General features: G+C 60.5%; 48 protein-coding genes (1 of these 48 running past the window's edge). 19 read left to right on the forward strand and 29 right to left on the reverse strand.

Going from position 1 to position 57,671, the window contains the following annotated elements:
- Positions 1–95 precede the first annotated feature (95 nt).
- Together queF and M5B43_RS22870 are read right to left on the reverse strand one after the other, a co-directional pair.
- Complete coding sequence (gene queF, locus M5B43_RS22865; protein WP_248752209.1) at positions 96–926, reverse strand: NADPH-dependent 7-cyano-7-deazaguanine reductase QueF; 831 nt, start codon at positions 924–926, stop codon at positions 96–98.
- Between the two features lie 66 nt (positions 927–992).
- Positions 993–1,514: a cupredoxin family protein gene (locus M5B43_RS22870; protein WP_248752210.1), complete on the reverse strand. Its 522-nt coding sequence runs from the start codon at positions 1,512–1,514 to the stop codon at positions 993–995.
- Positions 1,515–1,683: 169 nt separating this feature from the next.
- Here M5B43_RS22870 and M5B43_RS22875 point away from each other — a divergent pair, with 169 nt between their 5' ends.
- Both M5B43_RS22875 and M5B43_RS22880 read left to right on the forward strand, forming a co-directional pair.
- Positions 1,684–2,364 carry a heavy metal response regulator transcription factor gene (locus M5B43_RS22875; RefSeq protein WP_248752211.1) on the forward strand — a complete coding sequence of 227 codons (681 nt, stop codon included), beginning with the start codon at positions 1,684–1,686 and terminating at the stop codon, positions 2,362–2,364.
- A complete protein-coding gene (locus M5B43_RS22880; protein ID WP_248752212.1) occupies positions 2,361–3,716 on the forward strand; it encodes a heavy metal sensor histidine kinase in 1,356 nt (451 codons plus the stop codon). The genes M5B43_RS22875 and M5B43_RS22880 overlap by 4 nt, the downstream gene beginning before the upstream one ends.
- Before the next feature lie 99 nt (positions 3,717–3,815).
- Here M5B43_RS22880 and M5B43_RS22885 read toward each other — a convergent pair whose 3' ends face one another.
- Genes M5B43_RS22885 through M5B43_RS22895 form a run of 3 tightly spaced genes read right to left on the reverse strand, consistent with a single transcriptional unit; the run spans position 3,816 to position 7,064 of the window.
- Positions 3,816–5,063, reverse strand: a complete 1,248-nt coding sequence (locus M5B43_RS22885; RefSeq protein WP_248752213.1) for a lipoprotein-releasing ABC transporter permease subunit — start codon at positions 5,061–5,063, stop codon at positions 3,816–3,818.
- A 59-nt stretch (positions 5,064–5,122) separates the two neighbouring features.
- A complete protein-coding gene (lolD, locus tag M5B43_RS22890) occupies positions 5,123–5,806 on the reverse strand; it encodes a lipoprotein-releasing ABC transporter ATP-binding protein LolD (RefSeq protein WP_162946070.1) in 684 nt (227 codons plus the stop codon).
- 7 nt (positions 5,807–5,813) lie between these two features.
- On the reverse strand, positions 5,814–7,064 hold the full coding sequence (locus M5B43_RS22895; RefSeq protein WP_248752214.1) for a lipoprotein-releasing ABC transporter permease subunit: 1,251 nt from the start codon (positions 7,062–7,064) through the stop codon (positions 5,814–5,816).
- A gap of 94 nt (positions 7,065–7,158) precedes the next feature.
- On the opposite strand from M5B43_RS22895, the gene M5B43_RS22900 reads away from it, so the two are divergent.
- On the forward strand, positions 7,159–7,743 hold the full coding sequence (locus M5B43_RS22900; RefSeq protein WP_248752215.1) for a PilZ domain-containing protein: 585 nt from the start codon (positions 7,159–7,161) through the stop codon (positions 7,741–7,743).
- 44 nt (positions 7,744–7,787) lie between these two features.
- On the forward strand, positions 7,788–8,510 hold the full coding sequence (locus M5B43_RS22905; RefSeq protein ID WP_116665107.1) for a glycerophosphodiester phosphodiesterase family protein: 723 nt from the start codon (positions 7,788–7,790) through the stop codon (positions 8,508–8,510).
- 42 nt (positions 8,511–8,552) lie between these two features.
- On the opposite strand, the gene sthA is transcribed toward M5B43_RS22905, so the two are convergent.
- Positions 8,553–9,947, reverse strand: a complete 1,395-nt coding sequence (gene sthA, locus M5B43_RS22910; RefSeq protein ID WP_248752216.1) for a Si-specific NAD(P)(+) transhydrogenase — start codon at positions 9,945–9,947, stop codon at positions 8,553–8,555.
- 507 nt (positions 9,948–10,454) lie between these two features.
- Between sthA and M5B43_RS22915 the strand changes: the two genes are divergently transcribed.
- Entirely contained in the window at positions 10,455–11,756 is a 1,302-nt protein-coding gene (locus tag M5B43_RS22915) for an MFS transporter (protein ID WP_248752217.1), read from the forward strand.
- 335 nt (positions 11,757–12,091) lie between these two features.
- On the opposite strand, the gene M5B43_RS22920 is transcribed toward M5B43_RS22915, so the two are convergent.
- Entirely contained in the window at positions 12,092–13,555 is a 1,464-nt protein-coding gene (locus tag M5B43_RS22920; protein WP_248752218.1) for a glyceraldehyde-3-phosphate dehydrogenase, read from the reverse strand.
- A gap of 340 nt (positions 13,556–13,895) precedes the next feature.
- Between M5B43_RS22920 and mfd the strand changes: the two genes are divergently transcribed.
- From mfd to M5B43_RS22935, 3 genes are read left to right on the forward strand one after another with little or no spacing between them, the layout of a single operon-like run.
- Entirely contained in the window at positions 13,896–17,345 is a 3,450-nt protein-coding gene (gene mfd / locus M5B43_RS22925) for a transcription-repair coupling factor (RefSeq protein ID WP_248752219.1), read from the forward strand.
- A gap of 11 nt (positions 17,346–17,356) precedes the next feature.
- Positions 17,357–17,923: a CsiV family protein gene (locus tag M5B43_RS22930; protein WP_248752220.1), complete on the forward strand. Its 567-nt coding sequence runs from the start codon at positions 17,357–17,359 to the stop codon at positions 17,921–17,923.
- Between the two features lie 9 nt (positions 17,924–17,932).
- Positions 17,933–20,626, forward strand: a complete 2,694-nt coding sequence (locus M5B43_RS22935; protein WP_248752221.1) for a DEAD/DEAH box helicase — start codon at positions 17,933–17,935, stop codon at positions 20,624–20,626.
- A gap of 153 nt (positions 20,627–20,779) precedes the next feature.
- Here M5B43_RS22935 and nagZ read toward each other — a convergent pair whose 3' ends face one another.
- Positions 20,780–21,790: a beta-N-acetylhexosaminidase gene (gene nagZ, locus M5B43_RS22940; RefSeq protein WP_248752222.1), complete on the reverse strand. Its 1,011-nt coding sequence runs from the start codon at positions 21,788–21,790 to the stop codon at positions 20,780–20,782.
- 144 nt (positions 21,791–21,934) lie between these two features.
- Entirely contained in the window at positions 21,935–22,642 is a 708-nt protein-coding gene (locus M5B43_RS22945) for a TetR/AcrR family transcriptional regulator (protein WP_248752223.1), read from the reverse strand.
- A 264-nt stretch (positions 22,643–22,906) separates the two neighbouring features.
- On the opposite strand from M5B43_RS22945, the gene lexA reads away from it, so the two are divergent.
- A complete protein-coding gene (gene lexA, locus M5B43_RS22950; RefSeq protein ID WP_003172575.1) occupies positions 22,907–23,515 on the forward strand; it encodes a transcriptional repressor LexA in 609 nt (202 codons plus the stop codon).
- A gap of 10 nt (positions 23,516–23,525) precedes the next feature.
- The gene (sulA, locus tag M5B43_RS22955) at positions 23,526–23,999 is read left to right on the forward strand and encodes an SOS-induced cell division inhibitor SulA (RefSeq protein ID WP_248752224.1); all 474 of its coding nucleotides are present in this window, start codon (positions 23,526–23,528) and stop codon (positions 23,997–23,999) included.
- 61 nt (positions 24,000–24,060) lie between these two features.
- Here the strand turns inward: sulA and M5B43_RS22960 are convergent, their stop codons facing one another.
- The 7 genes from M5B43_RS22960 to M5B43_RS22990 all read right to left on the reverse strand — a co-directional run bounded on the left by M5B43_RS22960 (position 24,061) and on the right by M5B43_RS22990 (position 32,490).
- Complete coding sequence (locus M5B43_RS22960) at positions 24,061–24,294, reverse strand: hypothetical protein (RefSeq protein ID WP_017254451.1); 234 nt, start codon at positions 24,292–24,294, stop codon at positions 24,061–24,063.
- 130 nt (positions 24,295–24,424) lie between these two features.
- Positions 24,425–24,946 carry a DUF6586 family protein gene (locus tag M5B43_RS22965; RefSeq protein WP_248752225.1) on the reverse strand — a complete coding sequence of 174 codons (522 nt, stop codon included), beginning with the start codon at positions 24,944–24,946 and terminating at the stop codon, positions 24,425–24,427.
- Between the two features lie 222 nt (positions 24,947–25,168).
- Positions 25,169–27,790 carry a type I DNA topoisomerase gene (gene topA, locus M5B43_RS22970; RefSeq protein ID WP_248752226.1) on the reverse strand — a complete coding sequence of 874 codons (2,622 nt, stop codon included), beginning with the start codon at positions 27,788–27,790 and terminating at the stop codon, positions 25,169–25,171.
- A 114-nt stretch (positions 27,791–27,904) separates the two neighbouring features.
- A complete protein-coding gene (locus M5B43_RS22975; RefSeq protein ID WP_021490990.1) occupies positions 27,905–28,141 on the reverse strand; it encodes a DUF1653 domain-containing protein in 237 nt (78 codons plus the stop codon).
- Between the two features lie 97 nt (positions 28,142–28,238).
- A complete protein-coding gene (fadA, locus tag M5B43_RS22980; RefSeq protein WP_003218978.1) occupies positions 28,239–29,414 on the reverse strand; it encodes an acetyl-CoA C-acyltransferase FadA in 1,176 nt (391 codons plus the stop codon).
- 29 nt (positions 29,415–29,443) lie between these two features.
- Positions 29,444–31,591: a fatty acid oxidation complex subunit alpha FadB gene (gene fadB / locus M5B43_RS22985; protein WP_248752227.1), complete on the reverse strand. Its 2,148-nt coding sequence runs from the start codon at positions 31,589–31,591 to the stop codon at positions 29,444–29,446.
- Between the two features lie 461 nt (positions 31,592–32,052).
- Positions 32,053–32,490: a hypothetical protein gene (locus M5B43_RS22990; protein WP_248752228.1), complete on the reverse strand. Its 438-nt coding sequence runs from the start codon at positions 32,488–32,490 to the stop codon at positions 32,053–32,055.
- Between the two features lie 105 nt (positions 32,491–32,595).
- Here M5B43_RS22990 and M5B43_RS22995 point away from each other — a divergent pair, with 105 nt between their 5' ends.
- Positions 32,596–33,036, forward strand: coding sequence for a universal stress protein (locus tag M5B43_RS22995; protein ID WP_128586660.1), 441 nt, complete (start codon positions 32,596–32,598; stop codon positions 33,034–33,036).
- Between the two features lie 182 nt (positions 33,037–33,218).
- Here M5B43_RS22995 and M5B43_RS23000 read toward each other — a convergent pair whose 3' ends face one another.
- Complete coding sequence (locus M5B43_RS23000; RefSeq protein WP_248752229.1) at positions 33,219–35,138, reverse strand: ATP-binding cassette domain-containing protein; 1,920 nt, start codon at positions 35,136–35,138, stop codon at positions 33,219–33,221.
- Positions 35,139–35,351: 213 nt separating this feature from the next.
- Here M5B43_RS23000 and M5B43_RS23005 point away from each other — a divergent pair, with 213 nt between their 5' ends.
- Positions 35,352–37,280, forward strand: coding sequence for a transglycosylase SLT domain-containing protein (locus M5B43_RS23005; protein ID WP_248752230.1), 1,929 nt, complete (start codon positions 35,352–35,354; stop codon positions 37,278–37,280).
- Between the two features lie 188 nt (positions 37,281–37,468).
- On the opposite strand, the gene M5B43_RS23010 is transcribed toward M5B43_RS23005, so the two are convergent.
- The gene (locus M5B43_RS23010; RefSeq protein ID WP_248752231.1) at positions 37,469–39,235 is read right to left on the reverse strand and encodes an ABC transporter transmembrane domain-containing protein; all 1,767 of its coding nucleotides are present in this window, start codon (positions 39,233–39,235) and stop codon (positions 37,469–37,471) included.
- Between the two features lie 246 nt (positions 39,236–39,481).
- On the opposite strand from M5B43_RS23010, the gene M5B43_RS23015 reads away from it, so the two are divergent.
- Positions 39,482–39,661, forward strand: a complete 180-nt coding sequence (locus M5B43_RS23015) for a PA1571 family protein (protein ID WP_248752232.1) — start codon at positions 39,482–39,484, stop codon at positions 39,659–39,661.
- Positions 39,662–39,879: 218 nt separating this feature from the next.
- Here the strand turns inward: M5B43_RS23015 and pdxB are convergent, their stop codons facing one another.
- Positions 39,880–41,022, reverse strand: coding sequence for a 4-phosphoerythronate dehydrogenase PdxB (gene pdxB / locus M5B43_RS23020; RefSeq protein ID WP_248752233.1), 1,143 nt, complete (start codon positions 41,020–41,022; stop codon positions 39,880–39,882).
- A gap of 142 nt (positions 41,023–41,164) precedes the next feature.
- Here pdxB and M5B43_RS23025 point away from each other — a divergent pair, with 142 nt between their 5' ends.
- Positions 41,165–42,559 (forward strand): MATE family efflux transporter, encoded by a 1,395-nt coding sequence (locus M5B43_RS23025; protein ID WP_248752234.1) that lies wholly within the window; start codon positions 41,165–41,167, stop codon positions 42,557–42,559.
- Here M5B43_RS23025 and tusA read toward each other — a convergent pair.
- Complete coding sequence (tusA, locus tag M5B43_RS23030; protein ID WP_248752235.1) at positions 42,556–42,807, reverse strand: sulfurtransferase TusA; 252 nt, start codon at positions 42,805–42,807, stop codon at positions 42,556–42,558. The genes M5B43_RS23025 and tusA overlap by 4 nt on opposite strands.
- A 27-nt stretch (positions 42,808–42,834) precedes the next feature.
- A complete protein-coding gene (gene rlmM / locus M5B43_RS23035; RefSeq protein ID WP_248752236.1) occupies positions 42,835–43,911 on the reverse strand; it encodes a 23S rRNA (cytidine(2498)-2'-O)-methyltransferase RlmM in 1,077 nt (358 codons plus the stop codon).
- 196 nt (positions 43,912–44,107) lie between these two features.
- Between rlmM and acnA the strand changes: the two genes are divergently transcribed.
- Positions 44,108–46,849, forward strand: a complete 2,742-nt coding sequence (gene acnA, locus M5B43_RS23040; protein WP_248752237.1) for an aconitate hydratase AcnA — start codon at positions 44,108–44,110, stop codon at positions 46,847–46,849.
- Between the two features lie 236 nt (positions 46,850–47,085).
- On the opposite strand, the gene M5B43_RS23045 is transcribed toward acnA, so the two are convergent.
- Both M5B43_RS23045 and cysK read right to left on the reverse strand, forming a co-directional pair.
- Entirely contained in the window at positions 47,086–48,024 is a 939-nt protein-coding gene (locus M5B43_RS23045) for an aspartyl/asparaginyl beta-hydroxylase domain-containing protein (RefSeq protein ID WP_248752238.1), read from the reverse strand.
- Between the two features lie 128 nt (positions 48,025–48,152).
- Positions 48,153–49,127 (reverse strand): cysteine synthase A, encoded by a 975-nt coding sequence (gene cysK / locus M5B43_RS23050; protein ID WP_248752239.1) that lies wholly within the window; start codon positions 49,125–49,127, stop codon positions 48,153–48,155.
- Positions 49,128–49,252: 125 nt separating this feature from the next.
- Here cysK and M5B43_RS23055 point away from each other — a divergent pair, with 125 nt between their 5' ends.
- The 3 genes from M5B43_RS23055 (at position 49,253) to M5B43_RS23065 (ending at position 52,494) form a co-directional block, all read left to right on the forward strand.
- A complete protein-coding gene (locus M5B43_RS23055) occupies positions 49,253–50,323 on the forward strand; it encodes a DUF748 domain-containing protein (RefSeq protein ID WP_248752240.1) in 1,071 nt (356 codons plus the stop codon).
- Positions 50,324–50,470: 147 nt separating this feature from the next.
- Complete coding sequence (locus tag M5B43_RS23060; RefSeq protein WP_012722829.1) at positions 50,471–51,316, forward strand: MoxR family ATPase; 846 nt, start codon at positions 50,471–50,473, stop codon at positions 51,314–51,316.
- Positions 51,316–52,494, forward strand: a complete 1,179-nt coding sequence (locus M5B43_RS23065) for a VWA domain-containing protein (RefSeq protein ID WP_248752241.1) — start codon at positions 51,316–51,318, stop codon at positions 52,492–52,494. The genes M5B43_RS23060 and M5B43_RS23065 overlap by 1 nt, the downstream gene beginning before the upstream one ends.
- Positions 52,495–52,624: 130 nt before the next feature.
- Here M5B43_RS23065 and M5B43_RS23070 read toward each other — a convergent pair whose 3' ends face one another.
- Genes M5B43_RS23070 through M5B43_RS23080 form a run of 3 tightly spaced genes read right to left on the reverse strand, consistent with a single transcriptional unit; the run spans position 52,625 to position 54,977 of the window.
- Positions 52,625–53,539 (reverse strand): biotin-dependent carboxyltransferase family protein, encoded by a 915-nt coding sequence (locus M5B43_RS23070; protein WP_248752242.1) that lies wholly within the window; start codon positions 53,537–53,539, stop codon positions 52,625–52,627.
- Complete coding sequence (locus M5B43_RS23075) at positions 53,536–54,240, reverse strand: allophanate hydrolase subunit 1 (RefSeq protein ID WP_248752243.1); 705 nt, start codon at positions 54,238–54,240, stop codon at positions 53,536–53,538. The genes M5B43_RS23070 and M5B43_RS23075 overlap by 4 nt, the downstream gene beginning before the upstream one ends.
- Positions 54,237–54,977, reverse strand: a complete 741-nt coding sequence (locus M5B43_RS23080; protein WP_248752244.1) for a 5-oxoprolinase subunit PxpA — start codon at positions 54,975–54,977, stop codon at positions 54,237–54,239. The genes M5B43_RS23075 and M5B43_RS23080 overlap by 4 nt, the downstream gene beginning before the upstream one ends.
- A 175-nt stretch (positions 54,978–55,152) precedes the next feature.
- Between M5B43_RS23080 and M5B43_RS23085 the strand changes: the two genes are divergently transcribed.
- A complete protein-coding gene (locus M5B43_RS23085) occupies positions 55,153–56,073 on the forward strand; it encodes a LysR family transcriptional regulator (RefSeq protein WP_248752245.1) in 921 nt (306 codons plus the stop codon).
- Positions 56,074–56,253: 180 nt separating this feature from the next.
- On the opposite strand, the gene M5B43_RS23090 is transcribed toward M5B43_RS23085, so the two are convergent.
- The 3 genes in view from M5B43_RS23090 to M5B43_RS23100 are tightly spaced (at most 30 nt apart) and all read right to left on the reverse strand, a layout consistent with a single transcriptional unit that may run on beyond the window.
- Positions 56,254–56,796 carry a DUF2937 family protein gene (locus tag M5B43_RS23090; protein ID WP_248752246.1) on the reverse strand — a complete coding sequence of 181 codons (543 nt, stop codon included), beginning with the start codon at positions 56,794–56,796 and terminating at the stop codon, positions 56,254–56,256.
- A 10-nt stretch (positions 56,797–56,806) separates the two neighbouring features.
- Complete coding sequence (locus tag M5B43_RS23095; protein WP_248752247.1) at positions 56,807–57,583, reverse strand: class II glutamine amidotransferase; 777 nt, start codon at positions 57,581–57,583, stop codon at positions 56,807–56,809.
- 30 nt (positions 57,584–57,613) lie between these two features.
- On the reverse strand, positions 57,614–57,671 hold the 3' end of the coding sequence (locus tag M5B43_RS23100; protein ID WP_248752248.1) for an MFS transporter. Its footprint extends 470 nt past the window's final position; only the last 58 of its 528 coding nucleotides appear in the window; the start codon falls outside the window, past its right edge; the stop codon is at positions 57,614–57,616.

Here is a 57,671-nt window from a genome sequence, read left to right on the forward strand (position 1 = left end):
TTGCTCCCGATGGCAGTGGGTCAGCTGAGAATAAGCTGACTGATCCACCGCTATCGGGAGCAAGCCCCCTCCCACATTGGGTTTTGTGTGCGGGCTTACTGACGTGCCAGGCGCACGTTCAGGAACTGTGTATTTTCAGTGCTGCGGTACGGGTTGATATCCAACCCACCCCGGCGCACATAGCGCGCATACACGGTCAATTTTTCCGGTTTCAGCAAACGCTGCAAGTCCAGGAAGATGCGTTCAACGCACTGCTCATGGAAGTCCGAGTGCTGGCGAAAGCTCACCAGGTATTCCAGCAGGCTGGCGTGATCCAGCGCCGCTCCGCGATAGTCCACCACCACACTGCCCCAATCAGGCTGGCGGGTGACCGGGCAGTTGGATTTGAGCAGGTGGCTGTGCACGCTCTCCTCCACAACCCGCGAGTCATCGCAGCGCAGCAGTTCCGGGCGCGGGTGTTCGTAGGTGCTGACGCTGATATCCAGATCGTCAATGCACACACCCGGCAACGCCATCACACCTTCGGCCTCGATGTCGGCCAGGCTGCGAATGCGCACGCTCACCGGCTTGCCGGCCGCAAAGCTGAGGTCGGTGCGCAAGGTCGCTTCCAGGCTGGGCGTATCAACAAACGCGGTCTGGTTCAGCGAGTTGAGGTACAGCTTGAAGGACTTGGACTCGATGATGTTCGGCGAGTCGGCCGGGATACTGAATTCACCGATGGCCACCACCGGTTTGCCCGACGGCAGCAACCAGGACAGTTCGAAGCAGTTCCAGAAATCCACGCCCTTGTACGGCAGGGTTTCGGCGCTCAGGCCCAGCTCGGCCCACTTGGCGGCGCGCGGAATCGGGAACAGCAACGATGGCGTGTAGGTGCAGATGTATTCACTGGACTTGCCCAGCGGCGAATGTTCGGCTGCGGGATGCATGGCGGAAACCTGGCTAAATAAACCGCGCCAGTCTACCAGCCTTTGCTCCCGCCCTTAACAAACGCCTCACTCAACGGTCAGTTTGCCCACCATACCCGCTTGGTAATGCCCAGGCAGGTTGCAGGCGAACTCAAGGCCGGTGGCCTGCTTGAACGTCCAGGTCAGCTCGGCAGTCTTGCCCGGCTCCACCAGTACACTGTTGGGATCGTCATGCTTCATGCCGCCCATGTCGCCATGGCCCATGGCGCTGTGGTCCATCTTGCCCATGCCGGTGGCGGTGAGCATGCCGCTGGCTTGCATCTGCAGCATCTCTTTCTGGTGGGCGGCATGCATCGCCGCGTCGCCCAGGTTGAATTCGTGGAGCAGGCGGCCTTTGTTGACCAGTACGAAACGCACGGTTTCACCGGCCTTGACGTCCAGGGACTTGGGCGAAAAGGCGATGTCCTGAAGCGTTACTTCAACGGTGCGCGTGGCTTTATCCGCCGGGGCCGGCTGGCCGAACGCGTAGGTGTGAGTCGCATCCGCCAGGGCATTGAAACTCAACGCCAACAGGCAGCCCGCCACTGACAGGGGTGTACGCAACGCCATCTTTCACTCTCCAGAATAGGTATCCAGCTTGGGCAACACTTTAAGATGGCCTCGCTGCCAGCCAGCTGACTGCTAGATTACAACTTTGTCAGCTTGCACCCATACCCTGAAACCCACGGTATAAAGCTCGCGCCTACATAGCCCTACCCCCAACTACCAAGAGCCCTGAATGAAACTGCTGATCGTCGAAGACCAACCGAAAACCGGTCATTACCTGCGTCAGGGCTTGGCCGAAGCAGGTTTTAGCACCGAACTGGTGGCCGACGGCACCAGTGGCCAGCACTTGGCGCTGACGGGGGACTATGACTTGCTGATCCTCGATGTGATGCTGCCCGGTCGCGACGGCTGGCAAATCCTGCAAGCCGTACGCAGTGCCGGCCTGGACGTCCCCGTGCTATTCCTCACTGCTCGCGACGCCGTAGAAGATCGCGTACATGGCCTGGAGCTGGGCGCTGACGACTATCTGGTCAAGCCTTTTGCCTTTTCCGAACTGCTGGCCCGGGTGCGTACCCTGTTGCGCCGTGGCAGCAGCGCGTCACAGGACACCGCCCTGCAACTGGCCGACCTGCGCCTGGACCTGATCCGCCGCCGTGTCGAGCGCGACGGCCAGCGCATCGACCTTACCGCCAAGGAGTTCTCCCTGCTGGAACTGCTGCTGCGCCGCCAGGGCGAAGTGCTGCCCAAGACACTGATCGCCTCCCAGGTGTGGGACATGAACTTCGACAGCGACACCAACATCATCGAAGTGGCGATCCGCCGCCTGCGCCTGAAAGTCGACGACAACTTCCCCAACAAGCTGATCCACACCGTGCGCGGCATGGGGTATGTGCTGGAGGAGCGGTTCACGTGATCAAGCGCCTGTCCCTGACCAGCCGCCTGGCACTGTTGTTTGCCGCCTGCACCGCCGTGGTCTCGTTGCTTGCCGGCGTGCTGTTCAACCAAGCCAGCGAGGCGCACTTTATTGAGCTGGACCAGCAGCTACTCGACAGCAAATTGGTGGCGCTGCGCAGTACGCTGCACGGTGTCGATTCACGGGAAGCCTTTCTCCAGCGAGTGCCACAACTGCACGCCGAACTGGATCATCAACCCGACCTCGCCCTGCGCATCACCGCAGCCGGCCAGCGCTGGCTGGATGGTGCGCCGAACATCACGTTGCCCCAAGCCCCCGGCCTGCACAGCCTGCAAAACGCGGGCACCGACTACCGCGTGTACAACGCGCCGTTGATCGCCGACCAACCCGGTTCGCCACAGCTGACCCTGATACTCGACATCACCCACCACCAACACTTCCTGCAGCGCATGCAGCATTTGATCTGGCTGACCGTCGGCCTCTCGGCCCTGGCCACCGCGCTACTCGGCGCCTGGGCGGCTCGCAGTGGGTTACGCCCGTTGCGGCGCATGGGTGAAGTGGCTGCCGGTGTATCCGCCCACTCCCTGAAGCAACGCTTGCCCCAGGAGCAAATGCCGGTGGAACTGGCGGAGCTGGCCCAGGCACTCAACGCCATGCTGGGTCGCCTGGACGGCGCGTTCCAGCGCCTCTCGGCGTTCTGCGCCGATATCGCCCACGAACTGCGCACGCCGCTGTCGAACCTGCTAACCCAGACCCAAGTCATCCTCACCCAACCGCGCCCGCTGGAAGATTACCGCGAGGCGTTGCACAGCAACCTGGAGGAATTGCAGTGGATGGCACAACTGGTCAACGACATGCTGTACCTGGCCAAGGCCGACCACGGTTTGCTGATGCCCACCCGTGAACCCCTGGCGCTGGCCGATGAAGTCGAAGCGCTGTTGGAGTTTTTCACCCTGGTGGCGGAAGACGCGCAGGTCACGCTGGTGCGCGAGGGTAATGCCCACACGAGCGGGGATCGCGGCATGTTGCGCCGGGCCTTGTCGAATTTGCTGGATAACGCGCTGCGGTTTACCCCGCCGGGCGGCGAAGTGCGGGTGCGCATGGCGCCCGGTGCAGAGGGTGTGACGCTGACGGTAGAGAACAGCGGGGAAGGTATTCCGGCGCAGGTGTTACCGCGCTTGTTTGACCGTTTCTACCGGGCTGATCCGGCACGGCATGAAGGCAACAGCGAGCATGCAGGGCTGGGGTTGGCGATTACCCAGTCGATTGTGCGGGCTCATGGGGGGAGGATTTTTTGTGAGTCGGGCCCTGGGTGGACGCGGTTTGTGATTGAGTTGCCGAAGGAAGATTGATGCAAGCTGGGCCGGCCCTATCGGGAGCAAGCCCCCTCCCACCGTTGAAATGCATTCCAGATGTGAGAGGGGGCTTGCTCCCGATAGCGGTCTAAAGAACTACGAGTATCTCAACGCATGTGCCGGCTCAATCTTCGCCGCCCGATACGCCGGGTACAACGTCGCCAGGAAGCTCAACACAAACCCCGCCGAGCAAATCAACAGCACATCACCACCCTGCAGTTCCGAAGGCAGGTTGCTGACGAAATACACATCCGAGCTGAAGATGTGCTGCCCGCTCACCCGCTCCAGCCAGCCCACCAGTTCACTCACATTCAACGCCGCAATCACGCCCAGCACGCCGCCGATCAAGGTGCCGACGATGCCGATCACCGTGCCCTGCACCATGAAGATCGCCATGATCTGCCGGGGCGTGGCGCCGATGGTGCGCAGGATCGCGATGTCCGCGCCCTTGTCGTTCACCACCATGATCAAGGTGGCAATAATGTTGAATGCCGCGACGGCGACGATCATCAGCAACAGCAGGCCGATCATGGTCTTTTCCATCTTCATCGCGCTGAACAGGCTGCCCTGGGTGTGGGTCCAGTCATCGGGCTTGTAGCCCGCGCCCAGGCTGGCGGCAATATCCGCCGACACCTTAGGCGCCGCATACAAGTCTTTCACTGCCAGGCGCACGCTTTGCACCTGGTTCGGTTGCCAATGCTGTATCTCGGCAGCGTCGGCCATGTTGATCAGGGCCATGGAGCCATCCAGCTCGGCGCCGACCTTGAAGATACCGACCACATTCAAACGCTGCATGCGCGGGGTGATGCCGCCCGGTGCCGCCGTGCTGACTTCCGGCACGATCAGGGTGAGCTTGTCGCCCACGTTCAAACGAAAACGCCGTGCGGTGATGTCGCCGATCACCACGCCGAATTCGCCGGGCTTCAGGTCTTCGAGTTTGCCGCGCACGATATGCTGGGCCACGATCGAGACCTTGCCTTCCTGGGCCGGGTCGACACCACTGATCTCGATCGGCTGCATCGCGCCCTTGTAGGAGAACATGCCGTCCATTTGTGTGAACGGTACAGCAGCGGTCACTTGCGGATTCTTCAACGCGGCGGCGGCCACGGGCTGCCAATCGTCGATCGGGTTCACGCCAACGAGGGTGGCATGGGGCACCATGCCGAGGATGCGCGAGCTCATTTCACGCTGGAAGCCGTTCATCACCGACAGCACCACGATCATGGCCAATACGCCCAGGGCGAGGCCGATCATCGAGGTCATCGAGATAAACGAGACAAAACGGTTGCGGCGCTTGGCGCGGGTATAGCGCGTGCCGATGAAAATCGATAACGGTCTGAACATTCGCGGGCACCGTTGAAAAAATGAAAAAGCCCAGCGCCAAGCGCCGGGCTTGAAACAGGTCAGATGGCGACCAGATGACCTTCCTGCAAGTGCAGCACGCGGTCCATCTGCCGGGCCATGCTCATGTCATGGGTCACCACCAGGAACGCGGTGCGCATCTGGGTGCTCAGTTCCAGCATCAAGTCCTTGATGCCCTGGGCCGTATGGGAGTCGAGGTTGCCGGTCGGCTCGTCGAGCATCACCAGGCCCGGGTTGTTCACCAGGGCGCGAGCAATCGCCACGCGCTGGCGCTCACCACCGGACAGTTCGGCCGGCTTGTGCTCCAGGCGATGGCCCAGGCCGACGCGCTCCAGCAATGCCTTGGCACGCTCGCGCGCTTGCGGGATCGCGGTCTTGCCGATCAACAGCGGCATGCACACGTTTTCCAGCGCGGTGAATTCCGGCAGCAGGTGGTGGAACTGGTACACAAAGCCCAGCGAGCGGTTGCGCAGTTGGCCACGGGCCTTTTCACCGAGGGCCGATAGTTCTTCACCGGCCAACCAGACACTGCCCTGGGACGGCGTATCGAGGCCGCCCAACAGGTTGAGCAAGGTACTTTTACCGGAACCGGAACTGCCGACGATCGCCACGCGCTCGCCAGGGTGCAGTTCAAGTTGCAGGTTGGACAGCACCACAACCGACTCCGGGCCCTCCTCGTAGGATTTGCCCAGGTTGCGGCAGCTCAGGATTGCTTTTTCACTCATGCCCGATTCACTCATAACGTAATGCCTGTGCTGGCTGGGTACGTGCCGCGCGCCAGGCTGGATACAGGGTGGCAAGGAAACTCAGGACCAACGCGGCGCCGCCCACCATCAACACGTCCTGGGCCTGAACCTGGGACGGCAAGTAGTCGATGAAGTAGACGTCGGCGTTGAGGAACTTGTGGCCGATGACTTTTTCCAGTGCGGCGATGGCGGCGCTGACGTTCAGCGCGGCCAGGATCCCGACCGCCGTGCCGATCAAGGTGCCGACCACGCCGATCACGGTGCCTTGCACCATGAAGATCGCCATGATCTGCCCCGGCGTGGCGCCGAGGGTGCGCAGGATCGCAATGTCGCCCTTCTTGTCGTTCACTACCATCACCAGCGTGGAGATGATGTTGAACGCGGCCACCGCCACGATCAGCAGCAACAGCAGGCCGATCATGGCTTTTTCCATGCGGATGGCCTGGTACAGGTTGCCGTGGGTGCGAGTCCAGTCGCGGGCGTAGTACTGGGAGTCACCCAGATGCTGGGCAATTTCCCAGGCGCCGCGTGGTGCGTCGAACAGGTCATTGAACTTGAGGCGCAGGCCCTGCACCTGGTCCGGCTTCCAGCGGTGCAAGCGGGCCAGGTCGGTGAGGTTGGTCAAGCCGAGGTAGCCGTCGATCTCGCCGGCGCCGACGTGGAAGGTTCCCACCACGGTAAAGCGCTTCATGCGCGGGAACATGCCGGCCGGGGTCACGGTGACCTCCGGGGCGACAAACGTGAGCTTGTCGCCGATGCCCACGCCAAGCTTGGCTGCGGCCTTGTCACCAATCACGATGCCAAAGCTGCCAGGCGCCAGATCGTCGAGTTTGCCTTGCAGCATGAACTTGTCGATGATCGAGACGTTACGTTCCTGGGCTGGGTCGATACCATTGAGCAGGATCTTCTGCACCTTGCCGTCACTGGTCAGCAGCCCCTGCATCTGGGTAAAGGGCGCAACGGCCACTACCTGAGGGTTCTGCTTGACCTTGTCGGCGAGGCTTGGCCAGTCGTTGATGGGCTCATCCGACTCGATGGTCGCGTGGGGCACCATGCCCAGCACGCGGGTGCGCATCTCATGATCGAAGCCGTTCATGACCGACAGCACCACGATCATCACGACCACGCCCAGGGCGAGACCGATCATCGAGGTCAAGGAAATGAACGACACAAAATGATTGCGACGCTTTGCACGGGTATAACGCGTGCCGATAAATACGAAGAGAGGTCTGAACATGTCGGGGCTTGTTCGGAGGAAAAGAAGACGTCCCGGTGGCGGGGTCTGGTAAGCAGCTTTACACTCAGACCATTACCGTTACCTGGGGTTCGCCATGTCGACATTAGATGAAGAAGAGCGCCGCGAATACTACCGTATCGACGACATGATCGCACTTCAAATCAAAAGCCTGTCTGCCCCCGAAGCGGCGAGCAAGGAAGTGTTGCTCGATGATTCACCGCTGTTCAACCTGCTCAGTGAACTGCACCTCAGCGAATTCGAAGCGCAACACCTGCTACGCCAGATCAACGAGAAAGATCGCAGCCTGGCAGCCTTCCTCAAAGTGCAGAACAAACGTGTAGATCTGCTTAGCCAGATCATGGCGCGCGGCTTGCTGGATGAGGTGGGCGCCCCGCAACCGGTGATCATTTCCGAAGGCGGTATCGATTTCCAGAACCCCACGCCGCTGACGCCCGGCGCCCAGCTGGCGGTCAAGCTGGTGCTGATGCCCCAGGCGCTTGGCCTTTTGCTGCGCGCCCGCGTCACCCACTGCGACCCCAAGGGCGACAGCTTTGACGTGGGCACGGAATTCGAAGCCATGACCGACGCCCAACGCCAACTGCTGGCGCGCTACATTCTGCAGAAACAAGCCCAGGAGCGACGCCTGGCGCGGGAACAGAGCGACGCCCTGGATACCTGAATTTCGTATGACCCCGCCGGGCTATCTGGCGCAAAGGAGCAACTGTGACCCTGATTTACGGCCACCGCGGTGCCAAAGGCGAAGCACCGGAAAACACCCTGACCAGCTTTCAGGAATGCCTCAAGCACGGTGTACGCCGCTGCGAACTGGATTTGCACCTGTCCATGGACGGCGAGCTGATGGTCATCCACGACCCGACACTCAAGCGTACCGCTGACCGGCGCGGCAAAGTCGTCGAGTATTCGGCAGCCGACCTGGTGAAGATGGACGCGCGCAAAGGCGGCCCGGGTTGGGTCAGCCCGTGCCCGATCCCACGGCTGGAAGAGCTGTTCGAAAAGTGCGACTTCGATCACTGGCAACTGGAAGTCAAAAGCGCCTCGCGCACCCGTGCCGCGACCACGGTGCTGGCGATTCGTGAGATGGCCGTGCGTTTCGGGCTGATGGACAAGGTCACAGTGACCTCAAGTTCGCGGGAAGTCTTGAAAGCTGCCGTGGAACTGACCCCGGACCTGTCACGCGGCCTGGTCGCCGAATACGCCTGGCTCGACCCGTTGAAGGTGGCGCAGAACTACGGCTGTGAATACTTGGCGTTGAACTGGACGTTGTGCACCCCCGAGCGGCTGGAAAAAGCCCAGCGCCAGGGTTTGCACGTGTCGGTGTGGACGGTCAACGAACCCGCGCTGATGCGCAGGCTCGCCGACTTCGGCGTAGATAGCCTGATTACAGACTTTCCCGGTTTGGCCACTGCCACCCTCGAGAATTACTGAAATCGGTCTCCCCGGCCGGCTCAGGCCACCGGCCGGAGCCGCTCAAAAAAGCCGGTTGAGGCCGTCGTAGGCCGCTACCCGATAGGCTTCGGCCATGGTCGGGTAGTTGAACGTGGTGTTCACAAAGTACTTGAGGGTATTGTGCTCACCCGGCTGGTTCATGATCGCCTGGCCGATGTGCACAATCTCCGAGGCCTGGTAGCCGAAGCAATGCACGCCGAGGACTTCCAGGGTTTCACGGTGGAACAGGATCTTCAGCATGCCTTGCGGCTCACCGGCGATCTGCGCACGCGCCATGCTCTTGAAGAACGCCTTGCCCACTTCGTAAGGGACCTTGGCCTTGGTCAGTTCGTGTTCGTTCTTGCCGATCGAGCTGATCTCCGGAATGGTGTAGATCCCGGTGGGCACGTCGTTCACGTAGCGCCAGCTGCCATTGTCGACAATGCTGCCGGCCGCCGAACGGCCCTGGTCATGGGCGGCGCTGGCCAGGCTTGGCCAACCGATCACATCACCGGCACCGTAGATGTTCGGCACGCAGGTTCGGTAGTTTTCGTCCACTTCGATCTGGCCACGGCTGTTGACCTTGACCCCGATGTTTTCCATGCCCAGCTTGTCGGTGTTGCCAGTACGGCCGTTGCACCACAGCAAGGCGTCGGCCTTGATCTTCTTGCCGGACTTGAGGTGCAGGATCACACCGTTATCCAGGCCCTCGACCCGCTCGTACTCTTCGTTGTGGCGCACGGTGATGTTGTTGTTGCTGAAGTGATAGCTCAACGCCTGGGAGATTTCCGAGTCGAGGAAGCTCAACAACTGGTCACGGTTATCGACCAGCTCCACCAGCACACCCAGGCCGCTGAAGATCGAGGCGTATTCACAGCCGATCACGCCGGCGCCATAGATGATCAGTTTGCGCGGGGTATGGCCCAGGCTGAGGATGGTGTCGCTATCGTAGATACGCGGGTGGTGGAAATCGATATCGGCGGGGCGATACGGGCGCGAACCAGTGGCAATAATGATGTGCTTGGCTACCAGCTTCTCGACCACACCGTTGGAGCACACCACTTCGACGGTTTGCTCGTCGGCGAAGCTGCCGGTGCCGAAGAACAGGTCGACTCGGTTACGGGCGTAGTAGCCGGTACGCGAAGCCACTTGTTTGGAGATGACTTTTTCTGCGCTTTTCAGCACGTCCGGGAACGAGAACCAACGCGGCTCACCAATCGCCCGGAACATCGGGTTGGTGTTGAACTGCATGATCTGTCGGACTGAGTGACGCAAAGCCTTGGACGGGATGGTACCCAGGTGGGTGCAGTTACCGCCGACCTGGCGACGGCTATCGACCATCGCCACCTTGCGCCCTGCCTTCGCGGCATTCATCGCCGCACCTTCTCCAGCTGGGCCTGAACCCAGTACCACCACGTCGTAGTTGTAGACAGCCATGCGTACTCCTCAGAACAGGCCAGGCGCACGGTTGGACGCCTGGCTAAATCATGCCGCGGCCAGCGGTCATGAAGGACAATTTGGCTCAAGTGTGTGAACCGGGGCACAGTCTATATAAGGCTCAACGCCGCGCACATTAACCCTTGGTCGCGTCGTAGGCCAGTCTTGCCTTTATTACAGGCACAGGAAACCGGCATTACACGGCTGACACGCACCCTCGCAGGACGGGCCATTATGCGGCATGTGGTTTTCTGTTTAATGATGATTTTTCGGTGGACGCACCTGGGTATCTGGCTATCACCGAAGGGCCTGTCAAACGACCTGCGCAACAGCCTACTCAGGTAGCCCTGCGACAAACGGTCAGCTTGCTATCGGTTTCTATTGCCTGTAGTGGCTAATACACATATGGTTACAATACTGTTCAGCGACGCCTCGCGGCAAGACTTTGCAGCAAGGACGACCCGTGACCAGGGACTACCAATAAGATAGATAGAATGAGTGCATGACATGTCCACTTCAACGGGCAAAGGCAGGGCGATCTTTCGCGTTGTCAGCGGTAACTTCCTCGAAATGTTCGATTTCATGGTCTACGGCTTCTATGCCACGGCCATCGCCAAGACGTTCTTCCCTTCCGACAGCGCCTTTGCGTCCCTGATGCTGTCCCTGGCAACCTTCGGCGCCGGGTTTCTGATGCGGCCGCTGGGTGCGATCTTTCTCGGTGCCTACATCGACCGTCACGGCCGCAAGAAAGGGCTGGTCATCACCCTGGCCTTGATGGCCGCCGGCACCATCCTCATCGCCTGCGTGCCCGGCTATGCCACGCTGGGCGTGGCGGCACCGCTGATCGTGCTGTTTGGCCGCCTGCTGCAAGGCTTCTCCGCCGGTGTCGAGCTGGGCGGCGTGTCCGTGTACCTGGCCGAAATCGCCACACCCGGCCGCAAAGGCTTTTTCGTCAGTTGGCAGTCCGCCAGCCAACAGGCCGCCGTGGTATTCGCCGGCTTGCTCGGTGTGGGCTTGAACCACTGGCTGAGCCCGGAAGAGATGGGTGACTGGGGCTGGCGCGTACCGTTCCTGATCGGTTGCCTGATCGTGCCGGTGATTTTTGTGATTCGCCGCTCCCTGGAGGAAACCCCAGAGTTCCAGGCACGTAAACATCGCCCTACCCTGCAGGAAATCGTCCGTTCGATTGGCCAGAACTTCGGCATCGTGATCGCCGGCATGGCGCTGGTAGTCATGACCACGGTGTCGTTCTACCTGATCACCGCGTACACCCCGACCTTCGGCAAGGCCGAACTGCACCTGTCGGACTTCGACGCACTGCTGGTGACGGTGTGCGTGGGGATCTCCAACTTTATCTGGCTGCCGGTAATGGGTGCCGTGTCCGACAAGATCGGGCGCAAACCCCTGCTGCTCGGTGCGACCATTCTGGCGATCCTCACGGCCTACCCAGCGCTGTCGTGGTTGGTGGCCAACCCGAGCTTCAGCCATCTGCTGATTGTGCTGTTGTGGCTGTCGTTCCTGTACGGCTCGTACAACGGTGCGATGGTCGTGGCGCTGACCGAGATCATGCCGGTTGAAGTGCGTACCACCGGTTTCTCCCTGGCCTACAGCCTGGCGACAGCGACCTTTGGCGGGTTCACGCCAGCGGCCTGCACTTACTTGATCCACGTGCTGGATAACAAGGCGGCACCGGGCATCTGGCTCAGTGGCGCAGCGGTGTTGGGCTTGATCGCCACACTGATCCTGTTCAAGGGCAATCGCCATGAATTGAGGACTGCGCAAGCCTCCGTGGTAGGTGGCGCCAGATAGGACGCTATCGCATACACAACCTTTGAAGGCAGTCATATTCCCCTGGGGCGAGCGGGCTTGTCCCGCGTTGGGCTGCGCAGCAACCCCAAAACCTGGCGCGGAGTTCTTTCAGGAAAATTTCAGTGCCTTTACTGGGATTGCTTCGCAGCCCAACGTGGGCGGTACGACGATTCGACAAGCCCGCTCGCCACGACAGCCGATTTGTCACAGATTTTGCGTTCGACGGTCATTGCGTAGATACCGATGCTGCGATGAAGCAGTCCAACCACTACAAAACCCACAAGCAAAAAAAAAACGCCCCGACATGTCGGGGCGTTTTCATTTACCGCTGGTGCTTAGCGTGGGAACGCAGGCGGGTTAACCCCAGCCATGTCTTCCATCACACGCACCACCTGGCAGCTGTAGCCGAACTCGTTGTCATACCACACGTACAGCACAACGCGGTTGTCCTGGGTAATGGTCGCTTCTGCGTCCACCACACCGGCGTGGCGCGAGCCAACGAAGTCGGTGGAGACCACTTCCTGCGAGTTGACGAAGTCGATTTGCTTATGCAGATCGGAGTGCAGCGCCATGTAGCGCAGGTACTCGTTCATCTCTTCACGGGTGGCGGCTTTCTCAAGGTTCAGGTTGAGAATGGCCATCGACACGTTTGGCGTTGGAACGCGGATCGCGTTACCGGTCAGCTTGCCGGCCAGCTCAGGCAGGGCCTTGGCGGCAGCGGTAGCAGCACCGGTCTCGGTGATCACCATGTTCAGCGCGGCGCTGCGACCACGGCGATCGCCCTTGTGGAAGTTGTCGATCAGGTTCTGGTCGTTGGTGTACGAGTGCACGGTTTCAACGTGACCGTTAACGATGCCGAACTTGTCATTCACGGCCTTCAGCACCGGCACGATGGCGTTGGTGGTGCAGGACGCGGCGGACACGATCTTGTCGTCCGCGGTGATTTCAGCGTGGTTGATACCGTGCACGATGTTCTTCAGCTTGCCTTTGCCAGGCGCGGTCAGAACAACGCGGTCGATACCCGGGCAGGCCAGGTGCTGGCCCAGGCCCTCGGCATCACGCCATACGCCGGTGTTGTCCACCAGCAGAGCGTCCTTGATACCGTACTGGGTGTAATCCACCTCGGACGGGTTCTTCGCGTAGATCACCTGGATCAGGTTACCGTTGGCGGTGATGGTGTTGTTTTCTTCGTCGATGACGATGGTGCCGTTGAACGGACCGTGTACCGAATCGCGACGCAAGAGGCTTGCGCGCTTGGTCAGGTCGTTTTCCGCACCTTTACGAACCACGATGGCACGCAGGCGCAGGCCGTCGCCACCACCGGTTTTTTCGATCAGGATGCGCGCCAGCAGGCGGCCAATACGACCAAAGCCGTACAGCACGACGTCGGTGCCTTTGCGGGCAGCAGCGTTTTGCTGGCCAACCACCTCAGCCATTTCCTCACGCACGAACTGCTCGGCGCTACGGCCATTGCCTTCGTTGCGGTATTTGTAGGCCAACTTGCCCAGGTCTACCGAAGCCGCGCCGAGCTTGAGCTCGCTCATGGCTTTAAGCAGAGGGAATGTTTCGTGGACGGAGAGTTCGCTGTCGTCGGCAGAGCGATGGCGAGCAAAGCGGTGGGCTTTGAGAATCGCGATGACAGACTGGTTGATCAGGCTGCGGCCATAGATCGAGCTCACCACATTGTTATTGCGGTACAGCTGACCGATAAGCGGAATCATCGCTTCAGCGAGCGCTTCACGGTCGATCCATTCACCAAGACACTGGTCGGGCTTCTGAGTCACGGGAACCTTCCACATGTAGGGGCAGAAAAAAGGGGCTACATTATGCCGCCCGACCGCCCTCGGAGCAATGCGCGTCCGGCAACAAAAAGTGCTTGCGAAAAACTGACACCCCGCTACAGCCCAGTAAATACGCGGGTTCCAGAAGGCCACCCAGCAAGCCGCAACGGCAACTTGTCCGTAACCCTCCGAAATATCCAGGCGAAATAGCACTACATATTGAGTCAAAACACCGCATTGTTTGTCTTAGCCACTACATTTCCTACAAACCGTAATAGGCACAGTCAGCAACTGACAGGCGGCACCTTGGGCCGTTACAATTACCGACTTTGTCGCAACGCTTGGAGCTCAACCTTCCGTGCCCGTTCTGCGTCTACCGCTTCTCCCTGCCGCGGCAGGTAAACAGCACTGGGGCAACTTGCCCGGTGCCGCCCTGAGCCTGGCGATTGCCGAGGCTGCCAGTGCAGCCAAGCGCTTCACCCTGCTGCTCACCGCCGATAGTCAAAGCGCCGAGCGGCTGGAGCAGGAGCTGAGCTTCTTCGCGCCCGATTTGCCGGTGCTGCATTTTCCCGACTGGGAAACCCTGCCCTACGACCTGTTCTCGCCGCACCAGGACATCATTTCCCAGCGCATCGCCAGCCTGTACCGCTTGCCGGAACTGGCCCACGGTGTGCTGGTGGTGCCGATCACCACCGCCCTGCATCGCCTGGCGCCAACCAAGTTCCTGCTCGGCAGCAGCCTGGTGCTGGACGTCGGCCAGAAGCTCGACGTAGAACAGATGCGCACGCGCCTGGAAGCCAGCGGCTACCGCTGTGTCGACACGGTGTACGAGCACGGTGAGTTCGCGGTGCGCGGAGCCTTGATCGACCTGTTCCCGATGGGCAGCAAGTTGCCGTACCGCATCGACCTGTTCGATGACGAAATCGAGACCCTGCGCACCTTCGATCCGGAGAACCAACGCTCCATCGATAAAGTCGATTCGATCAAGCTGCTGCCGGCACGGGAATTCCCACTGCAAAAAGACGCGGTCACGCGCTTCAAGGCGCGCTTTCGCGAACGCTTTGACGTGGATTTCCGTCGCTGCCCGATCTTCCAGGATCTGAGCAGCGGGATTACACCGGCGGGTATCGAGTACTACCTGCCATTGTTCTTCGATGAAACCTCCACCCTCTTCGATTACCTGCCGCAAGACACCCAAGTGTTCTCGCTGCCGGGCATCGAGCAGGCCGCGGAAAATTTCTGGAACGACGTGCGCAACCGCTATGAAGAGCGCCGCGTCGACCCCTCCCGGCCTTTATTACCGCCTGCCGAACTCTTCCTGCCGGTGGAAGACTGCTTTGCCCGCCTGAAAAATTGGCCGCGCGTGGTCGCCAGCCAACAGGACGTGGAGGCCGGCAGTGGCCGCGAACGCTTCCCTGCGCAGACGCTGCCGAACCTGGCGATTGAAGCCAAGGCCAACCAGCCGCTGGAAGCGCTGTCCAGCTTCCTCGGCGATTTCCCGGGCCGTGTGTTGTTTACCGCCGAATCCGCCGGGCGTCGCGAAGTGCTGCTGGAGTTGCTCGAGCGCCTGAAGCTGCGTCCGAAAACCGTCGACAGCTGGCCGGACTTTGTCGCCAGCAAGGAACGCCTGGCGATCACCATCGCACCGCTGGATGAAGGCTTGCTGCTGGAAGACCCAGCCCTGGCCCTGATCGCCGAGAGCCCGCTGTTCGGCCAACGCGTGATGCAGCGCCGTCGCCGCGAAAAACGCGCCGATGCCAATAACGATGCGGTGATCAAAAACCTGACTGAACTGCGTGAAGGCGCGCCGGTGGTGCATATTGACCACGGTGTCGGCCGTTACCTGGGCCTGCAGACCCTGGAAATCGACAACCAGGCCGCCGAATTCCTCACCATGGAATACGCCGAGGGCGCCAAGCTGTATGTGCCGGTGGCCAACCTGCACCTGATCGCACGCTATACCGGCAGCGACGACGCCCTGGCGCCGTTGCACCGCCTGGGCTCCGAGACCTGGCAGAAAGCCAAGCGCAAGGCTGCCGAGCAGGTGCGCGACGTCGCTGCCGAATTGCTCGACATCTATGCCCGTCGTGCGGCGCGCGAAGGTTACGCCTTCGCCGACCCAAAAGCCGACTACGCCACCTTCAGCGCCGGCTTCGCCTTCGAAGAAACCCCAGACCAGCAAACCACCATCGAAGCGGTACGCGCCGACATGCTCGCGCCCAAGCCGATGGACCGCCTGGTGTGCGGCGACGTGGGCTTCGGCAAAACCGAAGTGGCCATGCGCGCCGCCTTCATTGCGGTGCACGGCGGCAAACAAGTCGCGATCCTGGTGCCGACCACCTTGCTCGCCCAGCAGCACTACAACAGTTTCCGCGACCGCTTTGCAGACTGGCCGGTGACCGTGGAAGTGATGAGCCGCTTCAAATCGGCCAAGGAAGTCAATGCGGCCGTCGCCGACCTCGCCGAAGGCAAGATCGACATCGTCATCGGTACGCACAAGCTGTTGTCGGACGATGTGAAGATCAAGAACCTGGGCCTGGTGATCATCGACGAAGAACACCGTTTCGGGGTGCGCCAGAAAGAACAGCTCAAGGCCCTGCGCAGTGAAGTCGACATCCTGACCCTCACCGCCACGCCCATTCCGCGCACGCTGAACATGGCGGTGTCGGGCATGCGTGACCTGTCGATCATCGCCACGCCGCCGGCCCGTCGTTTGTCGGTGCGCACCTTCGTGATGGAGCAGAACAAAAGCACGGTCAAGGAAGCCCTGCTGCGCGAATTGCTGCGTGGCGGCCAGGTGTACTACCTGCACAACGACGTGAAAACCATCGAGAAATGCGCCGCCGACCTCGCCGAGTTGGTGCCGGAAGCGCGGATCGCCATCGGCCATGGGCAGATGCGCGAACGTGACCTCGAACAAGTCATGAGCGATTTCTATCACAAGCGCTTCAATGTGCTGATCGCCTCGACCATCATCGAGACCGGTATCGACGTACCGAGCGCCAACACCATCATCATCGAGCGCGCCGACAAGTTCGGCCTGGCGCAACTGCACCAGTTGCGTGGCCGGGTCGGTCGCAGTCACCACCAGGCGTACGCCTACTTGCTGACGCCGCCACGCCAACAGATTACCGGTGACGCCGAAAAGCGCCTGGAAGCCATTGCCAATACCCAGGACCTCGGTGCCGGTTTTGTACTGGCCACCAACGACCTGGAAATCCGCGGTGCGGGTGAATTGCTCGGCGATGGCCAAAGCGGGCAGATCCAGGCCGTGGGGTTCACCCTGTATATGGAGATGCTCGAGCGCGCGGTGAAAGCCATCCGTAAAGGCGAGCAACCGAACCTCGACCAACCGCTGGGTGGCGGCCCGGAAATCAACCTGCGGTTGCCGGCCTTGATTCCCGAAGACTACCTGCCAGACGTGCACGCGCGGTTGATCCTGTACAAGCGCATCGCCTCGGCCACCGACGAAGAGGGCCTCAAGGACCTGCAAGTGGAGATGATCGACCGCTTCGGCCTGTTGCCGGAACCGACCAAGAACCTGGTGCGCCTGACCCTGCTCAAATTGCAGGCCGAGCAACTGGGTATAAAGAAAGTCGACGCCGGGCCGCAGGGCGGGCGTATCGAATTCGAGGCGCAGACGCCGGTGGACCCGTTGGTGCTGATCAAGCTGATCCAGGGCCAACCCAACCGCTACAAGTTCGAAGGGGCTACGCTGTTCAAGTTCATGGTGCCGATGGAACGTGCCGAAGAACGCTTTAACACCCTGGAGGCGTTGTTTGAGCGCCTCATCCCGAAATCCGCTTGAAGGACGCCCCCATGCGCCTGTTCCGCACTCTGAGCCTGTTGTTGGTGGTACTCGCGCCGTCGGCATTTGCCGACAGCCTGTACCAGGTGGAAATGATCCTGGTGCGCCAGAATGCGGAGCCGATGCTCAACAGCCGCGCCGCGCCGGAAAACTGGGATGCCGGGGCGCAGCGCCTGGGCAACCAGATGAGCCCGCCGCGCCTTGGCAATATCGTCGACAAGCTCAACGCCGACTCCAGCTACACCGTGCTCGCGCACAAAGCCTGGGAGCAGAACCTCGGTGAGCAACCGGTCAAGATCGCCATCACCGACGGCCAGGAGCAGTTCGGCCAGTTTCCGATCGAGGGCGTCCTGAACCTGCAACTGGGGCGTTTCACTGATATCGATGCGGACTTCTGGATCAACCAGTTCGACAGCAACGGCAGCGTGATCGCCAGCGAACACCTGGCCCAGAAAGACGTGCGCACCAAGAACAACCAGCTCAATTATCTGGATGGCGGGCATTTGGCGCTGCTGATCAAGATCACTTCGCTGACCGCCAAGCCACCCAGCACGCCACCGCCTGATATTCAGGACTGACCCAGCGCCATGCCCCTGACGCCGTCACTGACTAAACCCCTGGCCCCTTCGTGGGCCAACCGCTTCAAAGAGCAAAGCCTTGAGCGCGGGCGACGCTACGCCTTGGAGAACCGCGTGCGGATCGTCGAGTCCGGCGACAGCACCATCGTAGCCAGTTGCGAAGGCTCGGGCGGCAACGTTTACCGGCAGACCATCTCACTGCGTGAATCCGCCAAGGGCACGTTGATCCTGGTGGACAGCCGCTGCACCTGCCCGGTGCACACCAACTGCAAACACATCGCGGCGGTGCTGCTCAAGGTCCAGGAAACCCTGGCCTACCCGGCCGCCGCGCAAGATGCCGAGCTGCTGGAAAAACTCCAGGCCGTGCTGGATAACCGCGTGGTATTGCCACAAGTGGTGATGGACGATGTGTTGCCAATACCACGCTTGTGGCTGGCCAGTGTCGAATTCAGTGCGTTCGAACCGCGCAACGGCAAGATGCAGCGCTATATCCAGCACCGCGCGGCGCTGTCGTTCAACTACCTGGGCAACTACGTCAGCGGGCAAAAGAACGCCGACATCGTGGTTCGCCAGGAGACCCAGAGCCTGCGCATCAAGCGACATCCGGAGCGCGAGCAACCCTATCGCGAGCAACTGCGCCTGCTGGGGTTCAAGATCGCCACGCGCCAGAGCAAGGCCCTGCCGGAAAGTGCCGGCGAGCTGTTTGAGATGGTCAATGACAGTGCCTGGCTGAACTTCACGCTCAATGCATCCCCGACCCTGCGCGCCGAAGGGTGGGAGCTGCAGATCGATGAGGATTTCGGTTTCGACCTGAGCCCGGTAGACGACTGGTACGCCACCGTCGATGAAGGCCCCGAGCGCGACTGGTTCGACCTGGAGCTGGGGATCATCGTCAATGGCGAGCGCCTGAGCTTACTGCCTATCCTGCTCAACCTGATGCGCTCCCACACCGAGATCCTCAACCCGGAGAAACTCGCACGGCGGCGTGATGATGAACTGATCCTGGTGAACATCCCCGGCCTGCCCAACGGCGGCCATGGTCCGCTGCAAGTGGCACTCCCCTACGGACGCTTGAAACCGGTGCTGGCCACGCTCGGCGAGTTTTACCTGCAGGAGTCCGGCACCACGACATTGCGCCTGGCCAAGGCTGACGCGATTCGCCTCAACCCGCTGGAAGATCTGCCGCTGCAATGGGAAGGCGGCGAGAAGATCCGCAACTTCGCCCAACGCCTGCGCGACATCAAGGATTTCACCTGCGCCGCCCCCGAAGGCTTGAACGCGACACTGCGTCCATACCAGCTGGAAGGCTTGAGCTGGATGCAGTCGCTGCGCCAGTTGGATGTGGGCGGGATTCTTGCGGATGACATGGGCCTGGGCAAAACCCTGCAGACCCTGGCGCACATCCTCACCGAAAAAGCCGCAGGCCGCCTGGATCGACCGTGCATGGTGGTGATGCCCACCAGCCTGATCCCCAACTGGCTCGACGAAGCCGCGCATTTCACCCCGCAACTCAAGGTGCTGGCGCTCTACGGTGCCGGGCGCAAGAAACACTTCCCCAACCTGCAGGACTACGACCTGCTGTTGACCACCTATGCGCTGCTGCCCAAAGACATTGAACGACTCGCCGCCCTGCCCTTGCATGTCTTGATCCTCGATGAGGCCCAGTACATCAAGAACCCTTCGAGCAAGGCCGCCCAGGCCGCGCGTGAGCTGAACGCACGACAGCGCCTGTGCCTCAGCGGCACGCCCCTGGAAAACCACCTGGGCGAACTGTGGTCGCTGTTCCACTTCCTATTGCCGGGCTGGCTGGGCGATGTGAAAAGCTTCAACCGTGATTACCGCGTACCCATCGAAAAACGCGCCAGTGATGTGCGACTGCAACACCTCAATGGTCGGATCAAGCCGTTCCTGCTACGCCGTACCAAGGAGCAAGTGGCGACAGAGCTGCCGCCCAAGACCGAGATCATCCACTGGGTCGAGCTCAACGAGGCCCAGCGTGATGTGTACGAAACCATGCGCCTGGCCATGGATAAAAAGGTTCGCGACGAGATTACCCGCAAGGGCGTGGCCCGCAGCCAGATCATCATCCTTGAAGCACTGCTCAAGTTGCGCCAGGTGTGCTGCGACTTGCGCCTGGTCAACGATGCCACCCTGCCGGCCCGTGGCAGCAGCTCGGGCAAACTCGACAGCCTGATGGAAATGCTTGAAGAGCTGTTTGAGGAAGGTCGCCGGATTCTGCTGTTTTCCCAGTTCACCTCGATGCTGAGCCTGATCGAAGTCGAACTGAAAAAACGCGAAATTGCCTACGCGTTACTGACCGGTCAGACACGTGATCGGCGCACGCCGGTAAAGGACTTCCAGAGCGGGAAACTGCAGATTTTTCTGATCAGCCTCAAAGCCGGTGGCGTAGGCTTGAACCTCACTGAAGCTGACACCGTGATTCACTACGACCCCTGGTGGAACCCGGCCACGGAAAACCAGGCTACCGACCGCGCGTATCGCATCGGCCAAGAGAAGCCGGTATTCGTGTACAAGATGATTGCCCGGGGCACGGTGGAGGAGAAAATCCAGCACCTGCAAAAGGAAAAATCAGACCTGGCCGCCGGCGTGCTCGATGGGCGTACGACCGGAGATTGGCAGTTGGCCAACGAGGATATCGAAGCGTTGTTTGCACCGCTGCCCAACAAACAAGAAAAGCGCTGACGATTAGATCGCTATCACCCGCAAGCCCGCTCGCACATTTGCAATGCCCCCCCTGTGGGAACTGGCTTGCCTGCGATGGCCATAGGTCTCTACACCATTACCGTCGAACGCAAAATCTGTGACAAATCGGCTGTTGTGGCAGCAACGCGGTTTTCAGCCGATCAACTGGGCATCCCGCAACGCGGTCAGCGCTGCCAGCCAGCGCGGATCCTGCTTATAGTCCGTCGAAGCAATCGCCTGCCCACGCATACGCGCAATGCGCGCCGAGGGCGTCACCTTCATCCGCTGCGCCGCGGTAAGCGCAAGCTCCGCCGCCGCACGATCGTTACACACCAAGCCCATGTCGCAGCCGGCCGTCAGCGCCGCTTCAATCCGACTGGCAGCATCGCCGACCACATGGGCACCGGCCATGGACAGGTCATCACTGAAAATCACCCCATCAAACTGCAGCTCACCCCGCAGGATGCCCTGCAACCAACGGCGCGAAAAACCAGCGGGCTGGGCATCCACCTGTGGGTAAATGACGTGAGCCGGCATCACCGCCGCCAACTGCTTGCTCAGGCGTGCGAAAGGCACCAGGTCATTGGCGCGAATCTGTTCCAAGGTGCGTTCGTCATTGGGAATCGCAACGTGGGAATCGGCTTCAGCCCAGCCATGACCCGGAAAGTGTTTACCGGTGGCGGCCATGCCGGCGCTGTTCATGCCACGGATAAAGGCACCGGCGAGCACGGCAGCGCGCTCGGGGTCACCTTCGAAGGAACGGGTGCCGACAACGGCGCTGCGCTGGTAGTCCAGGTCCAGCACCGGAGCGAAGCTCAGGTCGAGGCCGACCGCCAGAACCTCGGTGGCCATGATCCAGCCGCACTGCTCGGCCAAGTATTCAGCGTTGGGTTTATCCGCCAGCGTACGCATGGCCGGCAGGCGCACGAAGCCCTGGCGCAGGCGCTGCACGCGGCCGCCCTCCTGATCGACCGCCAGCAACAGGTCCGGGCGCACGGCGCGAATCGCCGCGCTCAACTCTCGCACCTGGCGTGGGTGCTCGATATTGCGCGCAAACATGATCAAGCCGCCCACTTCCGGTTGGCGCAACAAATGACGATCCTCGGCCGTCAACCAAGTACCGGCAACGTCGACCATCAAAGAACCTTGCAGGGCAGCACTCATAAACCTTCCTTAAATAACGCACACAACCCGTCAGCCTCATGAAGCGCGAGCAGCGCATCGAGAATAACGGGTTGCGAGTCAATAGCTGAATTCGGCATGGCGGCTAGCTTAGCGGATGCAAGCGGCCGCGCACACCCAGAGCGGTCAAACCTTGGCGGCGACCGGAGCGGATTTGCTACGCGGGCGCAACTGGGCCGCAGCCATGGCCTGGTCGGTCACACCGGTCTCGGCGCGCATGCCGGCGGCAAGGAACGGCACCATCAGGCGCATCACCTGCTCAATCGAGGTGTTCACACCGAAATCGGTTTCGGCGATCGCCCGCAACGCCTTGATCCCCGACATGCTGAATGCCGCGGCGCCGAGCATGAAGTGCACGCGCCAGAACAGTTCGATAGGGGGAATACGCGGGGCGGCCTCGTTGACCAACAGCATATAGCGGCGGAAAACCTTGCCGTACATGTCTTCCAGGTAACGGCGCAGGTGGCCTTGGCTCTGGCTGAACGCCAGGCCCAGCAGGCGCATGAAGATCGACAGGTCGTTACCACTTCGCGGTTGGACGACCAAGGCTTGCTCAACGAGGATTTCCAGCAAGTCTTCCAGGCTCGGCTTGTGCTCGGGCTTGGCCTGGCGGCGTTCGAGTTCACGGTCGAGGCTGGCGCAGAACGGGCCCAGGAAGCGCGAGAATACCGCCTGGATCAAGGCTTTTTTCGAGCCGAAATGGTAGTTCACTGCGGCGAGGTTAACCCCGGCCTTGCTGGTGATCAGACGCAATGAGGTTTCAGCAAATCCTTTTTCCGCGAACAACTGCTCGGCAGCATCGAGAATGCGTTCAACGGTTTCCGACTGGGCCATGGCTACTCCGCCTGACAAACACTTGTTTGAAACATACGTTTCAGAGTGTGTATTGTCAAGCCTGCGGGTCCGCTTTCCGGCCGGGCAGTCACCTGATTCAGGCGCTATTTAATCACATCCTTACCGGTCTGTAGGCAGCGCTGTCTCTGCCCTGTAGGTCGGGTGACGAATGACCGTCCAGCGGAGTGCCCAAAAAGGATGATTGCCAAGCGCAGTTCACTGTATATAATCCCAGTCACTGTATAAAAAGACAGAGCGATCGACATGCTAAAACTGACGCCACGCCAAGCTGAGATTCTGGCTTTTATCAAGCGCTGCCTCGATGATAACGGCTACCCACCGACACGCGCAGAGATCGCGCTGGAACTGGGCTTCAAATCCCCGAACGCCGCCGAAGAACACCTCAAGGCACTTGCTCGCAAAGGCGCGATCGAGATGACCCCTGGGGCGTCACGCGGTATTCGCATCCCTGGCTTCGAAGCCAAGGCCGACGAATCGACACTGCCCATCATCGGTCGAGTGGCTGCCGGTGCGCCGATCCTGGCGCAGCAGCATGTCGAAGAATCCTGCAACATCAACCCGACCTTCTTCCATCCGCGCGCCGACTATCTATTGCGCGTCCACGGCATGAGCATGAAGGATGTGGGCATTTTCGATGGCGACCTGCTGGCCGTCCACACCACTCGCGAAGCCCGTAATGGCCAGATCGTCGTCGCCCGTATCGGCGATGAAGTGACCGTAAAGCGCTTCAAACGCGAAGGCAGCAAGGTCTGGCTCCTGGCCGAAAACCCTGAGTTCGCCCCGATTGAAGTGAACCTGAAAGATCAGGACCTGGTGATCGAAGGCTTGAGTGTCGGCGTCATTCGCCGCTAAAGGAGACATCATGCAGCTCGTGCACACCCCACAACACACACAACTGTCACTGTTTGAAGCCTTTATGGCCCAACCTCTCGCGCCTATTCTCAAGGAAACGGTCGAAGCTCCCTGGGGCTGCGAACCTGAGGCGTTCAGTGAATTGTCGTTGCGCGGTGCAGCAGGAAGCTGCCTGAGCCTGCTGGCGCCGATCCTTCGTGAACTGAGCGAGGAGCAAGACGCGCGCTGGCTGACGCTGATCGCCCCGCCCGCCAGCCTGACCCAAGCCTGGCTGCGGGACGCCGGCCTCAACCGCGAGCGCATCCTGCTCCTGCAACCGCGCGGTACGCAAAGCGCTCAGCAATTGACCTGCGAAGCCCTGCGCCTGGGTCGTAGCCACACCGTGGTGAGCTGGCTCAACCCGTTGAATACCACTGCCAAGGCACAGCTGATCAGCGCCGCACGTACCGGCGATGCGCAGAGCTTGAATATTCGATTGGGGTAATTCGGTGTGCCGCAGGCTATCCCTGTGGGAGGGCCTGTTGTGGCGAGCGGGCTTGCCCCACTTAATGAAGAACCCGCGGTCCGTCTTCTTTCTCTGGCTCGCCTTCAGCCAGGCGCCCCGCCATCTGTACACCAACACTCAGCATGGCTTTTGCTACTTCTACGTGCTGGCCTTGCAGGAACGCTTTGGCATCTTCGGAAAAATCCAGAATAACCAGAGAACCCTCGTCCTCAGCCCGACGCAGCTCGATTCGGCCATCAGGCAACTCAACAATTTCCAGAAAGGACGTTGGCATAAAAGTCTGTTCTCCACGAAAGGCGGGGATTATATCAGCCATCCACTCAACCCCGCAGAGGATCTGGACAGGTTTCTTTACAGCATGATGAATGGTGCACACTGCGATGCACCGCAATAACGGGTGTGCTTCAGCACTCATTCAATCCTTCACGAAAGCGCAGCGCCATCTTTTTCAGCTCCTGGCGCCAACCTTCCAACTCTTCCCGGCTCAACGGCTTCGGCTCTTCTTCGGCCACCGCCACCGCCACGATCAACGGCTGGGTCACATCGCCCTTGGGCACGTGGGGAACGCGCGGCGGTTGAAACATATCCGAATGGGCCTTCAGCAGACGGGCTACCCAGCTATCGGGGCTCTGGGCCATTTCCACCAGCTCAGCCAGCTCGGGAATCGCCATGCTGTCGAGCACGTCACGACTCATGATCATTTCCGCCCGAGGTGCGCCCGCCTGGGGCAATCGGTAGAACCCGGCGATTTCATGGCACAGCCCCAACAATGCACCGTACAGATGGAACAAAGCGGCTTCACGCCCCGCCTGGACCAACGCGATGGCATTCATCTCCCTCCCATCCTCCGCACGGCCAAGAGCTTCCAGGGATAAACCCGCGAAGTAAATTTTCTGGTTGGTACGGGTATAGAGTTCGTTGGCCATGACGGCAAATCTCCACAACGAATAGGCGTGATGCTGAGTGTGTAGGAGCGAGCTTACTGTGGCGAAGGAGCTTGCTCCCGCTCGACTGCGTAGCAGTCGCCAGCTATTGGGGGGGCGCTTCGCACCCCAGCGCAAGCAAGCTTGCTCGCCACAACAAGCTCAATCCTACAGTAAGCAAAAGCCGTCTATACAGACGGCTTTTGGCGTTAACAGACTAGCGGATCAAGCGCCCTGGCGCTTGTCCTCGACCTTCCACTTGCCACCGTCGTAGAACGCTTTCCAACCGGTAGGCTTGCCATCCACTTCGGTCTGCACGTACTGCTCCTTGGTCTTGCGGCTGTAGCGGATCACGGCTGGACGACCATCCGGGTCCTTCTTCGGCGCTTCACACAGGAAGTGGTACTTCGGATCGATTTCGTCCTTGTGCGGCACGATTTCCAGCACCAGGGGTGCACGGGTCTCGCGGTTCTTCGGGAACTGGCTCGCCGCCAGGAACAGGCCAGAAGCACCATCGCGCAGGATGTAGGTGTCGTTGACCTTCTCGCACTTGAGTTCAGGCATCTTCACCGGGTCCATCTTCGGCGGCGCCGCGTCACCGCTTTTCAGCAGCTTACGGGTGTTCTTGCAGGTCGGGTTGGTGCAGCCGAAGAACTTGCCGAAACGGCCCGTCTTGAGCTGCATCTCGCTGCCGCACTTGTCGCATTCCAGGCTCGGGCCTTCGTAGCCCTTGATGCGGTAGGTGCCTTCTTCAATCTCGTAGCCGTTGCAGTCCGGGTTGTTGCCGCAGATATGCAGCTTGTGCTTCTCGTCCAGCAGGTAGGCGTCCATCGCCGTGCTGCAGATCGGGCAACGGTGTTTGCCACGCAATACCAGCGACTCGGATTCACCCTCGTCATCGGCAGCGATCTCGTCACCCGGCACCAGGTTGACGGTGGCCTTGCAGCGCTCTTTCGGCGGTAGGCTGTAGCCCGAGCAACCGAGGAATACGCCTGTGGAGGCAGTACGAATCTGCATCGGCCGGCCGCAGGTCAGGCACGGGATGTCGGTCATCACCGGCTGGTTGGCTCGCATGCCGCTCTCGGCACTTTCCGCCACTTCGAGTTTCTTCTTGAAGTCGCCGTAGAACTCGTCCAGCACGTTTTTCCAGTCGCGCTCGCCCTGGGCCACGTCATCGAGGTTCTCTTCCATGCCGGCGGTAAAGCCGTAGTCCATCAGGTTGGAGAAGCTCTCGGACAGGCGCTCAGTGACGATGTCGCCCATCTTTTCCGAATAGAACCGACGGTTGTGCAGCGCCACATAACCACGGTCCTGGATGGTGGAGATGATCGCCGCATAGGTCGAAGGACGACCAATACCGCGCTTCTCCATCTCTTTCACCAGGCTGGCTTCCGAATAACGCGCCGGTGGCTTGGTGAAGTGCTGGGACGGGTCAAGCTTGATCAGCTTCAGCGTATCGCCCTGGGCCATGTCCGGCAGCACATCGTCATCGCCAGGCTTGGCGATTTGCGGCATCACACGGGTATAGCCATCGAACTTGAGGATACGGCCCTTGGCACGCAGCTCAAAGTCACCAGCGCCCACGCTGACGGTGGTGGACAGGTATTGCGCCGGCAGCATCTGGCAGGCCAGGAATTGGCGCCAGATCAGCTCATAAAGGCGCTCAGCGTCACGTTCCATGCCACTGAGCTTGCTTGGCTCGGTATTAGCGTCGGAAGGACGAATCGCTTCGTGAGCCTCCTGCGCGCCTTCCTTGCTGCTATAGACATTCGGCTTCTCCGGCAGGTACTTCTTGCCGAACTCGCTTTCAATATAAGTACGCGCCATCGCGACGGCGTCCACCGACAGGTTGGTGGAGTCGGTACGCATATAGGTGATGTAGCCGGCCTCGTACAGACGCTGGGCCATCATCATGGTTTTTTTCACGCCGAAGCCCAGGCGGTTGCTCGCGGCCTGCTGCAGGGTAGACGTGATGAACGGGGCAGACGGCTTGCTGCTGGTCGGTTTGTCTTCGCGCTTGACGATGCTGTAGCTGGAAGCCTTGAGCTTCTCCAGCGCAGCCATGGCCTGGGCTTCGTTCAGCGGCTTGAACGCCTCGCCTTTCTCACGGGCCACTTCAAAGCGCACATTGGCGCCCTTGGCGGTGCCGAGGTCGGCGTGGACTTCCCAATACTCTTCGGGGTTGAACGCACGGATCTCGCGCTCACGCTCCACCACCAGCTTCACCGCTACCGATTGCACACGGCCGGCGGACAGGCCACGGGCGATCTTCGCCCACAGCAGTGGCGAGACCATGTAGCCCACGACGCGGTCGAGGAACCGACGGGCCTGCTGGGCGTTGACGCGGTCAATGTCCAGTTCGCCCGGCTTGGAGAAGGCTTCCTGGATGGCTTTCTTGGTGATTTCGTTGAACACCACGCGCTTGTAGCGGCTGTCGTCACCGCCGATGGCTTCCCGCAGGTGCCAGGCAATGGCTTCCCCTTCGCGGTCCAAGTCCGTCGCGAGATAGATGGTGTCAGCATCCTTGGCGAGCCGGCGCAGCTCCTCGATCACCTTCTCCTTGCCGGGAAGGATTTCGTACTTGGCCTTCCAGCCATGATCCGGGTCCACACCCATGCGCGAGACGAGCTGCTTGCGCGCTTTCTCTTTAGGTGAGAGTACCGGACCTTCGCCCGCAGCCGCCTTGCCGCGCTTGGCGGCAGGCTCCTTGCTGGCGCTAGCCGAACCGCTGGTGGGCAGGTCTCGGATATGGCCGATACTCGACTTCACCACGTACTCGTTACCCAAGTACTTGTTGATGGTCTTGGCCTTAGCCGGGGATTCCACAATGACCAGCGATTTGCCCATGGATCGGAAAATTCCTGAATTCGAGAAGTGAAAGGCAGTTGGCGCCTGTCGCGGCAACGCTATATATAGTGGCAACAAGGTGAGGTCAAGCGCAGCATTCTGCGCGGCCTTCCTTTATTGCCCAGAAAAAAGACTCGGTTCGGCCTGGACCAAAGCAAAGCGCGGGACCTGCTCGCCGTCAACTTCGACGGTCTCCAGGAACATGCTCAACGGGCGCACCCAAAAGCCGTAATCGCCATACAGTGCTTGGTAAAACACCACTTCTTCTTCGGTTTCAGAATGGCGTGCCACGTTAAAAACACGGTACTGCGGACCTTTATAATGCTGGTAGAGCCCTGGTTCGACTTTCATGCTCTGGCCCTCTCACAAAATTTGTTTAAAAAAAAATTCAAAACCGTCAAAAAACAAAAACCGGGGCACTGGGCCCCGGCTTCCGTCAACCCAACGCTTAGATGCGTTCGAAGACGGTGGAAATGCCTTGGCCGAGACCAATGCACATGGTTGCAACACCCAGGTTGCCACCATTTTGCTTCATCACATTGAGCAAAGTGCCGGAGATACGCGCACCGGAGCAACCGAATGGGTGGCCCAGGGCAATCGCACCGCCGTGCAGGTTAACCTTCTCGTTCATCTTGTCGAGCACTTTCAAATCTTTCAACACTGGCAGGGCCTGTGCGGCGAAAGCTTCGTTGAGCTCGAAGAAGTCAATATCGGAGATGGTCAGGCCCGCGCGCTTCAAGGCTTTTTGTGTGGCCGGTACTGGACCATAGCCCATGATTGCCGGGTCCACACCCGCGACTGCCATCGAACGAATCACGGCCATCGGCTGGATACCCAGGTCCTGGGCACGTTGCGCCGACATCACGATCATGCACGAAGCACCGTCGGTGATTTGCGACGAAGTACCCGCTGTCACGGTGCCGCCCTTTGGATTGAAGGCAGGTTTCAAGGCCGCCAGGCTTTCCAGGGTGGTGTCTGGACGAATGGTTTCATCGTAGTCGAACAGCTTCAGGAAACCGTTTTCGTCGTAGCCGTTCATCGGGATGATTTCATCCTTGAACTTGCCTTCCACGGTCGCCTTATGGGCGAGCTGGTGAGAACGCAGGCCGAACGCATCCTGGGCTTCACGGGTAATGCCGTGCATCTTGCCGAGCATTTCCGCAGTCAGGCCCATCATGCCCGAGGCTTTCGCCGCGTAGAGAGACATGTGCGGGTTCGGATCGACGCCGTGCATCATGCTCACATGGCCCATGTGCTCCACGCCGCCGACGACGAACACGTCACCGTTGCCGGTCATGATCGCTTGTGCAGCCGTGTGCAGCGCGCTCATGGACGAACCACACAGGCGACTGACGGTCTGGCCGGCCGCCGTGTGCGGGATCTGGGTCATCAAGGAGGCCATGCGCGCGATGTTCCAGCCCTGCTCCAGGGTCTGGTTGACGCAGCCCCAGATCACGTCTTCGACTTCGTTCGGGTCGACCTTGACGTTGCGCTCCAGCAACTTGCTGATCAGGTGCGCCGACATATCTTCGGCACGGGTGTTGCGGTGCATGCCGCCCTTGGAGCGGCCCATCGGAGTACGACCGAAGTCGACAATCACGACGTCTCTTGGATTCAAGCTCATAAATATTCTCGCTCTAGTCGTCTGGGCACTTAACCGAAGAAGCGCTGGCCGTTCTTGGCCATCTCACGCAGCTTCGCGGTCGGGTGGTACAGCGGGCCCAAATCAGCGTATTGATCAGCCAGGGCAACGAACTCGGCCACACCGATCGAGTCGATGTAACGCAGCGCACCGCCACGGAATGGAGGGAAACCAATACCGTACACCAGGCCCATATCGGCTTCGGCGGCGGTCTCGACGATGCCATCTTCCAGGCAGCGAACGGTTTCCAGGCACAGGGCGATCATCATCCAGTTGATGATGTCCTCGTCGGACACCTCACGCTGCTCGTAGATGACCGGCGCGAGCACTTCGTGCACCGACGGGTCGGCAACTTTCTTCTGCTTGCCCTTCTTGTCGGTTTCGTAGGCGTAGAAGCCCTTGCCGTTCTTCTGGCCCAGGCGCTTGGCCTCGTAGAGCGCGTCGATCGCCGAGCGGCGGTCGTCTTTCATGCGGTCCGGGAAGCCTTCAGCCATGACGTCGCGACCGTGGTGGCCAGTATCGATACCGACCACGTCCATCAGGTACGCCGGGCCCATCGGCCAGCCGAATTTTTCCATCACCTTGTCGATGCGTACGAAGTCCACACCGGCGCTGACCAGCTTGGCGAAACCGCCGAAGTACGGGAACAGTACGCGGTTGACCAGGAAGCCCGGGCAGTCATTGACCACGATTGGGTTCTTGCCCATTTTCTTGGCGTAGGCAACGGTGGTGGCAACGGCCTGCTCGCTGGACTTCTCGCCACGGATCACTTCCACCAGCGGCATCATGTGCACCGGGTTGAAGAAGTGCATGCCGACGAAGTTTTCCGGACGCTTGAGCGCCTTGGCCAGCAAGCTGATGGAAATGGTCGAGGTGTTCGAGGCCAGGATGGTGTCGTCTTTAACCTGGGCTTCCACTTCGGCCAGCACGGCCTGCTTGACCTTCGGGTTCTCGACAACCGCTTCGACCACCAGGTCGACGTGGCCGAAATCGCCGTAGGACAAAGTAGGACGAATGCCGTTAAGCACCTCAGCCATTTTCGCAGCGGTCATGCGACCTTTATCAACGCGGCCGACCAGCAGCTTGGCGGCTTCGGCCAGGCCCTGTTCGATACCGTGCTCGTTGATGTCTTTCATCAGGATCGGCGTGCCTTTGGACGCCGACTGATAAGCGATACCGCCACCCATGATACCGGCGCCGAGTACGGCAGCCTGTTTCACGTCACGGGCGATTTCGTCGTAGGCCTTGGCCTTTTTCTTCAGTTCCTGATCGTTCAGGAACAGACCGATCAGGCTTTGGGCTGCGGAGGTCTTGGCCAGTTTGACGAAGCCTGCCGCTTCCACTTCCAGGGCTTTGTCGCGACCGAAGTTCGCGGCCTTCTGGATGGTCTTGATCGCTTCAACCGGCGCCGGGTAGTTCGGGCCGGCTTGGCCTGCCACGAAACCTTTGGCGGTTTCGAACGACATCATTTGTTCGATCGCGTTGAGCTTGAGCTTTTCGAGCTTCGGCTGACGCTTGGCCTTGTAGTCAAATTCGCCGCTGATGGCGCCCTTGATCAGGTTCAGTGCCGCTTCAGCCAGTTTGTCCGGCGCCACTACAGCGTCAACGGCACCGACCTTCAGCGCGTCTTCAGCTTTGTTTTCTTTACCGGAAGCAATCCACTCGATGGCGTTGTCGGCACCGATCAGGCGCGGCAAGCGCACGGTACCGCCGAAACCTGGGTAGATGCCCAGTTTGACTTCCGGCAGGCCGATCTTGGCAGTGGCGGACATCACGCGAAAGTCGGCAGCCAGGCACATTTCCAGGCCGCCGCCCAACGCGATGCCATTGATCGCGGCAACGGTTGGCACGTTGAGGTCTTCGAAATCGCTGAAGATCTTGTTGGCTTCGAGGTTGCCAGCCACCAGCTCGGCATCGGGCAGCTTGAAGTTGTCGACGAATTCGGTGATGTCAGCGCCGACGATAAACACGTCCTTGCCGCTGGAGACGATCACGCCCTTGACCGAAGCATCTGCTTTGATGGTGTCTACAGCCTGACGCAATTCGTTCAAGGTTAGACGGTTGAACTTGTTGACGGACTCACCCTTGAGGTCGAATTTCAATTCGACGATGCCACTTTCAAGAGCCTTAACCGTGATGGCTTTACCTTCGTAAATCATCAACTGATCTCCACGATATGGAAGCTGAACAGTACACACTGGACGCTGGTCTCTGGTTTGACATTGACAGTTGCATCAATGCTCACGCCAATCAGCCAGGCACACCCGCCAGTGCGATAGTCGGGGTTCTGTATGAGCCGTCTGACAGACAAACGCTCAATTCATACGCCCGTTTGATTTGGGTACGCCACCTTCATCCAATTCCGGGCAATTGTCAATCGCTCCAAAGGCTAGGAAAAACGCGACTTTCCAGTCACTTCAGAACCCGCCCCTCAAGCCCGTGCATTGCCAATATCCAAATATTCACGAAATCAATAATGGAAAAGATGTGGGAAAAGGCTGTACAGAAAGGGATATGCGGCTAGGCTTGCCGCAACATGCAGATTTACCGGCCTGCCTGGCCACCTCCAGCCCGATGATGATGTCGGGCTTTTTATTGCCTGCTTTTTTAAGGAGTGGCGCTACGCCAATGCCTTGAGCAGCGTATCGATAGCCTTCAAGACACTCGCGTCGCCCTTCTCACCCCAATACAAGGCGATCATTTGCTTGTCGGCCTCGATTTTGTAGACGTTCGCCGGCAGCGTTGCAAAATAAGGCAACAACTTTTCATCAACGCATACTTCACGCCATTGATTGACCCACACGCCCGGCTCCATCTGCCAATAACTCCAGATCGCCGGCGTGCTGCCGCGTCGTGGCCGACAGTACTGCGCACACGGGCTCGGCGGCTCTTGCTTGAGCCAATGTGGCCACTCCTGGGGCGCCAGTTGCATGGCCAGGCCAATACGGCGCGCCTCCATGCGCAGGGCCATGCGCCCACTCTGCTGGCGCGACGGGCGCAGCCATGCCAGGGGGCTCAAAACCACCGCAAGGATTGACACCACTATCCAGACCGTCATATGTGTACTCCCGAATTTCCAGATGAGCGGATTTGATCAGAGACAACCCCATCCGCTTGAAAGCAGCCATACTGAACTTATTGCAGTCCCCTGGAGGAACGCCCCATGTCATACGAACATATTCTGGTCGCGGTAGACCTGACCGAAGAGTGCGATCCAGTGATCAAGCGCGCCCGGGCTTTCGCCGTGGCCAGCGGAGCAAAGCTTTCGCTGGTGCATATCGTCGAGCCCATGGCCATGGCCTTTGGCGGCGACGTCCCCATGGACCTTTCCCAGCTTCAGCAACAACAGTTCGACCAGGCCAAGGAGCGCCTTGATCGCTTGATCCTCAAATACCCCGAAGTCACCAAGGAAAACTCCCACCTCACCTATGGCCAACCACGCCAGGAAATCCATCACCTGGCCAAGGAACAGGGCTGCGACCTGATCGTAGTGGGTAGCCATGGCCGCCACGGCCTGGCGTTGCTGCTGGGCTCTACTGCCAATGATGTATTGCATGGCGCGCCGTGCGATGTGCTGGCGGTGAAGCTGGTTAAATCCTCATAAGCACAACAGGGATCCAATGTGGGAGGGGGCGTGCTCCCGATAGCGGTGTTTCAGTCACCCGATGTATCAACTGACAGACTGCTATCGGGAGCAAGCCCCCTCCCACATTTGAACTGCATTCCATATAAAAAACCCGGTGTTCATCCAAGTGAACACCGGGTTTTTTAATGCACCGGAATCACTCAGGCATCCAGCTCGGCCCAACGCTCAACCAGCACTTCCAGCTCCTGGTTCAATGTCTCCAGGGAAGCGATGACCTTGGCGGTTTCTGCTGCCGGACGCAGATAGAAACCCGCGTCGGCCATTTCCGCTTCTACCGCAGCGATCTGCTGTTCCTTGGCGTCGATATCACCCGGCAAAGCTTCCAGCTCACGCTGCAACTTGTAGCTGAGCTTCTTCTTGGCAGGCGCTGCTTCCGGTGCCGGCGCAGGCGCCGCAGCGACTGGCGCCACCACTGCCGAGGTCAAGTCGGCCTTGCCGGACTTGCTTTCGGTCACACCCAACAGACGTGGCGAGCCGCCCTGGCGCAGCCAGTCCTGGTAACCACCGACGTATTCACGCACCTTGCCTTCACCTTCGAAGACCAGCGTGCTGGTGACCACGTTGTCGAGGAATGCCCGGTCGTGGCTGACCATCAGTACGGTGCCGTTGAAGGTCAGCAAGACCTCTTCCAGCAGTTCGAGGGTTTCCACGTCGAGGTCGTTGGTCGGTTCGTCGAGCACCAGCAGGTTCGCCGGTTTGCTGAACAGCTTGGCCAACAGCAGGCGCGCACGCTCGCCACCGGACAAGGCTTTCACCGGTGTACGTGCACGTTGTGGGCTGAACAGGAAGTCGCCCAGGTAGCTGAGTACGTGGCGGCTCTGGCCGTCGATGTCGATAAAGTCGCGGCCTTCGGCGACGTTGTCGATCACGGTTTTTTCCAGGTCCAACTGGTGGCGCAGTTGGTCGAAGTAAGCCACGTCGATGCGCGTGCCCTCTTCCACGGTGCCGCTGGTCGGTTGCAGGCCGCTGAGCATCAGCTTGAGCAAGGTGGTCTTGCCGGTGCCGTTGGCGCCCAGCAGGCCGATACGGTCGCCGCGCTGCAGGACCATGGAGAAGTCCTTGATCAGGAACGGGCCATCCGGGTGATGGAAGCTGACGTTCTCCAGCACCATGACCTGCTTGCCCGACTTGTCGGCCGTATCGAGCTGGATATTGGCCTTGCCGGTGCGCTCGCGACGCTCACTGCGCTCAACGCGCAGGGCTTTCAACGCACGCACGCGGCCTTCGTTACGGGTGCGGCGAGCCTTGATGCCCTGGCGGATCCAGACTTCTTCCTGGGCCAGTTTTTTGTCGAACAGCGCGTTGGCGGTTTCTTCGGCCGCCAGCGCCGCTTCCTTGTGCACCAGGAAGCTGGCGTAGTCGCCGTTCCAGTCAATCAGGCCGCCACGGTCCAGTTCGAGGATGCGCGTGGCCAGGTTCTGCAGGAAGGAACGGTCGTGCGTGATAAACAGCACAGCGCCCTGGAAATCCTTGAGGGCTTCTTCAAGCCAGGCAATCGCGCCGATGTCCAAGTGGTTGGTTGGCTCATCGAGCAGCAGCAGGTCCGGCTCGGATACCAGGGCCTGGGCCAACAGCACACGACGACGCCAGCCACCGGACAATTCGGCGAGGGTCTTGTCGGCCGGCAGTTGCAGGCGGCTCAGGGTGCTGTCCACCAATTGCTGCAAGCGCCAGCCGTCACGGGCTTCGAGGTCTTGCTGGACGTGCATCAGCTTGTCCAGGTCTTCTTCGGTTACACAGTTCTGCGCCAGGTGATGGTATTCGGCGAGCAAGGCGCCCACGCCATCCAGGCCCTCGGCGACCACGTCGAACACGGTCCGCCCGTCGGCCACCGGCAGTTCTTGCGGCAATTCGCCAATCTTTAGGCCCGGCGCGCGCCAGACAGAACCGTCATCGGGCTTCTGATCGCCTTTTACCAGCTTCATCATGCTGGACTTGCCGGTGCCGTTGCGGCCGATGATGCACACCCGCTCACCACGGGCGATCTGCCAGGACACCTTGTCCAACAACGGCATAGCGCCGAAAGCAAGGGACACATCGCTGAATTTGAGCAGGGTCATACGCTTCTCCAAAAACTGGGCGCGCATTCTACCTGACTTGAGGGTGGGATGCGGCCGGCATTTTCGCTATCGATACGTTCTGTAGGACATTTCCGATCAACTTGAACCAACCGGCCGGCAAAGCTTTCACGGGGCGCTGGCAAAAGGCTAAGCTAGGGGCAATCAGTGTCGGCGGTGCCGGTGCTAGTCGTGATTTCTCTGCACGGACGTCTCATGCGCAGTCGCCTTTTCAACTTTTTATCTTGTCTGCTTCTTTCCGCCACCGCCGCTCAATCCGCCCAGGCCGTGGACCTCACCACCCAACGTCAATATTACGATGAAGCCAAGCGCGCCTTGGCTAAAGGCGACAGCGGCCCGTACATGCAATACAGCCAGGCCCTGGCCGACTATCCGCTCACGCCGTACCTGGCCTATGACGAGCTGACCGCGCGCCTGAAAACCGCGAGTAACGAGGAAATCGAACAATTCCTCGCCAAAAACGGCGACCTGCCCCAGGCCAACTGGATGAAACTGCGCTGGTTGCGCTGGCTGGCCGACCGTGGCGATTGGCAAACCTTTGAAAAGTACTACGACCCCAAGCTCAACTTCGTCGAACTGGACTGCCTGCACGGCCAGTACCAGCTCACCCACAACCTGAAGGCTGAAGGCTACAAAACCACCGAAAAGCTGTGGATGACCGGCAAATCCCAACCCGCTGCCTGTGATGCCACCTTCGGCCAGTGGGCGGCTGATGGCCAACTGACTGAGCGGAAGATCTGGGACCGCGCCAAGCTCGCCGCGGAGGCGCGTAACTACGCGCTGGCCAACAGCCTGGTGAAAACCCTGCCAACCCTCGGCGCCCAAGGCCGGCTGATGGTCGATGTGGCCCAGAAGCCGGACATGCTCGGCGACCCATCCCGCTTCCTGCCCGCGAACGAGGCGATGTCCGACGCCGTGGGCCTGGGCTTGCGTCGCCTGGCACGCCAGGACCCGGATAAAGCCATGGCGCTGCTTGATGGCTACGCCAGCAGCATGCACTTCTCCCGTGACGAAAAAGTGTCGATCGCCCGGGAAATAGGCCTGACCCTGGCGCGTCGCTACGACCCTCGCGCACTGGACGTGATGACCCAATACGACCCCGAACTGCGTGACAACACCGTCTCCGAGTGGCGCCTGCGCCTGCTGTTGCGCCTGGCTCGCTGGGAAGACGCCTACCAGTTGACCCGCAAGCTCCCACAAGACCTGGCCACCACCAACCGCTGGCGGTACTGGCAGGCACGCAGCCTGGAATTGGCCGAGCCGAAAAACCCCCAGGCCCTGGTGCTGTACAAAAACGTGGCCAAGGAACGGGACTTTTATGGATTCCTCGCGGCTGACCGGTCCAAGTCACCGTATCAGTTGACCAACAAACCGCTGGTGATGAACCAGGCCCTGCTCAACAAGGTGCGCAACACCCCCGGTGTACGCCGCGCCCTGGAGTTCTACGCCCGTGGCCAGGTGGTGGATGGCCGCCGCGAGTGGTACCACGTCAGCCGTCACTTCAACCGCGACGAAATGGTCGCCCAGGCCAAACTGGCCTACGACATGAAGTGGTACTTCCCGGCGATCCGGACCATCAGCCAGGCGCAGTATTGGGATGACCTGGATATTCGCTTCCCGATGGCCCACCGCGACACCCTGGTACGTGAAGCCAAGGTGCGTGGCCTGCATTCAAGCTGGGTGTTCGCCATCACTCGCCAGGAAAGCGCGTTCATGGACGATGCCCGCTCCGGTGTAGGCGCCAGCGGCCTGATGCAACTGATGCCCGGAACCGCCAAGGAAACCGCGCGCAAATTCAGCATCCCCCTGGCCTCCCCGGCCCAGGTGCTGGACCCGGACAAAAACATCCAGCTCGGCGCCGCTTACCTGAGCCAGGTACACAGCCAGTTCAACGGCAACCGCGTCCTCGCCTCCGCAGCCTACAACGCCGGCCCCGGCCGCGTGCGCCAATGGTTGCGTGGTGCTGACCACCTGAGCTTCGACGTATGGGTCGAAAGCATCCCATTCGATGAAACCCGTCAGTATGTTCAGAACGTGCTGTCTTATTCAGTGATCTACGGGCAGAAGCTCAACTCACCGCAGCCGCTGGTGGATTGGCATGAACGCTATTTCGATGATCAGTAAGACGCTGATGTCGTTCCGCTAAGACTCGATTGGCAGAACGAACCCAATTCAAATGTGGGAGGGGGCTTGCCCCCGATTGCAGGGTGTCAGTCAGCACTTCTGTTGCTGACCCGCCGCTATCGGGGCAAGCCCCTACCACATTGAATATTCGGCGGGTCCAGAACGGTGGATGCGTCCCAGGGATAGCGCTATTCACCATCACTGAACTGCAGCGCCGCCAACCGCGCATACAGCGGGTTACTCGCAATCAACTGCTGGTGTGTGCCGACTGCCACCAGCTTGCCTTGGTCCATGACCGCAATTCGATCCGCATGCTTGACCGTCGCCAGTCGGTGCGCGATCACCAGCGTGGTGCGGCCCTGCATCAGTTGCGGCAAGGCTTGCTGGATCAAGTGTTCACTCTGGGCGTCAAGGGCGCTGGTCGCTTCGTCCAGTAACAAGATCGGCGCGTCCACCAGCAGCGCACGGGCGATGGCCAGGCGCTGCCGCTGACCACCGGAGAGGCCCATACCACCGTCGCCGAGGTGGGTCTGGTAGCCATCGGGCATTTGCAGGATGAAGTCGTGGGCATGGGCAATGCGCGCGGCCGCTTCGACCTGGGCCGTGGTGGCGGACGGGTTACCGTAACGAATGTTGTCCTCGACGCTGCCGAAGAACAACGCCGGGCTTTGGGACACCAAGGCAAACTGGCGGCGCAGGTCCAGGGGGTCGAGTTCGGTCAATGGGTGGCCTTCAAGCAGGATACGGCCGTGCTGGGGGTCGTAGAAACGCAGCAGCAAATCAAAAAGGGTCGATTTGCCTGCGCCAGACGGACCTACCAATGCGAGGGTTTCGCCAGGATTGATGGTCAGGCTCAAGCCATCGATGGCGTTGCTGTCCGGCCTCGAGGGGTAGGAAAAACGCAGGTCTTGCAGCGCCAGCCGGCCACTGACTCGCTCCGGCAACGATACCGTGCCATTGGCAGGCGCCTGGATTTCGTTGGTCGACTGCAACAGTTCGCCAATTCGCTCAGCCGCACCCGCGGCGCGCTGCAACTCGCCGAGCACTTCGCTCAAGGTGCCGACGGCACTGCCGACGATCAGGCTGTAGAACACAAAGGCCGCCAGTTCACCACCGGAAATCCGCCCGCTGATGACATCCATGCCGCCGACCCACAGCATCACGCCCACGGCGCCCAGTACCAGCATGATCACCAGGGTAATCAACCAGGCGCGCTGCACGATGCGTTTACGTGCCGTGGCAAAGGCGTCCTCTACGGTGACCGCGAAACGCTGCTCGTCCTGCACCTGGTGGTTATAGGCCTGCACCGTCTTGATCTGGCCGAGCGTCTCGGACACGTAACTGCCCACGTCGGCAATGCGGTCCTGGCTCAGCCGCGACAGGCTGCGCACACGCCGGCCGAAAATCAGGATCGGCGCCAGCACCAACGGCAGGGCCACCACCACGATGCTGGTGAGCTTGGGGTTGGTGATGAACAGCAGCACGATACCGCCGATGACCATCAAGGCATTACGCAGAAACAACGAGAGCGATGAACCGATCACCGACTGTAGCAAGGTGGTGTCGGTGGTCAGCCGCGATTGGATTTCCGAGCTGCGGTTGTTCTCGTAGAAACCCGGGTGCAAGTAGATCAAGTGGTTGAACACCTGCCGACGAATATCCGCCACCACCCGCTCGCCAATCCATGACACCAGGTAGAACCGCGTAAAGGTGCCCACGGCCAAGGCCAGCACCAACACCATGAACAGGCCGATGGACTGGTTGAGCAAGTGCGGCGACTGCGTCATGAAACCTTGGTCCACCAACAGACGAATGCCCTGCCCCATGGACAGGGTGATACCCGCCGTGACGATCAGCGCCAGCAAGGCGCCGAGCGCCTGCCAGCGATACGGCGCAACAAAGCGGCTGGCCAGGCGAATCGCACGGCGTTGACGGAGTGAGAACATGGGGGGCATCACCTGCGCAGGAGAGATAAGTATCTACACAGCAACATTGGGGGAACTTGAGTAAATAACAATGAGTCAGGTTAATTATGCCCGCCGATGCCGGATCCTAGAGGCTATTGGTCTAAGACCCATCTGGAAATATGTATCGGTTTCTGGTGGACTGGGTATTCGAACCGATGACTGTGTAAGGAGTTGTAATAGCTCGGTCACGCGGGGGAATTAAACTAGGTACACAACCTGATGAGGAGACAGGCCATGACCTTGCACACCAGCAGCACTGACAAAGTAGAAGTCATCCGCAAAGAGCGCCAAGCTCATTTGGGTTGCTCGATCATCGACGCCCAGGGGCGCGAAGTGCCGATTACTGAAGACATGATCCAGCAAGCTTGCCGCGAGCTGGAACAGCGACTGGTCAAACCTGCCCAGCAAGGCTGAAGCGCCCACGCTCTTTCTGACCCGGCCCAAGTGGCCGGGTTTTTTATCGGGGTTCATACCCTAATGCCACGCTGGAACGAGCAACCGGTAACCTGTGGCCAGCGGGCTTGTTGTGGCCAGCGGGCTTGTCCCGCGTTGGGGCGCGTAGCGCCCCCAAAGAAGGGCGAATGCGGTGTACCAGAGGGTAGTGTTCCTTCTTAACGGACTGGCATTGGGGTTTATACCCGTTCGGCGCCCAAGGCCGAGACGATAGTGGACAACACCGCCGACTCGCCATTGATGCGCACCTTCAGGCCATCAATCTCGCGACGCTGCGGGTAGTGCTTGCGCAGCAGGTCGAACGCCTTACGCTGCTCTTGCACTGTTCCCACCAGGCTGCGACGGAAATCCGCATCATCCCGTCGCGGGTCGTACACACTGCGACACAAGGTTGCCAGTGCCCAGGCCCGGTCGGTTGACGCATTCAGGTGCACCTCGGCCAGCCAGGGCGGTGGCAGCAAATCAGCTAATTGAATGCTCGGTTCCTGCCCCAGGTGCGCACAGAACGCCTGGTAGATCTGCGCCGTGCCGCGCTGCTTGCCATCGAGGCTGTAGCCGGCGATATGCGGCGTGGCCAGCACGCACAGGTCGGCCAGGTCCACATCCACCTCAGGCTCGCCTTCCCACACGTCCAGTACCGCCTGCAGGTCTTCACGCGCCAGCAACACCTCACGCAGGGCGGCGTTGTCCACCACCGGGCCGCGGCTGGCGTTGATCAGCCACGTGCCGGGCTTAAGCTGTTCCAACCGCTGGCGATCCAATAAATGCCAGGTGGCGCCATTGCCGGACTTGGTCAGCGGCGTGTGCAAGCTGATCACATCGCACTGCTCGATGATCTGCTGCAGGCTGACGTAGTCGCCGTCTGCGGCGACCTGGCGCGGCGGGTCGCACACCAGCACGTTCCAACCCAGGCCCTTGAGCACTTTGACCAGCCGCCCGCCGACTTCACCGGCGCCGACGACGCCGTAGGTACGCTGATTGAGGTCGGCGCCTTCGATCTCGGCCAGGGTCTGCAAGCTGCCCAGCACGTAGTCCACCACGCCCCGCGCATTGCACCCGGGAGCGCTGGACCAGCTGATACCAGCCTGCTTGAAGTACTCCAGGTCCAAGTGATCGGTGCCGATCGTGCAGGTGCCGACAAATCGCACCTTCGTACCGTCGAGCAAAGCCCGGTTGACGTTGGTCACCGAGCGCACCAGCAGCACGTCGGCCTGCTCGACCGTGGCGCGGTCGATAGAACGGCCGGGCACGCGGCGAATTTCGCCAAACCCTTCGAAGAAGGCATCGAGCAGCGGGATATTTTCGTCGGCAACAATCAGCATGGCAGGCTCCTTTCGCGGACCCGCAGTGTACAGGCATCCCAGCCGCCGCTTACAAATCCCTAACACAGGTTTTTTCCTGACCATTGCGTCAAAGCGTAGAATCCGCCGTCCTTGCGACTGCCTTTTGACTGGACACCTGTACGTGAACACTGCTACCGCCCCTCTCACCCGCCCCGCCCGCATCAGCCGGGAAGTGCGCGGCCTGCTGACGCTGGCCCTGCCGATCATGATCGGCCAACTGGCGACCACCGCGATGAGCTTTGTCGACGCGGTGATGGCCGGGCGCGTCAGCCCTAAGGACCTGGCAGCGGTTGGCCTGGGTAACTCAATCTGGATCCCGGTGTACCTGCTGATGACGGGCACCCTGCTGGCCACCACGCCGAAAGTGGCCCAGCGCTACGGCGCGGGCAATTACAGCGAGATCGGGCCGCTGGTGCGCCAATCGTTGTGGCTGGCCATCGTGGTCGGGATCACCGCGTCACTGCTACTGCTCAGCGCCGAACCCATCCTGCATGCCATGAAGGTTGAGCCCGACCTGATCAAACCGTCCATGGGTTACCTGCATGGCATCGCCGCAGGCATGCCGGCCATTGCCCTGTATTACGTGCTGCGCTGTTTCAGTGACGGCCTGGGCCGCACCCGGCCGAGCATGGTGTTGGGCCTGTGCGGGTTGGCATTGAATATTCCGCTGAACTACATCTTCATCTACGGCCACCTGGGCGTACCCGCCATGGGGGGCGTGGGCTGCGGCTGGGCCACGGGCATTGCGATGTGGGTGATGATGCTCGGCCTGGCCGGCTGGACCCGTTGGGGCCCGGCGTACCAGAGCAGCGAACTGTTCAAGCGTTTCGACTGGCCGCAATGGTCGGTGATCAAGCGCATATTGGGCATTGGCCTGCCCATCGGTGTCGCGATCTTTGCCGAGTCGAGCATCTTCGCGGTGATCGCGCTGTTGATCGGCAGCCTGGGTGCCACCGTGGTCTCCGGCCACCAGATCGCCCTGAACGTCAGTTCCCTGGTGTTTATGATCCCCTATTCCTTGAGCATGGCCGTCACCGTGCGTGTCGGCCAGGCCCTGGGCCGTGGCGAACCGCGCGAGGCACGCTTCGCCGCCGGGGTCGGCATGGGCACCGCACTGGCTTATGCCTGCCTGTCCTGCAGCCTGATGCTGATGTTTCGCGAGCAGATTGCGACGATCTACACCCCGGACCCCGTGGTGATCCACCTGGCGTCGATGCTGATCGTGTTCTCGGCGCTGTTCCAATTCTCCGACTCGATCCAGGTCACCGCCGCTGGCGCACTGCGCGGCTATCAGGACACCCGCGTGACCATGGTGCTGACCTTGTTTGCCTATTGGGGCGTGGGGCTACCAGTGGGCTATGCCTTGGGGCTGACCGATTGGTTCGGCGCACCCAGCGGCCCAAGCGGTTTGTGGCAAGGGCTGATCGTGGGCTTGAGTTGTGCGGCGGGCATGTTGCTGGTGCGCCTGGCGCGCAGTGCACGCCGGCGCATTCGCCTGGAGAAGGCGCGCGGTTAATCGAGCTTTTTGCGAATCCAGTACAGGTACGTGCCCGCCTGCTCCTGCTGGCCCACCAGTTCGTGGTCCAGGAACACGCAGAACTTGGGGATATCGCGACGGGTCGACGGATCGGTCGCGATCACCTTGAGCAAGCCGCCAGGCGCCAGGTCGCGGATGTGCTGGTGCAGCATCATCACAGGCTCCGGGCAGTTGAGGCCGGTAGCGTCGAGGGTGCCGTCGACGGCGGTGTCGAAAATGTCGCTCATTGATTACTCCTCAAACGGGCGCTCAGTTTAACGGGCCTTGGTTTTCTTCACATCTACCAGTCGACGCAGGTGGCAGGTCACTTCCTCACGGTCGTGGTACAGCTGTTTGCAGCCGACCTCCACCCGAATGCCGCGAGCCTTGAAACCTTCTTCGATACGCTCCAGCAAGCGCTTCACTTCGGCGTAGCGTTGCTTCATCGGCAGCTTCAAGTTCACCACTGCTTCGCGACAATGCCCCTCGCCGATCCAGGTTTCCAGCAATGCGGCGTTGCGTGCGGGCTTTTCGACGATGTCACACACCATCCAGTCCACCGGTTGCTTGGGCACGAAGGTGAAACCGTCGGCCATCAAGTGCTGCACCAAGCCGGTGTCCATCAGGCTTTCGGCCATGGGGCCGTTGTCGATGGCCGTCACCAGCATGCCACGGTTGACCAGCTGCCAGGTCCAGCCGCCAGGGGCCGCACCGAGGTCGACACCGGTCATATCGCCATGCAGGCGCTCATCCCACTGATCGCGAGGGATAAAGTGGTGCCAGGCTTCTTCCAGCTTCAGCGTCGAACGGCTGGGCGCCTCACGCGGGAACTTGAGGCGCGGAATGCCCATCGGCCACATCGCCGAGTTGTTCGACTCGGCCAGGCCCATGAACACTTCGCGGCCGCTCTTGAAAGTCAGCAGCAGGCGTGGCTTGCTGGGGTCGTCCACCAGCTTGCCGGCATTCAGCAAGGCTTTGCGCAGGTGTACTTCGAACTTCTTGCAGAAGTTCGACAGTTCCTTGCCATCGTTGGTGTCGACCATTTCCAGCCACAGGCTGCCGCACACCGGAAATTCGCGCAGGTGGGCGAGGATCACGCTGATACGATCGGTTTCCGGCAGGTCGATAAACACCCCGCGCGCCCACTGCCTTGGGAAGATCAGCTCGGCAAAGCGCTGGCCGTGCATCAGGCGCTGGGCGCCATCTTCTTCGGTGCAGACAAATTCGGCGCAGGCGCTGCCGGTCTTGGCCTTGGCGTAGCCGGAAACGTTCAGGCGCGCGGCGTGTTCCGCGATCTCGGAACAGACTTCACCTTCAAAACCCGGGCGGCAGTGCATAAAAAGGGTGTTCATCAACTCTCCTGGTGACTCAACCGGCATTGCGCTATCGCAATACCTGTCATGAAAACGCGCGCATGATAGCCGAGTTCGGAACCTTGGACTTAACGATAGAGTCCAGTTATTAGCCTGCTAATGAAAACAGGGCTAACTTAAAAGCTCTGTTCGTCCCGTCAGGTCCGTAGCCGTGCGGACCATAAGGAGTCATGTAATGTCATCCCTTGATAGCCTGAGCACCCTTAAAACCCTGCAAGTCGACGACAAGACCTACCACTACTTCAGCTTGCCCGAAGCCGCCAAGAGCCTGGGCGACCTGGACAAGCTGCCGATGTCCCTCAAGGTGCTGCTGGAAAACCTGCTGCGCTGGGAAGACGCCAAGACCGTTACCGGCACCGACCTCAAGGCCATCGCGGCCTGGCTCAAAGAACGCCAGTCCGACCGCGAGATCCAGTACCGCCCGGCCCGCGTGCTGATGCAAGACTTTACCGGAGTGCCCGCCGTGGTCGACCTGGCCGCCATGCGCGCCGCCGTGGCCAAGGCCGGGGGCGACCCGCAGCGAATCAACCCACTGTCACCGGTGGACCTGGTGATCGACCACTCGGTGATGGTCGACAAGTTCGGCACCACCCGCGCCTTTGAGCAAAACGTCGATATCGAAATGCAGCGCAACGGCGAACGCTACGCCTTCCTGCGCTGGGGCCAGAGCGCCTTCGACAACTTCAGCGTGGTGCCGCCGGGCACCGGCATCTGTCACCAGGTCAACCTCGAATACCTCGGCCGCACCGTGTGGACCAAAGAGGAAGACGGCCGCACCTATGCCTTCCCCGACACCTTGGTGGGTACCGACTCTCACACCACCATGATCAACGGTCTTGGCGTTCTCGGTTGGGGCGTGGGCGGGATCGAAGCGGAAGCGGCGATGCTCGGCCAGCCGGTGTCGATGCTGATTCCGGAAGTGATCGGCTTCAAACTCACCGGCAAGCTCAAAGAAGGCATCACCGCCACCGACCTGGTGCTGACCGTCACCCAGATGCTGCGTAAAAAAGGCGTGGTGGGTAAATTTGTCGAGTTCTATGGCGACGGCTTGGCTGACCTGCCGCTGGCCGACCGCGCCACCATCGCTAACATGGCCCCGGAATACGGTGCGACCTGTGGCTTCTTCCCGGTGGATGAGGTGACCCTCGACTACCTGCGCCTGTCGGGCCGCCCCGCCGCCACCGTGAAGCTGGTCGAGGCGTACACCAAGGCCCAGGGCCTGTGGCGCAACGCCGGCCAGGAGCCCGTGTTCACCGATACCCTCGCACTGGACATGGGCAGCGTCGAGGCCAGCCTGGCCGGGCCGAAACGCCCGCAGGACCGTGTGTCGCTGCCCAATGTAGGCCAGGCGTTCAGCGACTTCCTCGACCTGCAATTCAAACCCACCAGCAAGGAAGAAGGTCGCCTGGAAAGCGAAGGCGGCGGCGGTGTTGCCGTGGGCAATGCCGACCTGGTGGGCGAGACCGACTACGAATACGACGGGCACACCTATCGCCTGAAAAACGGCGCGGTGGTGATTGCCGCGATCACCTCCTGCACCAACACCTCCAACCCCAGCGTGATGATGGCCGCCGGCCTGGTGGCGAAAAAGGCCGTGGAAAAGGGCCTCACCCGCAAGCCCTGGGTAAAAACCTCCCTGGCGCCGGGCTCCAAAGTGGTCACCGACTACTACAAGGCAGCCGGCCTCACCCCATACCTCGACAAACTCGGCTTCGATTTGGTCGGCTATGGTTGCACCACGTGCATCGGCAACTCCGGCCCACTGCCCGAGCCGATCGAGAAAGCCATCCAGAAAGCCGATCTCGCCGTGGCCTCGGTGCTGTCCGGCAACCGCAACTTTGAAGGCCGCGTGCATCCCCTGGTGAAAACCAACTGGCTGGCTTCGCCGCCTCTGGTGGTCGCCTATGCCTTGGCCGGCACTGTGCGTATCGACATCAGCAGTGAGCCATTGGGCGAAGGCAAGGACGGCAAGCCGGTGTACCTCAAAGACATCTGGCCGAGCAGCAAGGAAATCGCCGACGCCGTGGCCCAAGTCAGCACCGGCATGTTCCACAAGGAATACGCCGAAGTGTTTGCCGGTGACGAACAGTGGCAAGCCATTGAGGTGCCGCAGGCGGCGACCTACGTATGGCAGAAGGACTCCACCTACATCCAGCACCCACCGTTCTTCGATGACATTGCCGGGCCGCTGCCGGTCATCAAGGACGTCAAGGGCGCTAACGTGCTGGCCCTGCTGGGCGATTCGGTGACCACCGACCACATCTCCCCTGCCGGCAATATCAAGACCGACAGCCCGGCCGGTCGCTACCTGCGTGAACAGGGCGTGGAGCCACGTGATTTCAACTCCTACGGTTCACGCCGGGGCAACCATGAAGTGATGATGCGCGGCACCTTTGCCAATATCCGTATCCGCAACGAGATGCTCGGCGGCGAAGAAGGCGGCAACACGCTGTACATCCCCACCGGCGAGAAGATGCCGATTTATGATGCGGCCATGAAGTACCAGGCGTCGGGCACGCCGCTGGTGGTGATCGCAGGGCAAGAGTACGGCACCGGCTCAAGCCGCGACTGGGCGGCCAAGGGCACCAACCTGCTGGGCGTCAAAGCGGTAATCGCCGAGAGCTTCGAGCGCATTCACCGCTCCAACCTGGTGGGCATGGGTGTGCTGCCGTTGCAGTTCAAGCTGGATCAGAACCGCAAGTCGCTGCACCTGACCGGCAAGGAGAAGGTCGACATCCTCGGGCTGACGAATGCCGAGATCGAGCCGCGGATGAACCTGACACTGGTGATTACTCGCGAAGATGGCAGCAGCGAACAGGTTGAGGTGCTGTGCCGGATCGATACTTTGAATGAGGTGGAATACTTCAAGGCGGGGGGGATTTTGCACTACGTATTGCGCCAACTGATCGCCAGCTAAAGATCGCTGGAGATCAAAAAATGTGTGAGGGGGCCTGCCCCCGATGGCGGTGTGTCAGGTTACATATCTATACCTGCCCCACTGCTATCGGGGCCTAGGTATCTACACAACTTCCGATATGGCGCTGTACCTGTGGGAGGGGGCTTGCTCCCGATGGCGACCTCAGGGCCGACCAGGATGCCGGGGGCAAGCCCCCTCCCACATTTGGATTGCATTTCAAGCTGGAAACACCGAAATCAGCCGAACAGCCACTTCCACAGCAGTACCAAGACGACTACCGCCAGCACCGGCCGCGCGATGCGGTAGGCCTTGGGATGCTTGCGCTTCCACTGCTTGACCACACCGCTGAACTTGTCGCTGAAGGTCTTGCTCCAGGCATATGCCTGGTTGATCCCGCCGACGCGTTCGTCATCCAGGTTCTGTGGCGCGGTGGCGCGGCCCAGTTGCTTGCTGACCCAACGGTTGATCCGCGTCATGACCCGGTTGCTCAACGGGCGCTCGATGTCGCAGAACAGGATCACGCGGGTTTTTTCCGTCTCGTTCTTCACCCAGTGCACATAGGTTTCGTCGAACATCACGTCCTCACCGTCGCGCCAGGCGTAGACCTGGCCGTCGACGAAGATGCGGCAGTCGTCGGAGTTCGGCGTGGACAACCCCAAGTGATAACGCAGGGAGCCGGCGAACGGATCACGGTGCGGGTTAAGGTGGCTACCGCCCGGCAACAGCGCGAACATCGCGCCCTTGACGTTGGGGATGCTGCTGACCAGAGCCACGGTTTTCGGGCACAGCGCTTCGGCCGATGGCAGGGGCTTGTCGTACCACTTGAGGTAGAAACGCTTCCAGCCCTTCTTGAAGAACGAACCGAAGCCGGCGTCGTTGTTCTTCTCGGCGGCGCGGATGTAGCCCTCGTCGAACAGGTGCATGGCCTCTTCGCGGATCACTTCCCAGTTGTCCTTGAGCACGTCCAGCTCCGGGAATTTGCTGCGGTCCAGGTAAGGCTTGGACGGCACCGCGGAGAACAGGTACATCAAGGCGTTATACGGGGCGAACAGCGCCGAATGGTTGACGAACTGGCGCAACATCGGCAAACGGGCCTTGCCACGCAGGTGCACATACAGCGTGCTGCCGATAAACAGCAGCAACACCGACAGTTTGGCGGCCAAAGAAAAGGTCATGCAGCAACTCCTGGAAATAAGCGCCTGGCCAGCAACCTCCCGTCAACGGGAAACCAGACGTAGCAGCCGGCCATGATAAACATTTGGGCCATTATGCAGAAGGCCCCGTTTATCAGCGCTGATTCAAATCAAGCCTGGGTTTCTTGCTCGGTAAACAAATCACTGAACAACATGCTCGACAGGTAGCGCTCGCCGGAGTCCGGCAAGATCACCACGATAGTCTTGCCCTGCATCTCCGGCTTCTCGGCCAGACGTACGGCCACGGCCATGGCGGCGCCGCAGGAAATGCCGCACAAAATCCCTTCTTCCTGCATTAAACGCAGGGCCATGGCCTTGGATTCCTCATCGGTCACCAACTCCACGCGATCAACCATCGACAGGTCGAGGTTCTTCGGCACAAAACCGGCACCGATGCCCTGGATCTTGTGCGGACTGGGCTTGATCTCTTCACCGGCCAGCGCCTGGGTAATCACCGGCGAGACACTCGGTTCGACGGCCACCGACAGAATCGGCTTGCCGGCAATGTTCTTGATATAGCGCGACACGCCGGTGATGGTGCCGCCGGTGCCCACGCCCGCGACCAGCACGTCAACGGCGCCATCGGTGTCGTTCCAGATTTCCGGGCCGGTGGTTTTCTCATGGATAGCAGGGTTGGCGGGGTTTTCAAACTGGGCCGGCATAAAGTAGGTGGCCGGGTCGCTGGCGACGATCTCGCCGGCTTTTTCGATGGCGCCCTTCATGCCTTTGGCCGGCTCGGTCAGCACCAGTTCGGCCCCCAGGGCCTTGAGCACTTTGCGCCGTTCGATGCTCATGGACGACGGCATGGTCAGCAGCAGCTTGTAGCCACGGGCAGCAGCGACAAAGGCCAGGCCGATACCGGTATTGCCGGATGTTGGCTCGACAATTGTCATGCCGGGCTTGAGCTTGCCGGTGCTTTCGGCGTCCCAGATCATGTTCGCGCCAATGCGGCACTTCACCGAATAGCCCGGGTTACGCCCTTCGATCTTGGCCAGAATCGTCACGCCACGCGGTGCGATGCGGTTGATCTGAACCAGAGGCGTGTTGCCGATGGAGTGCGCGTTGTCTGCAAAGATGCGGCTCATGACGGGTCCCTAAGACAATTTCTAGAAGGCCCCAAGGGTATGCCTCAGGCCGGGAGGCGTCCAGTCAGAGGAACGTTGCGCCCACCGGTGCGGTCCATCGCCTATACCGTCAGAGAGAATGGACCATGAAACGTCGCTACAGTGGGCTGCTATGGATCGTCGCCATACTGGTGGCCGTGCTGATCGCCCTGGACCTTGCCCTGCCCTATCTGGTGCGCAACTACCTGAACGACAAGCTGGCCGACATGGGCGATTACCGTGGGCAAGTCACTGACGTTGACGTGGCCCTGTGGCGCGGTGCCTATAAAATCAACGGCCTGCAGATCGTCAAGGTCGACGGCAAGGTGCCTGTACCGTTCGTCAAAGCACCGTTGATCGACCTCGCGGTGAGTTGGCATTCACTGTGGTACGACCACGCGGTGGTGGCCCGGGTGCAGTTCTCCAAACCTGAGCTGAACTTCGTCGACGGTGGCAGCCAACAAGCCTCGCAGACCGGTAAGGGCACTGACTGGCGCGAACAGTTGGGCAAACTGTTGCCGATCACCTTGAACGAGGTACGCATCCAGGACGGCAAGATCGCCTTTCACAACTTCACCTCCAAACCTGCGGTGAACCTCTACGCCACAGAGGTCAACGCCAGCTTCTACAACCTGACCAACGTGGTCGACAAAGGCAAGCGTGACGCCAGTTTCGAAGGCAAGGCGCTGTTGCTGGGCCAGGCGCCGCTGGAAGCCACCGCCACGTTCGACCCGCTGAGCAACTTTGAAGACTTCGAATTCCGCTTTCGCGCCAAGGACATCCAGCTCAAGCGCCTGAATGACTTCGCCTCGGCCTATGGCAAATTCGACTTCAAGGCCGGCACCGGCGCCGTGGTGATCGAAGCCCAGGCAGAAAAAGGCCAGTTGAGCGGCTACATCAAGCCGCTGCTGCGTGACGTCGAGGTGTTTGACTGGAAACAGGATGTGGAAAACAAAGACAAGAATATTTTCCGCTCGATCTGGGAAGCCGTGGTCGGCACCAGCGAAACCGTGCTGAAAAACCAGAACAAAAACCAGTTTGCCACCCGCGTAGAACTCAGCGGCAGCGTGCACCAGCAAAATATCAGCGCGTTCTCGGCGTTTTTGGCGATCTTGCGCAATGGCTTCATCCAAGCCTTCAACGCTCGTTATGAACAGCCCAAGCCTAGCGCGGACTAAAAATGTGGGAGGGGGCTTGCTCCCACACGTACTGCACTGGTCAACGGAAAGTGACTGGTCATTCAGAGACTGAATAACCCGTCTGCGTTCACAGTCGCCGGGGCTGCGCGGTATAGTCCTGGCATTGATGAATTCGAGGAATGACCGATGAAGTTCGAAGGCACCCAGGCCTACGTGGCTACCGATGACCTGAAACTGGCCGTCAACGCTGCCATTACCCTGGAGCGTCCGTTGCTGGTCAAGGGCGAACCGGGTACCGGCAAGACCATGCTCGCCGAGCAACTGGCCGAGTCCTTCGGCGCCAGGCTGATCACCTGGCACATCAAGTCCACCACCAAGGCCCACCAGGGCCTCTACGAGTACGACGCGGTCAGCCGCCTGCGCGACTCGCAGCTGGGCGTGGACAAGGTGCACGATGTGCGCAACTACCTGAAAAAGGGCAAGCTCTGGGAAGCGTTCGAGTCCGAAGAGCGGGTGATTCTGCTGATCGATGAAATCGACAAGGCCGACATCGAGTTCCCCAACGACCTGCTGCAAGAACTCGACAAGATGGAGTTCTACGTCTACGAAATCGACGAGACCATCAAGGCCAAGAAACGCCCGATCATCATCATTACCTCCAACAACGAAAAAGAGCTGCCGGACGCGTTCCTGCGCCGCTGCTTCTTCCACTACATCGCCTTCCCCGACCGCGCCACCCTGCAAAAGATCGTGGATGTGCACTACCCCGACATCAAGAAAGACCTGGTCAGCGAAGCGCTGGACGTGTTCTTCGACGTGCGCAAGGTGCCGGGCCTGAAGAAAAAGCCTTCCACCTCCGAGCTGGTCGATTGGCTCAAATTGCTGATGGCCGACAATATCGGCGAAGCCGTGCTGCGCGAGCGTGACCCCACCAAGGCCATCCCGCCGCTGGCCGGTGCCTTGGTGAAGAACGAGCAGGACGTTCAGTTGCTCGAACGCCTGGCATTCATGAGCCGTCGCGGTAATCGATAATGCTGCTCAACCTGTTCAATGAAATGCGTGCAGCCAAGGTGCCGGTGTCGGTGCGCGAACTGCTCGACCTGATCAACGCGCTTAAACAGCGCGTGGTCTTCGCCGACATGGACGAGTTTTACTACTTGGCCCGCGCCATTCTGGTAAAGGACGAACGGCATTTCGACAAGTTCGACCGGGCCTTCGGCGCCTATTTCAACGGCCTGGAAAAACTCGACGACCACTTGCAGGCACTGATCCCTGAGGACTGGCTGCGCAAGGAGTTCGAACGCTCATTGAGTGATGAGGAACGCGCGCAGATCCAATCCCTCGGGGGCCTGGACAAGCTCATCGAGGAATTCAAGAAGCGCCTGGAAGAACAGAAAGAACGCCACGCCGGCGGCAACAAGTGGATCGGCACCGGCGGCACCAGCCCATTTGGTTCCGGTGGCTACAACCCGGAAGGCATTCGCGTCGGCGATGCCGGCAAGCGCCAGGGCAAGGCGGTCAAGGTCTGGGACCAGCGCGAGTACAAGAACCTCGACGATCAAGTGGAACTGGGCACGCGCAACATCAAGATCGCCCTGCGCCGCCTGCGCAAATTTGCGCGCCAGGGCGCAGCCGAAGAGCTGGATATCGACGGCACCATCGACCATACCGCTCGCGATGCCGGCTTGCTGAATATCCAGATGCGCCCGGAACGGCGCAACACCATCAAGCTGTTGCTGTTGTTTGATATCGGCGGCTCGATGGATGCCCACGTGAAGATCTGCGAAGAGTTGTTCTCAGCGTGCAAGACCGAGTTCAAACACCTGGAGTACTTCTACTTCCATAACTTCGTCTACGAGTCGGTGTGGAAGAACAACCAGCGCCGCACTTCTGAACGCACCTCCACCCAGGATTTGCTGCACAAGTACGGCGCCGATTACAAAGTGATCTTTATCGGTGACGCCTCGATGGCGCCCTATGAGATTACCCAGGCCGGCGGCAGCGTCGAGCACTGGAACGAAGAGCCGGGGTACGTGTGGATGCAGCGCTTCATGGCCAAGTACAAGAAGCTGATCTGGATTAATCCCTACCCGAAAGATACCTGGGGCTATACGGCTTCGACGGGGATTGTGCGGGAGTTGGTGGAGGATCAGATGTATCCACTGACGCTGCGCGGGCTTGAAGAAGGGATGCGGTTCCTGTCCAAATAAACGCTAAATCCACTGTGGGAGGAGGCATGCCCCCGATAGCAGGGTGTCAGTCAATCCATCAGTGACTGAACCACCGCCATCGGGGCATCGGGGGCAAGCCCCCTCTCGCATTTTTGCTCCACCGTGTGCTTCAGCCTGTGGTGAACCGTCGCAAATACTCGACATGCTGTCGATGTGCCGTCTCCTGCACCACCGGCGCCAAGCGCACCTTCTCTCCCGGCAAACACTGCGCCAACCGCGCCAGTGCCAGTGGCGTCAAGGCACCCAGACGCGGATACCCGCCAATGGTCTGCCGGTCATTGAGCAATACAATCGGCTGCCCGTCCGGCGGTACCTGGATCGCACCCAATGGAATCCCTTCGGAAATCAACGATGGCCCCTGATACTGCAATGGTGTCCCCAACAAACGCATGCCCATGCGGTCCGCACGGCTGTCTAAGGTCCACTCGGCGTTGAAGGCATCGAACAAACTCTGCCCGCTGAACCCGCCAATCTGCGCGCCGACAATCACGTCCAGAGCAGCATTGATGGGCAATGCCGGGGCACTTAAAACCTTCATCGCGCCGCCCGTCCCGGAATAGGCCAGCCGCCCGCCTTCGGCCAATGCTCGACCGACCCCATCTACCCCGCCCAGTTCCTCACGCACCACCGTGGCACAGCTGCCGAGCACCTTTGGCGCATCGAACCCTCCCGGCGCCGCCAGATAAGCCCTGGCACCGCTGAACGGTTGGGTAAAGCGCAAGCGCTGGCCCTTTTGCAGAATAAAACTACGCCCGGGGCTGATTGCACGCTCATCGATATACGCGCCTAAATCCGCACCGGCCAAGGCCAGCAAACAATAGCCTTCGGCCTGCACGGTAAAGCCGCCCAAGGTGATTTCCACCACAGGCGCATCCAACGCATTGCCCAGCAGCCAGTTGGCCCAGGACATCGACACCCAATCCAGTGCGCCGCCCTGGGTTACGCCCAGATGGCGCACGCCAAAACGCCCGGCATCCTGTAACAGGCACAGCGGCGTACTGGCCTCGATGATCAAGCGGCTCATGCCTGCGCCTCCAACGGCGTGTCATCGCCACCCAGGTTGATAAATTCGGCGTGGCTGACCGACTCGAAGCGCACCGTATCGCCGGGCTGCATCAGGCTGTAGCCGTCGCGTTCGCGGTCGAACAGCTTTGCCGGGGTGCGGCCGATCAGGTTCCAGCCACCTGGCGACACCACCGGGTAGGCCGCCGTTTGTCGCTCGGCAATGCCCACGCTGCCGGCCGCCACGCGTTTGCGCGGGGTGCTGAGGCGTGGCGTGGCGAGGACTTCGTCCACCAACCCCATAAAAGCAAAACCGGGGGCGAAGCCGAGAGCAAACACCTGATAGGCGTGGGCACTGTGGCGGCCAATCACTTCGTCTATGGCCAAGCCGCTGCGCTGGCTGAGCAAGGCCAGCTCCGGGCCGACGCTCAGGTCGTACCACACCGGCAACACGTGGCACTGGCCACTGCCCTGAGCCTGGGGCTGCAGACCCGTTAGCGCCTGGTCGATCAACTCTCGAGCCTGGGCCGGGTTCAGTAGGGTGAGGTCGTAGTGCACCATCAAGGTGGTGTAGGACGGCACAAGGTCCACTAACGCCGCGCCGAACCCGGCCCGCAGGCGCTGGGTGGCGGCGAGCATCCATGGCATGTTGGCTTCGGCAATCACCTCAAACAGACGCACCATCAGGCAGTCAATGGCCACCACCTCAATCCGTGGCTTCATGCTGACTTCAACGCCTCGCGGATCCGCTGCACGGCGGCCACCGAACTGGCGTTATCGCCATGCACGCACAGGGTATTGGCCTGCAACAGCAACGGGCTGCCGTCGCTGGCAAGCAACGGCTCGCCACGGGAAATGGTCAAGGCCTGCTGGATGATCGTGTCGCAGTTGTGGTGCACCGCCCCAGGCAACTGGCGAGAGACCAAGTGGCCCTTGCCGTCATAGGCGCGGTCGGCGAAGGCTTCAAACCACAGGATCACACCATATTCATCGCCCAACGCCTGGGCCACGCGATTGTCGCGAGTGGCCAGCAGCATCAACGGCAGGTCACCGTACGCAGCCACGGCCTGGACCACCGCACGCAACTGGTCAGGGTTGGCCATCATGTCGTTGTACATCGCACCGTGGGGCTTCACATAACTGACGCGACCGCCTTGGGCCCGGCAGATGCCGTCCAGCGCCCCGATCTGGTAGTGCAACAGGTCCTGGATTTCCTGCGGCGTATAGCTCATGGAGCGGCGGCCAAAACCTTGCAGGTCCTGATAGGCCGGGTGCGCGCCTACCTGCACGCCATGCTTGAATGCCAGGCTGACGGTCTTGCGCATGATGCTCGGGTCGCCGGCATGGAAACCGCAAGCCACATTGGCGCAATCAATGAACGGCATGATTTCGGCGTCCAGACCCAGGGTCCAGTTACCAAAGCTTTCGCCGATATCGCAATTCAATAGCAGACGGCTCACGGTGGTTGCTCCTGTAGGCTTTGTTTTTTTGTAGTGTGGGATTTTTTACACAGAACTCGCAACTTGTCCTGATGCCCTCACGACGCTTATCGTGGAATAGCTCGATTTTTGGCGCTCGCCCGGTGCGGCGTCCAACTAATAAAAACCGATCCATGCATAAGAAAAAGTTGATCCCATGAATTTGAAGTTCCTCGAAACCTTCGTCTGGGTAGCCAGGCTCAAGAGCTTTCGCCTGACCGCCGAGAAACTCTTCACGACCCAGGCGTCGATTTCCAGCCGCATCGCCGTGCTGGAAAGCGAGTTGGGCGTGAAGCTGTTCCTGCGTGACTCGCGCGGGGTGAGCCTGACGCCGGAAGGCGTGAAGGTGCTCGATTATGCCGAGCAGATGATGGTGACCATGCGGGGCTTGAAACAATCCCTGGAAACCACCAGCAGCAAGGTCGGGCGAATTCGGATCGGCGCGATGGACACGGTGATCCACACCTGGCTGAGCCCGCTGGTCGCCGAACTGATGGACCATTTCCCGTTGGTGGAAATCGAATTGGTCGCCGATACCGCACTGAACCTCAGCGATCAGCTGCAAAAAGGCTTCCTCGACCTGATCCTGCAAACGGATCTGGTGCGCCTCGAAACCGTGCGCAGCCTGGAGTTGGCCAGCCATCCCATGGCATGGATCGTCGCCAGCCAATCGATCTATAACCGCGACTACGCGTCCCTCGCCGAACTGGCCCAGGAACGCATCATCACCTATTCGAAAAACTCCCACCCACACCAGGACGTACTGAGCCTGATGCAGGCCAACGGCGTGGCTGCGCCGCGGATGAACTGCGTGAACTCGGTGTCGGCGATTACACGATTACTGCGTGATGGCTTTGGTATCGGTGCGCTGCCGCCCGTGCTGGTCAGCGAAGAGCTGGCGCGCGGGGAATTAGTGATGCTGCCGATGGCGCAGAAACTGCCGAACTTGCAGGTGGTGGTGTCGTGGCGCGTGGGGGTGGAGCTGGTGGAGGAGATTGTGGGGTTGTGCCAGAAGGTGGTGGCCAAGTATGCCGAAGAGGTCGGTGAAGAGCGGATGGTACTGGCTCAACTCGATTAAAACGGTGGGAGGGGGCTTGCTCCCGATAGCAGGGTGTCAGCCAGCATTTTTTTAGCTGACCCACCGCTATCGAGGGCAAGCCCTAATGCCAGTCAGTTAAGAAGGAACACTATCACTGTGGCGAGCGGTTGCTCGTTCTAGCGCTTAACTGACTGGCACCAGGGCAAACCCCCTTCCACATTAGAGGCCCTTCAGGTCCCGCTCTTCGATCGGACGGCTCTGGCGCAGGCGCTTGCCGCCCAACACCACCCAGTCGATCAGCCGGAACAGGCATTCGATACCGAACGACAACAGCATCGCCCCGCCCAGGCCCCAGCCCATGGCTTCGGGGGTCAGCAGGATCTGGTAGCTGTAGCCGTTCCAGGTTTCCAGGCGAATCGCCGGGTCGGCGGCCACCGCCACTTGCAGGGCGCGGATGTACCACGGGCCTTGCATGGCCTGGAATTGCTTGTCCAACGCCACTTGGCGGTCCAGCAAGGTGCCCAGGCTGTTGGCGTCGCTGCGAAACACCGGGTCATCGCTGGCGCGGTAATGGGCCACCAGGGCTTGCAAATCGCCGTTGAAGAACTGCTGCGCCGTGGCGTCAAAGCCGCGCAGCCCCGTCTGGGCCTCGATCAGGTGGGCCTCGACACGCTTGGCATAGTCGTTGATAAACCCCGGCACCTGCACGCCGACCAACAAGCCAATGGCGAACAGCACCAACCGCAGATAACTGAGCAGCATGGTCGAATCCTTACTCGGTAATGCCCTGGCTGACGCATTCACCGCGTCGCCACAGGCTCCATTGGCCCGGTGCGTAGCGGGTCCAGTTTTCGTTGTCGGTCAAAGGTTCGGTGGCGATCACCGTCACCACGTCATTGGGCGTGGTTTCGGCCTGAAAATCGACGATCACGTCGACATCTTTCAAGCGTGCCGGGCCAAACGGCGCACGCCGGGTAATCTGGGCCAGTTTGGTCGAGCAGTAGCAGAACAGCCAGTCGCCGTCGCTGAGCAGGCAGTTGAACACGCCCTTGCTGCGGTATTCGGCGCAGGCGGCGATCAGGTCGGGCAGCACCTGTTCGATGTCCACCGGCTCGGGGAAGGCTTCGCGCACGCGGTTGAGCACGTCGCAGAACGCCGCTTCGCTGTCGGTATCGCCCACCGGGCGGTAGAAGGTGGCGCGGGGGTTGAAGTCCGCCAGTTGGCCGTTGTGCGCAAAGCACCAGTTGCGGCCCCACAGTTCGCGCACAAACGGGTGGGTGTTGGCCAGGCTCACCTTGCCCACGTTGGCCTGGCGGATATGGCCAATCACCACTTCACTCTTGATCGGATAGCGCTGCACCAGCCGCGCGACTTCCGACTCGCTGCTGGCGGCCGGGTCCTGGAACAGGCGCAGGCCACGGCCTTCGTAGAAGGCAATGCCCCAACCGTCACGGTGCGGGCCGGTACGCCCGCCCCGCTGCATCAGCCCGGTAAAGCTGAACACGATATCGGTGGGGACGTTGGCACTCATGCCCAATAATTCACACATGCCAGGGCTCTCGCAGCAGGGCGGACAACGTTAAAGGCGCGGTTCGACCCGCATACCGCCAGCAGGTGCCGGGCGTCGGAACGGCTCG

The sequence above is a fragment of the Pseudomonas sp. MWU15-20650 genome, assembly GCF_023242475.1.
Taxonomy (GTDB): domain Bacteria; phylum Pseudomonadota; class Gammaproteobacteria; order Pseudomonadales; family Pseudomonadaceae; genus Aquipseudomonas.

What these genes read in the sequence shown, in the direction of transcription:
- queF (WP_248752209.1), bottom strand. Translation starts at nt 926, where the DNA reads ATGCATCCCGCAGCCGAACATTCGCCGCTGGGCAAGTCCAGTGAATAC.
- M5B43_RS22935 (WP_248752221.1), top strand. Translation starts at nt 17,933, where the DNA reads ATGCCCCTGACGCCGTCACTGACTAAACCCCTGGCCCCTTCGTGGGCC.
- M5B43_RS22945 (WP_248752223.1), bottom strand. Translation starts at nt 22,642, where the DNA reads ATGGCCCAGTCGGAAACCGTTGAACGCATTCTCGATGCTGCCGAGCAG.
- M5B43_RS22895 (WP_248752214.1), bottom strand. Translation starts at nt 7,064, where the DNA reads ATGTTCAGACCTCTCTTCGTATTTATCGGCACGCGTTATACCCGTGCA.
- M5B43_RS22995 (WP_128586660.1), top strand. Translation starts at nt 32,596, where the DNA reads ATGTCATACGAACATATTCTGGTCGCGGTAGACCTGACCGAAGAGTGC.
- lolD (WP_162946070.1), bottom strand. Translation starts at nt 5,806, where the DNA reads ATGAGTGAAAAAGCAATCCTGAGCTGCCGCAACCTGGGCAAATCCTAC.
- M5B43_RS22960 (WP_017254451.1), bottom strand. Translation starts at nt 24,294, where the DNA reads ATGCCAACGTCCTTTCTGGAAATTGTTGAGTTGCCTGATGGCCGAATC.
- M5B43_RS22975 (WP_021490990.1), bottom strand. Translation starts at nt 28,141, where the DNA reads ATGAAAGTCGAACCAGGGCTCTACCAGCATTATAAAGGTCCGCAGTAC.
- M5B43_RS23000 (WP_248752229.1), bottom strand. Translation starts at nt 35,138, where the DNA reads ATGACCCTGCTCAAATTCAGCGATGTGTCCCTTGCTTTCGGCGCTATG.
- M5B43_RS22915 (WP_248752217.1), top strand. Translation starts at nt 10,455, where the DNA reads ATGTCCACTTCAACGGGCAAAGGCAGGGCGATCTTTCGCGTTGTCAGC.
- M5B43_RS23070 (WP_248752242.1), bottom strand. Translation starts at nt 53,539, where the DNA reads ATGAGCCGCTTGATCATCGAGGCCAGTACGCCGCTGTGCCTGTTACAG.
- M5B43_RS22990 (WP_248752228.1), bottom strand. Translation starts at nt 32,490, where the DNA reads ATGACGGTCTGGATAGTGGTGTCAATCCTTGCGGTGGTTTTGAGCCCC.
- nagZ (WP_248752222.1), bottom strand. Translation starts at nt 21,790, where the DNA reads ATGAGTGCTGCCCTGCAAGGTTCTTTGATGGTCGACGTTGCCGGTACT.
- pdxB (WP_248752233.1), bottom strand. Translation starts at nt 41,022, where the DNA reads ATGCTGATTGTTGCCGACGAAAATATCCCGCTGCTCGATGCCTTCTTC.
- sulA (WP_248752224.1), top strand. Translation starts at nt 23,526, where the DNA reads ATGCAGCTCGTGCACACCCCACAACACACACAACTGTCACTGTTTGAA.
- M5B43_RS22875 (WP_248752211.1), top strand. Translation starts at nt 1,684, where the DNA reads ATGAAACTGCTGATCGTCGAAGACCAACCGAAAACCGGTCATTACCTG.
- M5B43_RS23065 (WP_248752241.1), top strand. Translation starts at nt 51,316, where the DNA reads ATGCTGCTCAACCTGTTCAATGAAATGCGTGCAGCCAAGGTGCCGGTG.
- sthA (WP_248752216.1), bottom strand. Translation starts at nt 9,947, where the DNA reads ATGGCTGTCTACAACTACGACGTGGTGGTACTGGGTTCAGGCCCAGCT.
- fadA (WP_003218978.1), bottom strand. Translation starts at nt 29,414, where the DNA reads ATGAGCTTGAATCCAAGAGACGTCGTGATTGTCGACTTCGGTCGTACT.
- M5B43_RS22870 (WP_248752210.1), bottom strand. Translation starts at nt 1,514, where the DNA reads ATGGCGTTGCGTACACCCCTGTCAGTGGCGGGCTGCCTGTTGGCGTTG.
- M5B43_RS23095 (WP_248752247.1), bottom strand. Translation starts at nt 57,583, where the DNA reads ATGTGTGAATTATTGGGCATGAGTGCCAACGTCCCCACCGATATCGTG.
- cysK (WP_248752239.1), bottom strand. Translation starts at nt 49,127, where the DNA reads ATGAGCCGCATCTTTGCAGACAACGCGCACTCCATCGGCAACACGCCT.
- M5B43_RS23045 (WP_248752238.1), bottom strand. Translation starts at nt 48,024, where the DNA reads ATGACCTTTTCTTTGGCCGCCAAACTGTCGGTGTTGCTGCTGTTTATC.
- M5B43_RS23015 (WP_248752232.1), top strand. Translation starts at nt 39,482, where the DNA reads ATGACCTTGCACACCAGCAGCACTGACAAAGTAGAAGTCATCCGCAAA.
- M5B43_RS22930 (WP_248752220.1), top strand. Translation starts at nt 17,357, where the DNA reads ATGCGCCTGTTCCGCACTCTGAGCCTGTTGTTGGTGGTACTCGCGCCG.
- M5B43_RS23010 (WP_248752231.1), bottom strand. Translation starts at nt 39,235, where the DNA reads ATGCCCCCCATGTTCTCACTCCGTCAACGCCGTGCGATTCGCCTGGCC.
- lexA (WP_003172575.1), top strand. Translation starts at nt 22,907, where the DNA reads ATGCTAAAACTGACGCCACGCCAAGCTGAGATTCTGGCTTTTATCAAG.
- M5B43_RS22965 (WP_248752225.1), bottom strand. Translation starts at nt 24,946, where the DNA reads ATGGCCAACGAACTCTATACCCGTACCAACCAGAAAATTTACTTCGCG.
- M5B43_RS22885 (WP_248752213.1), bottom strand. Translation starts at nt 5,063, where the DNA reads ATGTTCAGACCGTTATCGATTTTCATCGGCACGCGCTATACCCGCGCC.
- M5B43_RS23060 (WP_012722829.1), top strand. Translation starts at nt 50,471, where the DNA reads ATGAAGTTCGAAGGCACCCAGGCCTACGTGGCTACCGATGACCTGAAA.
- M5B43_RS22920 (WP_248752218.1), bottom strand. Translation starts at nt 13,555, where the DNA reads ATGTGGAAGGTTCCCGTGACTCAGAAGCCCGACCAGTGTCTTGGTGAA.
- tusA (WP_248752235.1), bottom strand. Translation starts at nt 42,807, where the DNA reads ATGAGCGACATTTTCGACACCGCCGTCGACGGCACCCTCGACGCTACC.
- M5B43_RS23090 (WP_248752246.1), bottom strand. Translation starts at nt 56,796, where the DNA reads ATGCTGCTCAGTTATCTGCGGTTGGTGCTGTTCGCCATTGGCTTGTTG.
- acnA (WP_248752237.1), top strand. Translation starts at nt 44,108, where the DNA reads ATGTCATCCCTTGATAGCCTGAGCACCCTTAAAACCCTGCAAGTCGAC.
- fadB (WP_248752227.1), bottom strand. Translation starts at nt 31,591, where the DNA reads ATGATTTACGAAGGTAAAGCCATCACGGTTAAGGCTCTTGAAAGTGGC.
- M5B43_RS23075 (WP_248752243.1), bottom strand. Translation starts at nt 54,240, where the DNA reads ATGAAGCCACGGATTGAGGTGGTGGCCATTGACTGCCTGATGGTGCGT.
- M5B43_RS23005 (WP_248752230.1), top strand. Translation starts at nt 35,352, where the DNA reads ATGCGCAGTCGCCTTTTCAACTTTTTATCTTGTCTGCTTCTTTCCGCC.
- M5B43_RS23085 (WP_248752245.1), top strand. Translation starts at nt 55,153, where the DNA reads ATGAATTTGAAGTTCCTCGAAACCTTCGTCTGGGTAGCCAGGCTCAAG.
- rlmM (WP_248752236.1), bottom strand. Translation starts at nt 43,911, where the DNA reads ATGAACACCCTTTTTATGCACTGCCGCCCGGGTTTTGAAGGTGAAGTC.
- M5B43_RS23055 (WP_248752240.1), top strand. Translation starts at nt 49,253, where the DNA reads ATGAAACGTCGCTACAGTGGGCTGCTATGGATCGTCGCCATACTGGTG.
- M5B43_RS22900 (WP_248752215.1), top strand. Translation starts at nt 7,159, where the DNA reads ATGTCGACATTAGATGAAGAAGAGCGCCGCGAATACTACCGTATCGAC.
- topA (WP_248752226.1), bottom strand. Translation starts at nt 27,790, where the DNA reads ATGGGCAAATCGCTGGTCATTGTGGAATCCCCGGCTAAGGCCAAGACC.